Annotated in this window: 45 protein-coding genes and 1 pseudogene (1 of these 46 running past the window's edge); 20 read left to right on the top strand and 26 right to left on the bottom strand. The window is 45.3% G+C overall.

Going from position 1 to position 57671, the window contains the following annotated elements; all coding sequences use genetic code 11:
- The 3 genes from AAEY83_RS01540 to cspE form a co-directional block, all read left to right on the top strand.
- Nucleotides 1-235, top strand: the final stretch of a protein-coding gene (locus AAEY83_RS01540; RefSeq protein WP_025644845.1) for a hypothetical protein. Its footprint begins 254 nt before the window's first position; only the last 235 of its 489 coding nucleotides appear in the window; the start codon falls outside the window, past its left edge; it ends in the stop codon at nt 233-235.
- Nucleotides 236-501: 266 nt separating this feature from the next.
- The gene (locus AAEY83_RS01535; protein WP_025644843.1) at nt 502-924 is read left to right on the top strand and encodes a YbaN family protein; all 423 of its coding nucleotides are present in this window, start codon (nt 502-504) and stop codon (nt 922-924) included.
- A gap of 239 nt (nt 925-1163) precedes the next feature.
- Nucleotides 1164-1373, top strand: coding sequence for a transcription antiterminator/RNA stability regulator CspE (cspE, locus tag AAEY83_RS01530; RefSeq protein ID WP_025644841.1), 210 nt, complete (start codon nt 1164-1166; stop codon nt 1371-1373).
- Between the two features lie 149 nt (nt 1374-1522).
- Here cspE and AAEY83_RS01525 read toward each other — a convergent pair whose 3' ends face one another.
- Nucleotides 1523-2605, bottom strand: coding sequence for a YeiH family protein (locus tag AAEY83_RS01525; protein WP_025644839.1), 1083 nt, complete (start codon nt 2603-2605; stop codon nt 1523-1525).
- A gap of 262 nt (nt 2606-2867) precedes the next feature.
- Between AAEY83_RS01525 and AAEY83_RS01520 the strand changes: the two genes are divergently transcribed.
- Nucleotides 2868-3800, top strand: coding sequence for a LysR substrate-binding domain-containing protein (locus AAEY83_RS01520; RefSeq protein WP_037058811.1), 933 nt, complete (start codon nt 2868-2870; stop codon nt 3798-3800).
- Nucleotides 3801-3957: 157 nt separating this feature from the next.
- Here AAEY83_RS01520 and AAEY83_RS01515 read toward each other — a convergent pair whose 3' ends face one another.
- Both AAEY83_RS01515 and AAEY83_RS01510 read right to left on the bottom strand, forming a co-directional pair.
- Nucleotides 3958-4413 carry a universal stress protein gene (locus AAEY83_RS01515; RefSeq protein ID WP_025644836.1) on the bottom strand — a complete coding sequence of 152 codons (456 nt, stop codon included), beginning with the start codon at nt 4411-4413 and terminating at the stop codon, nt 3958-3960.
- A gap of 53 nt (nt 4414-4466) precedes the next feature.
- Nucleotides 4467-4928, bottom strand: coding sequence for a universal stress protein (locus AAEY83_RS01510; protein WP_025644834.1), 462 nt, complete (start codon nt 4926-4928; stop codon nt 4467-4469).
- A 298-nt stretch (nt 4929-5226) separates the two neighbouring features.
- Between AAEY83_RS01510 and AAEY83_RS01505 the strand changes: the two genes are divergently transcribed.
- The gene (locus AAEY83_RS01505; protein ID WP_025644832.1) at nt 5227-8277 is read left to right on the top strand and encodes an insulinase family protein; all 3051 of its coding nucleotides are present in this window, start codon (nt 5227-5229) and stop codon (nt 8275-8277) included.
- Nucleotides 8278-8361: 84 nt separating this feature from the next.
- Here the strand turns inward: AAEY83_RS01505 and AAEY83_RS01500 are convergent, their stop codons facing one another.
- Nucleotides 8362-8925 carry an NUDIX hydrolase gene (locus AAEY83_RS01500; protein ID WP_025644830.1) on the bottom strand — a complete coding sequence of 188 codons (564 nt, stop codon included), beginning with the start codon at nt 8923-8925 and terminating at the stop codon, nt 8362-8364.
- A 476-nt stretch (nt 8926-9401) separates the two neighbouring features.
- Here AAEY83_RS01500 and AAEY83_RS01495 point away from each other — a divergent pair, with 476 nt between their 5' ends.
- Nucleotides 9402-10175: an NUDIX hydrolase gene (locus AAEY83_RS01495; protein ID WP_037058808.1), complete on the top strand. Its 774-nt coding sequence runs from the start codon at nt 9402-9404 to the stop codon at nt 10173-10175.
- Nucleotides 10176-10397: 222 nt separating this feature from the next.
- Here AAEY83_RS01495 and AAEY83_RS01490 read toward each other — a convergent pair whose 3' ends face one another.
- The 3 genes from AAEY83_RS01490 to nhaA all read right to left on the bottom strand — a co-directional run bounded on the left by AAEY83_RS01490 (nt 10398) and on the right by nhaA (nt 13776).
- Nucleotides 10398-11753, bottom strand: coding sequence for an oxygenase MpaB family protein (locus AAEY83_RS01490; RefSeq protein ID WP_025644826.1), 1356 nt, complete (start codon nt 11751-11753; stop codon nt 10398-10400).
- 142 nt (nt 11754-11895) lie between these two features.
- Complete coding sequence (locus AAEY83_RS01485; protein WP_051397398.1) at nt 11896-12483, bottom strand: DUF2799 domain-containing protein; 588 nt, start codon at nt 12481-12483, stop codon at nt 11896-11898.
- Between the two features lie 93 nt (nt 12484-12576).
- Complete coding sequence (gene nhaA, locus AAEY83_RS01480; RefSeq protein ID WP_025644822.1) at nt 12577-13776, bottom strand: Na+/H+ antiporter NhaA; 1200 nt, start codon at nt 13774-13776, stop codon at nt 12577-12579.
- A 505-nt stretch (nt 13777-14281) separates the two neighbouring features.
- Here nhaA and AAEY83_RS01475 point away from each other — a divergent pair.
- Nucleotides 14282-15037, top strand: a complete 756-nt coding sequence (locus tag AAEY83_RS01475; protein ID WP_025644820.1) for a TSUP family transporter — start codon at nt 14282-14284, stop codon at nt 15035-15037.
- A 143-nt stretch (nt 15038-15180) separates the two neighbouring features.
- Here the strand turns inward: AAEY83_RS01475 and AAEY83_RS01470 are convergent, their stop codons facing one another.
- The 3 genes from AAEY83_RS01470 to radC all read right to left on the bottom strand — a co-directional run bounded on the left by AAEY83_RS01470 (nt 15181) and on the right by radC (nt 21307).
- Nucleotides 15181-16557: a dicarboxylate/amino acid:cation symporter gene (locus tag AAEY83_RS01470; protein ID WP_025644818.1), complete on the bottom strand. Its 1377-nt coding sequence runs from the start codon at nt 16555-16557 to the stop codon at nt 15181-15183.
- A gap of 728 nt (nt 16558-17285) precedes the next feature.
- A complete protein-coding gene (locus tag AAEY83_RS01465) occupies nt 17286-20201 on the bottom strand; it encodes an acyl-CoA dehydrogenase (RefSeq protein WP_025644816.1) in 2916 nt (971 codons plus the stop codon).
- Nucleotides 20202-20623: 422 nt separating this feature from the next.
- The gene (radC, locus tag AAEY83_RS01460; RefSeq protein ID WP_025644814.1) at nt 20624-21307 is read right to left on the bottom strand and encodes a RadC family protein; all 684 of its coding nucleotides are present in this window, start codon (nt 21305-21307) and stop codon (nt 20624-20626) included.
- Between the two features lie 206 nt (nt 21308-21513).
- On the opposite strand from radC, the gene coaBC reads away from it, so the two are divergent.
- Nucleotides 21514-22857 carry a bifunctional phosphopantothenoylcysteine decarboxylase/phosphopantothenate--cysteine ligase CoaBC gene (gene coaBC / locus AAEY83_RS01455; RefSeq protein WP_025644813.1) on the top strand — a complete coding sequence of 448 codons (1344 nt, stop codon included), beginning with the start codon at nt 21514-21516 and terminating at the stop codon, nt 22855-22857.
- A gap of 70 nt (nt 22858-22927) precedes the next feature.
- Nucleotides 22928-23704 carry a TSUP family transporter gene (locus AAEY83_RS01450; protein WP_037058804.1) on the top strand — a complete coding sequence of 259 codons (777 nt, stop codon included), beginning with the start codon at nt 22928-22930 and terminating at the stop codon, nt 23702-23704.
- Between the two features lie 262 nt (nt 23705-23966).
- Here the strand turns inward: AAEY83_RS01450 and AAEY83_RS01445 are convergent, their stop codons facing one another.
- From AAEY83_RS01445 to AAEY83_RS01430, 4 genes are all read right to left on the bottom strand, one after another.
- Nucleotides 23967-25388: an SLC13 family permease gene (locus AAEY83_RS01445; protein WP_025644809.1), complete on the bottom strand. Its 1422-nt coding sequence runs from the start codon at nt 25386-25388 to the stop codon at nt 23967-23969.
- A gap of 576 nt (nt 25389-25964) precedes the next feature.
- Nucleotides 25965-26876 carry a histone deacetylase family protein gene (locus tag AAEY83_RS01440; protein WP_025644807.1) on the bottom strand — a complete coding sequence of 304 codons (912 nt, stop codon included), beginning with the start codon at nt 26874-26876 and terminating at the stop codon, nt 25965-25967.
- Between the two features lie 93 nt (nt 26877-26969).
- A complete protein-coding gene (locus AAEY83_RS01435) occupies nt 26970-27800 on the bottom strand; it encodes a type III secretion system chaperone family protein (RefSeq protein WP_025644805.1) in 831 nt (276 codons plus the stop codon).
- A gap of 81 nt (nt 27801-27881) precedes the next feature.
- The gene (locus tag AAEY83_RS01430) at nt 27882-28991 is read right to left on the bottom strand and encodes a hypothetical protein (RefSeq protein ID WP_025644803.1); all 1110 of its coding nucleotides are present in this window, start codon (nt 28989-28991) and stop codon (nt 27882-27884) included.
- Between the two features lie 259 nt (nt 28992-29250).
- Between AAEY83_RS01430 and ccmA the strand changes: the two genes are divergently transcribed.
- The 5 genes from ccmA to ccmE all read left to right on the top strand — a co-directional run bounded on the left by ccmA (nt 29251) and on the right by ccmE (nt 33105).
- On the top strand, nt 29251-29958 hold the full coding sequence (ccmA, locus tag AAEY83_RS01425; RefSeq protein WP_025644802.1) for a heme ABC exporter ATP-binding protein CcmA: 708 nt from the start codon (nt 29251-29253) through the stop codon (nt 29956-29958).
- 253 nt (nt 29959-30211) lie between these two features.
- Nucleotides 30212-30868, top strand: coding sequence for a heme exporter protein CcmB (locus tag AAEY83_RS01420; protein ID WP_037058858.1), 657 nt, complete (start codon nt 30212-30214; stop codon nt 30866-30868).
- Nucleotides 30869-31131: 263 nt separating this feature from the next.
- Nucleotides 31132-31920: a heme ABC transporter permease CcmC gene (gene ccmC / locus AAEY83_RS01415; RefSeq protein WP_025644795.1), complete on the top strand. Its 789-nt coding sequence runs from the start codon at nt 31132-31134 to the stop codon at nt 31918-31920.
- 112 nt (nt 31921-32032) lie between these two features.
- The gene (ccmD, locus tag AAEY83_RS01410) at nt 32033-32248 is read left to right on the top strand and encodes a heme exporter protein CcmD (RefSeq protein WP_025644793.1); all 216 of its coding nucleotides are present in this window, start codon (nt 32033-32035) and stop codon (nt 32246-32248) included.
- 356 nt (nt 32249-32604) lie between these two features.
- Entirely contained in the window at nt 32605-33105 is a 501-nt protein-coding gene (ccmE, locus tag AAEY83_RS01405) for a cytochrome c maturation protein CcmE (protein WP_025644791.1), read from the top strand.
- Between the two features lie 139 nt (nt 33106-33244).
- Here the strand turns inward: ccmE and AAEY83_RS01400 are convergent, their stop codons facing one another.
- The 7 genes from AAEY83_RS01400 to AAEY83_RS01370 all read right to left on the bottom strand — a co-directional run bounded on the left by AAEY83_RS01400 (nt 33245) and on the right by AAEY83_RS01370 (nt 42266).
- Nucleotides 33245-34093 (bottom strand): aldo/keto reductase, encoded by an 849-nt coding sequence (locus AAEY83_RS01400; protein ID WP_025644789.1) that lies wholly within the window; start codon nt 34091-34093, stop codon nt 33245-33247.
- A gap of 464 nt (nt 34094-34557) precedes the next feature.
- On the bottom strand, nt 34558-35511 hold the full coding sequence (locus tag AAEY83_RS01395) for a MetQ/NlpA family ABC transporter substrate-binding protein (protein WP_025644787.1): 954 nt from the start codon (nt 35509-35511) through the stop codon (nt 34558-34560).
- Nucleotides 35512-35830: 319 nt separating this feature from the next.
- Nucleotides 35831-36517, bottom strand: a complete 687-nt coding sequence (locus AAEY83_RS01390; RefSeq protein ID WP_025644785.1) for a methionine ABC transporter permease — start codon at nt 36515-36517, stop codon at nt 35831-35833.
- A 30-nt stretch (nt 36518-36547) separates the two neighbouring features.
- Nucleotides 36548-37318, bottom strand: coding sequence for a methionine ABC transporter ATP-binding protein (locus AAEY83_RS01385; protein ID WP_025644783.1), 771 nt, complete (start codon nt 37316-37318; stop codon nt 36548-36550).
- Nucleotides 37319-37510: 192 nt separating this feature from the next.
- On the bottom strand, nt 37511-39640 hold the full coding sequence (locus AAEY83_RS01380) for an ATP-binding protein (RefSeq protein ID WP_025644781.1): 2130 nt from the start codon (nt 39638-39640) through the stop codon (nt 37511-37513).
- Between the two features lie 80 nt (nt 39641-39720).
- On the bottom strand, nt 39721-40440 hold the full coding sequence (locus AAEY83_RS01375) for a response regulator transcription factor (RefSeq protein WP_025644780.1): 720 nt from the start codon (nt 40438-40440) through the stop codon (nt 39721-39723).
- Between the two features lie 440 nt (nt 40441-40880).
- Nucleotides 40881-42266: an efflux RND transporter periplasmic adaptor subunit gene (locus tag AAEY83_RS01370; protein WP_025644778.1), complete on the bottom strand. Its 1386-nt coding sequence runs from the start codon at nt 42264-42266 to the stop codon at nt 40881-40883.
- Between the two features lie 420 nt (nt 42267-42686).
- Between AAEY83_RS01370 and pilG the strand changes: the two genes are divergently transcribed.
- The 6 genes and pseudogenes from pilG (at nt 42687) to AAEY83_RS01340 (ending at nt 52369) form a co-directional block, all read left to right on the top strand.
- Nucleotides 42687-43064, top strand: a complete 378-nt coding sequence (gene pilG, locus AAEY83_RS01365) for a twitching motility response regulator PilG (RefSeq protein ID WP_025644776.1) — start codon at nt 42687-42689, stop codon at nt 43062-43064.
- A 90-nt stretch (nt 43065-43154) separates the two neighbouring features.
- Nucleotides 43155-43517, top strand: a complete 363-nt coding sequence (locus AAEY83_RS01360) for a response regulator (RefSeq protein WP_025644774.1) — start codon at nt 43155-43157, stop codon at nt 43515-43517.
- A gap of 3 nt (nt 43518-43520) precedes the next feature.
- Nucleotides 43521-44051 carry a chemotaxis protein CheW gene (locus AAEY83_RS01355; RefSeq protein WP_025644772.1) on the top strand — a complete coding sequence of 177 codons (531 nt, stop codon included), beginning with the start codon at nt 43521-43523 and terminating at the stop codon, nt 44049-44051.
- A gap of 513 nt (nt 44052-44564) precedes the next feature.
- A pseudogene (locus AAEY83_RS01350) lies at nt 44565-45614 on the top strand (methyl-accepting chemotaxis protein); the annotation flags it as partial.
- A 209-nt stretch (nt 45615-45823) separates the two neighbouring features.
- Nucleotides 45824-51691: an Hpt domain-containing protein gene (locus tag AAEY83_RS01345; RefSeq protein ID WP_025644768.1), complete on the top strand. Its 5868-nt coding sequence runs from the start codon at nt 45824-45826 to the stop codon at nt 51689-51691.
- Between the two features lie 141 nt (nt 51692-51832).
- Entirely contained in the window at nt 51833-52369 is a 537-nt protein-coding gene (locus AAEY83_RS01340) for a hypothetical protein (RefSeq protein ID WP_025644766.1), read from the top strand.
- A 206-nt stretch (nt 52370-52575) separates the two neighbouring features.
- Here AAEY83_RS01340 and minE read toward each other — a convergent pair whose 3' ends face one another.
- The 5 genes from minE to yihG all read right to left on the bottom strand — a co-directional run bounded on the left by minE (nt 52576) and on the right by yihG (nt 57325).
- Nucleotides 52576-52866: a cell division topological specificity factor MinE gene (gene minE / locus AAEY83_RS01335; RefSeq protein WP_025644764.1), complete on the bottom strand. Its 291-nt coding sequence runs from the start codon at nt 52864-52866 to the stop codon at nt 52576-52578.
- 2 nt (nt 52867-52868) lie between these two features.
- Nucleotides 52869-53681 (bottom strand): septum site-determining protein MinD, encoded by an 813-nt coding sequence (gene minD, locus AAEY83_RS01330; protein WP_025644762.1) that lies wholly within the window; start codon nt 53679-53681, stop codon nt 52869-52871.
- Nucleotides 53682-54066: 385 nt separating this feature from the next.
- Nucleotides 54067-54897 carry a septum site-determining protein MinC gene (gene minC / locus AAEY83_RS01325; protein WP_025644760.1) on the bottom strand — a complete coding sequence of 277 codons (831 nt, stop codon included), beginning with the start codon at nt 54895-54897 and terminating at the stop codon, nt 54067-54069.
- 290 nt (nt 54898-55187) lie between these two features.
- Entirely contained in the window at nt 55188-56243 is a 1056-nt protein-coding gene (locus tag AAEY83_RS01320) for a hypothetical protein (RefSeq protein WP_025644758.1), read from the bottom strand.
- 110 nt (nt 56244-56353) lie between these two features.
- Complete coding sequence (yihG, locus tag AAEY83_RS01315) at nt 56354-57325, bottom strand: 1-acylglycerol-3-phosphate O-acyltransferase, YihG family (RefSeq protein ID WP_025644756.1); 972 nt, start codon at nt 57323-57325, stop codon at nt 56354-56356.
- Nucleotides 57326-57671 lie beyond the last annotated feature (346 nt).

Below are 57671 nucleotides of genomic sequence, written 5' to 3'. Positions count from 1 at the left end.
ACTGTTCCCCGGCACCGAGACCTTTTTTGGTATCGTCGCTCCCGTGGTGATATTTATTATCAGTATCACGCTACTGGCTTTGGCGTTTTACTTTTTTGCCATCTCTATGCTCAAGCTTGGCACGACGCTCAGCAAGATTAAGATTAATAATAAAGAGATTAAGACGTTTTATGCGACCGCTGGCGTCTTTGTGTACTTCGTCATCTTTACGGTGATTGTGCTGCTATTAGTATAAGCACCTTTTTTGATGCTTATCAATGCGCGGCTAGTTTGCGTAATTATACTCAGTAAAACCACTTAAGCAAAAACCACTTAAGTAAAAACCACTTTAGCCTTTGCTATCAGTGGTTTTTTTATAGGCAGATGGTAGAGGCAGACCGCTAGACATGAAATAACCACATAAAAACGCAAAAACAATATTGAGCCAAATGAGTCTTTGTTGCATGATTATTTTTTTATAAAAATAGCTCTTAAACACCTATTAGCATTGATGTAATCAATATGACCGACAAAAAAGCCTTTTATTATCGTCCCAAGACCAATCAGTCTAACAGCGCGGCGCTGCGCTGGACGTTTGTGATACTAGGCTGGTTGTTTTTTGTGTTAGGTATCATTGGCGTAGTATTACCAGTGATGCCGACTGCGCCTTTTATACTGTTGGCAGCAGGGTGCTGGGCGCGCAGCTCAAGACGCTTTCACTTTTGGCTGATTAATCATAAATACTTCGGCAAGTACGTCCGTGATTGGGAAGAAAATCATGCAGTACCGCTTTATGCTAAGTGGCTTGCGACCATCATGATGGCGATATCGACAGCTATGCTGTTTTATCGCTTGCCTGAGGGTTTGATTTGGATAGCGTGGCTTGTCGCAGTGGTCTGTACAGGGGTTGCTATTTACCTTTTTCGCTTGCCAAATGCTCAATAAACCAATAAGTTAGCGCAAAAAAACGCTGATTTGTAACCAGTTACACAAAAAGCCATATATCACTTGCGATAGTACGATAAGCCTTTTATAATACGCACAAGCTTAAGAGCAGTTCTGCACAAATCATTACCTCGTAGTATTAGTTATAATCCTTCGTTTTAATATTTATCGTCAGTAGCTATTTGCAAGCGTTACCGGTCAATGAGACCATCAATAAATTAAAAAGTAGGATTATCAACATGTCAGACGTTCAAAAAGGTACAGTTAAGTGGTTCAACGAAGCTAAAGGCTTTGGTTTTATCGCTCCAGAAAACGGCGCAGACGTTTTTGCTCATTACAGCGAAATCTCTGGTTCTGGTTTCAAAACTTTGGCTGAAGGCCAAGAAGTTGAGTTCACTGTAACTCAAGGCCAAAAAGGCCCACAAGCACATAACATCGTTGCTATCTAAGTTGTCTTTTTATTGACAAGCTATTAGATAAATAGATGTAAAAAAAGCGAACCTTAGGGTTCGTTTTTTTATGCCTGCCGTTTAAGGTTTGGCTGTCGAGAGCTATCCCTCTTATGGGTTGCATGCAAAGCATAACCCGCCGATAGCGGCTAAATAAAGCTAATACCTATATTAATTAGACCACCGCCAAGGAGTAACCAGCCAAACATAATCGCGCCTAAAATAAGCGGCTTAGAGCCTGCTTGCTTGATCGCACTGAGATGCGTGGTGAGTCCTAACGCAAACATTGCCATAGTCAGCAGTACATCATCGAGCAGGACCATAGTACTCTCAAAGCTATCTGACATATTCAGCCAAGTATGTAGCAGCACGATTAAGATAAAAATGAAAGCAAACCAAGGTACTTTGACTTGCTTGACTCGGCTCATAACGGGTAGTTTTTCTCCTTTGCCATTACCGCTTTTGGTGAGCAGAAAGGACAAAATCAATAAAAATGGTGCAAGCATCATCACGCGGATCATCTTAGTCACCACTGCCGTATCGCCAACCTCTGCGCTGATGGTGTTGCCCGCGACGACGACTTGCGCCACTTCATGAATGGTAGAGCCGGTATAGATGCCATAATCTTGCGGTGACAGCCACACTTGTAGCCAGCCGAGATGATAGAGAAAGGGATACAGCAGCATGGCAATCGTACCGAAAACGACAACGGTTGCCACCGCAATAGTAACTTTGTGCGCTTCCGCCTTGATGACAGGCTCCGCGGCAATAACCGCCGCCGCCCCGCAGATACTTGCGCCAGAGCCAATGAGCAACGTCGTCTCTTTATCGACTTTTAACAGCTTAGTACCGATCCAATAGGTTAATAAAAAGGTGGAGCTCAGCACTAACGCGTCGCTTAATACTGCTGGCATACCAACGCCAGCCACTTCTGTCAAAGTCAATTTGAAGCCATAAAACATAATCGCTAAGCGCAAGAGTTTTCCTTTGGCAAAACCAACGCCAGCTGCCAAACTTGGCGCAAACTTGGGATAGATAGTATTACCCAGTATCATTCCAAGCAAGATAGCAAGGGTCAACGAAGATAAGCCTATAATGCGCCCGTGACTCCAGACGTCCAAGCTCGTATTTAGCCATAAGCAAAACAAGCTACCGATGAGCACGGCGATCAGCCCTGCTAGATGCCGAGACCGAGGCACATAATCAGTTATGGCTTGTATAAAAGAGGGCATATTTAGATCCTAACGGGCGTTTTTTTTGCTTATTGACTGCTGTTATTGAGGTTACTTTAAGGCGTTGCCATCGTAATTATTAATAGTTTTGACAGGCATTAGCTTATGTATGGATATTATAAGTAAAGCTCATATATAATAAAAACAGATTGATGAGATAGGAATTATCGATTTTTTGGGTAAAAGAAAGCTAAAAGCTTGGATACCTATAAGTTTGCTTGTCTCTATCTATCAATGACTCACTCGTTACAGGACGCTTATTTTGACGGACAAATCTAGCCAAACACTGCCAAAGATTACCCTAAAACAGCTGGCGGTCTTTGTCAGTATTTATCAGACGGGCAGTACAAGCCGTGCTAGCGAGCAGCTGCACTTGTCGCAGTCAGCGGTCAGTAGTGCTTTGGCCGCGTTAGAAGAGCGCCTACAGATGCCGCTATTTGAGCGGGTAGGCCGTAACCTCAACCCTCATCGCAATGCCCAAGCCGTTTACGTACAAGCACAGGCTATATTAGGACAAGCGCTTACCCTTGAGCATTATCATAAGCATCAAGCCGGTCAGTTGCATATTGGCGCGAGTACTACTATCGGCAATTATGTGTTGCCCGAGCTCGTGGCTCAGGTATATGAAGCGCTGCCCAAAGCCAGCATCGAGCTGTATATCGCCAATACGCGCGAAGTCATCAGCGAGATTGAACAGCTTAATATCGACATCGCGCTTGTAGAAGGTATGCCAAGGCCGAGCGATAGCAAAGTGCTGGAGCAGCGCGCTTGGCGTACTGACACTTTGATGGTCTTCGCCAAGCGTGATAGCCGGTGGCTAAAAGGATTGAGTAATTATAACGAAGCGGGCGGCGGTTATGAGCTGACCACCGAGCAGCTCTCAAAGCTGCCCTTACTCGTGCGAGAAGCAGGCTCAGGCACTCGGCAAATCATTGATGAGCAGTTATTGCAGTATCTACCCGGTGCGGAGGTGGTTCGGGCCATCGCGCAGTCAGAAGCGATAAAAAATATGGTCAACGCCGATATAGGACTGGGCTGTCTCTCGCAGCACGTCATCGAAAAAGAGCTTGCGGAGGCAAGTCTAGTACCTGTCAAAATTAAGGGAATAGATCTAAGAAGGACGTGGTGGCTAGTTTGGCACAAAGCCCGGCATCAAAGCCCGATTTGGCAGACCTTTATTGATATTATTCAGTAAATGCAGCGTTATGGCTTTAGCGCAATCTTTATCGCGCCAGCAAAAAGCGCTGTGTAGCAGCTATACATAGTAGTCATATATAGTAGCTACACAACGCTTTTGTTTGAGAGTTAGTCTTCCGATTTAAATGCGAATAAACGGATAGAATGACGCTTGATTAATCTGGTTTATCAAGCCGAACCACTAAGCTATCGCAAGGTACATTAGGCAAGATGTTATCAGCGGTGGCACCGCTCAGCCAAGCAACGATACCGTGGCGCTCATGGCGACCTATGACTAATAAATCGACTTCGTGTTTGTGACAATAATTAACGATACCTTCGCTGCTAGAGATAGCGGTAGTCACTTGCGAGTTGACTACATTTAGCTCATTGCGATCCAAAAACTGCGCTAGCTTAGCGCGTGCCTCTTGGCAACGTTCATCATCGATCTCATCGTAGAGACTAGACGCTGGCACCAGCTCATAGCCGAAGCCAACCATGGTGTCTTTTACGATATGTAGTACCGATAACTTAGAGTTCGGGCGGTTAGAGACGATATGCTTAGCTTTTTGGGCCACGATATCAGCATCTGGTAAAAGATCAGTAACTAACAAAATATGTTGATAACTCATAAAGTCTTCCTTGTGGCTGATGATATCTACTATAGCACTACTGATAGGCGCTGTTAAGTCGCTACTGGCTGATCGAGCTTGACCACTAAGCTGTCACAAGGCGCATTAGGCAAGATGTTGTCTGCAGTCGCGCCGACTAACCAAGCCGCGATACCTCGGCGCTCATGACGTCCGATAATGAGCAGGTCAACGTTCTTGTTATTGCAGTAGTTGACGATGCCTTGGTCGTTAGAGATCGCTGCTGTCACCTCAGAGTTGACCGCATTAAGCCCATTACGATCAAGAAATTGTGCCAGTTTTGCTCTGGCTTCTTGCCAGTTCTCGCCATCTGTTTCGCCAGATAGGCTCGACGCGGGTACCAGCTCATAACCGAAGCGCACCATATCGTCTTCAACGATGTGTAGTACTGATAATTTTGCCTCAGGCGAGCCGGCAAGCACGCGTTTCGCTCTTTGCGCGACGATGTCGGCATCCGATAGCAAGTCGGTGACTAATAAGATATGTTGGTAACCCATAATAGACTCCTTTATTAACATCCTTTCATTCATAGTAGCAGTAGCGCTGAGCTTTGTTAAGTAAAATCCATAATTTAATTGGGGTTATGAATAGCACTATAAAGTTAAGACTTATCACGTCAATCTAGTTATGGGCGTTAGCGCTTGTAGCTTGACTTATCAAACCACTAGCCCCATCTAGCAGCAACGATACTTTTTAATAAACGTCTTAACACACTTTTCATCGAAAGCACTGACTAGAGCACTGACTAGTTAGACACCGAACCAAAGAGCAAAATAATAGGCCACAAGGATATTTATGACTGATACATTTACAGCGGATCTTACTCTGCATCCGGCATTTGAGCTTATCGAGCATCGTCACATCGAAGCACTCTCTATTGACGTCATCATCAGCCAACACGTCAAAACGGGCGCTATGCACTATCACTTAGCGCATCCTAGTAGTGAGAATGCTTTTTTGGTGGGCTTTCGTACGCAGCCAATGGACTCCAAGGGTGAAGCGCATGTGCTCGAGCATGTCGCGCTGTGCGGCTCCGAGAAATTCCCAGTGCGCGACCCGTTCTTTTCGATGATTAAGCGCTCGTTAAATACCTTTATGAATGCGATGACAGCGGCCGATTGGACCGCGTATCCTTATGCCACGCAAAATAAAAACGATTATTTTAATTTGCTCGAAGTCTATCTCGATGCTGCTTTTTTCCCAAATATTCATCCGCTAGATTTTGCGCAAGAAGGTATTCGCGTTGAATTAGATGAGGACGATAAACCGCAGTTTAAGGGCATTGTCTTTAATGAGATGAAAGGGGCGATGAGCGGCGAGATCGATCAGCTCTATCATACTGTTGCCCATCATCTGTTCCCAACGACGACTTATCACTATAACTCAGGCGGTGATCCTGCAGATATTCCTGACTTGACTCATAATGAGCTGGTGGCGTTTCATCAAAGCCATTATCATCCAGCAAACAGTGTCATCATGAGCTTTGGTAATATTCCGGTCTCTGAGACGCAAGCGCGGATTCATGATGATGCGTTAACTCAGTTCGCCGCGGGCAAAAAACACGTCTCGCGTCCAGAAGTGCGTCTGTCAGCACCAATTAGTGCTGTCGATACTTATACTGCCGACGAAGCCGGTCCTAATCAGACTCACCATGTCCTCGCTTGGCTACTGCCTTCGATTACTAACCCTAAGCAGCGCTTGGCACTGCGTTTACTCGAAGGCGTGCTGATCGAGCATGCCGGCTCGCCACTACGGGCTTATCTAGATAGTCATCCACTAGGCACGTCGCCCAGTCCGCTACTAGGTCTGGACGATAGCCATTATGAAATGGTGTTTTATACTGGTCTGCGTGGCTCTGAGCCTGAATATGCTGAGGCGGTGGAGCAAGGCATTATGGACTTGCTTGCTGATGTCGCAAGCAAGCCTATCGATTCTGATACTATCGAGACAATACTGCATCAGATCGAGATTGACCAGCGTCATATCGGCGGAGATAGTATGCCTTATGGTCTAAACTTGATGTTAGAAGGCTTTAGCACCGCTATTCACGACGGCAATCCTATCGACGTGTGGGAGGTCGATGAGCACTTGGCTTGGCTACGCGAACAAGTAAAAGATGAGCAGTGGCTGCCTAATTTGATTAAAACGCATCTACTCGATAATAATCACCGAGTGCGCGTGACTTTGGTTCCTGATAGCGAAAAATCAGCGCGCCTAGCTGCCGCTGAGCAAGTGCGCCTTGATACTATCGCTATGGATTTGACCGAAGATGATAAGGCAATCCTTAAAAAGCAAGCGCTAGATCTAGCGGCGCGTCAAGCTGCGCCTGATGATCTAAGCTTATTACCTAAAGTGGGCTTAGAAGATGTACCAACCGATATTAGTTTTAAGCAAGGCACGCAAAAGCAAGTAATGCTTAGCGGACAGGACAGCACTTTGTTTGAATACGAGGCAGGCACTAATGGCTTGTATTATTATCAAGTGATTGTGCCGTTGACTGATGCGATTGGCAATCAGGATACGAGCAACCTGCCAGTGAACGAGGTGATTAATCATCCGCTGCTGCCGATTTATCTAAGCTTACTCTCAGAGCTCGGTACAGATGAGCTTGACGCTTATGAGATGCAAGCGAAGCAGGCGGCGCACTCATCAGGCGTGACCGCCCGTATCAGCCAACGTACTGCTATCGATGACAGTCATGCGATTAGCAGCTACTTTGTGGTGGCAACTCGCGCATTGAACCGTAAGACGGAAGCGATAGACTTGCTAAAAGAGGTGATGCAGCATAGTGTCTTTGAAGAGCATGACCGTATCAAGGAGATTTTGCAGCAGCGTCAGGCCAGTTGGCAGTCGCGTCTGGCCAGTGCAGGCCATGCCTACGCACTACAAACGGCGAGCCGAGCGATGAGCCGTCAAGCGCAGCTAGAGTATGTCCGTAGCGGTCTGCCCGCGCTTAATGCCCTAAAAGACTTCTTAGCCCATGCAAGTTATGACGATAACAAATGGGATGAGCTGGCTACTAGCTTGATGGCGCTGCATCAGCGCTTGCTGAGCCTGCCTAAGCACGCCGTTATCATCTGTGAGGCCGAGCAAACCGAGCGCTTAAGCGATCTGATTGTAGATAGCTGGCAGGACGTTAAGTCATCCACAGCAAATGCTAAGCAGATAGAGGAGAATATCCCAAGTGAGTTTACTCAGCTTGAATTAGATCCAGCGCTAGACGGCGAGCCAGATGCTGTCAAGGCGCTGGAGAGTGACCCTATCGCTGAGGACTTAGCTTGGCTGGTTGCGACTAACGTCTATCACAACGCTAGCGCTTATAGCGTACCTGCTGCTGACCATCCAGATACAGCAGCGCTTATGGTGCTTGCGCCTTATTTACGTAATGGCTACTTGCATAGCGCCATTCGTGAGCGCGGCGGCGCTTATGGCGGCGGCGCCGGCTATGATGCTAATGCTTGTGCCTTTAAGTTTTTCAGCTACCGTGACCCGCACTGCGCTGAGACTTTTGCGCACTTTGAGGCCAGTATCGAGTGGTTACTGAGTGAGCCGCAAAGCGCTGAGCAGCTAGAAGAGGCGATACTGGGCATCATCTCGGGTATGGATAAGCCCGGCTCGCCAGCAGGGGAGGCGATTAAGGCTTGCTTTGCCAATCTGCATAATCGCGGCGAGGACTGGCAGCGTAAGATGCGCGCGGCGATATTGGCGGTGACTATTGAAGATATACAGCGTGTGGCTAAGCAGTACCTGCAAGGCCAACAGCACGTGCGTGCGGTGCTAGCGCCTTATGATAAAGAGGACAGCGTAAAAGATCTGGGCTTTAAGGTTTGTAAAATTAACAGTTAGCCGTTACTGATATTTGAAAAGAAGAAAAGCCAAGCACGATGCTTGGCTTTTTTGCGTTAAGCGATAAGCTATTACAATTAAGTGTTAATAACGCTTAATGCTTTTGTCTTTGGCAATCTGATCTTGATGGATCGGGAAGTCTTCACGCTTATCGAACTGCTTACGATCAGCGAAGTAGTTGTTGAGTGTGCGTCTCACCGCCTCAAAAGCGATCTCATCCCACGGGATATCTTCTTCTTTAAATAGCGCGCTATCTAAGCTCTCAGAGCCGATACCATAAGCGCCGTCTTTTAGATCGTTTAAGTAAATCACATAGATCTGACCGATATCAGGGATATCATAAAGACAATAAAGCTGCGGGTTAATGACCACTGCATCGGCTTCCTCAAAGCTCTCGCGCGCCGCGCCTTCTGCCATGGTTTCACCATTTTCCATAAAGCCTGCTGGCAACGTCCAAAGGCCATATTGCGGCTCGATAGCACGGCGACATAAGAGCACTTTGTCTTCATAAATCACTAGCGACCCGCAGATCATTTTAGGGTTTTCGTAGTGAATGTAGTTACAGTTAGGACAGACTAAGCGCGGCATATTATCCGTAGGGGGGATTTTGCGCTCGGCTTCATGACCACACTCGAGACAATATTGCATAACAGCTGCCTTATTTAATTGAGAACCTAGAAATTTTTAGCTAACAAGCCTTTAACGTTTCAGCTTGCAGAGCCCTAAGATAGCATAGTTTTTAGTATTAGCAGGGCGCGATATCATAATGCTCCTATTCAAGAACAAAAAAACACTATAGCTGATCCGCTTTAAAACCGATACAGTGCTATGAGAATGAATGTTGCGCAGCATCGAAAAGTGCGAAGCGTACAGCAAGCAAAGAAAATTTGTACCAGTCGCACGGCAATATGAATGTATCGATTTTATTTCGAATTGACTATATGTAGACGATAAAGCAGGAAATGTAGTCCGTCATTGATGCCATATATTATAAATGGTATGCGATATAGATGACTGGAGGTGCAGGGCAGCTAAATTGGCCTACGCAGTCATCAACTTGGCACTACTGACATGCTAAGATGATCCCATATACAGGCTACTGATGATAAAAATAGGCAGTAATAATGACAGTAATTCATGAGTTTGAGAGCTTTGATGAGCTAACCGTAGCGCGGCCTGCCTTTATTCGTCATCCTAAGCTTAGACAATTGGCTGAGCGCGTGCAACAACGAACGCTGAAGACGTTACCAGACAAGTCGTCTGATACTTTAGTGAGCGCCTCTGATTATAACCTCTACGACAAAACCTATAACGAGCGAGTGCTACAGAGCTTATATCAGACCCCTATCGCTGATGCCTCCGTACTCGTAGCGATTACTCGTGAGCGCAGGCCGAAATTGCTACTGACTCGCCGCGCAGCGCACATGAAAAGCCACGCAGGAGAGGTGTCCTGTGCAGGCGGTAAGTATGAGCTAGGGGATGGTAATAACGTGGTCACCGCGCTGCGTGAAGCTTATGAGGAGACTGCGCTGCTACCTAATAAAGTCCAGCTTCTCGGTCAGCTGCCGATTCAGACCTCAAAGAGTGGGATGAGTGTCCGTCCTATCGTAGCACTTATCGCGCCAGACCTGCCCTTGATCCCTGAGATCGGCGAGATATCGCGCATTTTTTGGGCGGACTTCGAGACGCTGATCACTCAGCCGACAACCGAGTATGCCATAGAGTATACGATGCTTGAGCAGACGGCAACGATACTCACGCCAAGCTGGGAGGTGGATGGCGAAACCGTTTGGGGCCTAACCGGCAAGGTCATCGCCAGCTTATTAGAGACCGGATTTGATCGTCAGCTTGAGTGGTATTATCGTCTAAAAGACTCAGGAGTTGAGTTAGACCGCTAACGATATGCGCTACTCTACAGCCTAGGGCGTGTCCCTAATTCAAGCGTTTATGACTAAATGGGCTAAAAATGGCTAAATCTTTGGCAAACGATGTCAAATAGCTGGTCAATATCTTGATATTACCTTCGCTATTTTCCTTGTTTGCCTGCGATTTATCTCATTTTCATCATCATTTTTGAAATAGGGACACGCCCTAGTTAAACCTTTGTTATGACTCTTTAGTTATGATTCTTTATAATAACGGTCGTTTTTTTTCAGCCACCAGTTCATATTGTCTTGGCGCTTAGCACGAAACTGCTCAAGCTTCGCCGCCATAGTACTGTTGTGCTGGCGTGCCGTATCAAGCGCAAACAAAATCGGTACTGAGGTTAATACGCCAAAACGAATTTTCGATTTGGGCAGCTGTAGTCCATCGCCGATATCATCACCGACTAAGGTGCGAGTGACGCTAGCATTGACCATCTCCACAAACCGGCCTTTGCGATTATCCTCACCCATGAGCTGACGCGGTAAGTCGTGCAGCGCTTTGGCTAAGGGTTGTCCCATCTTAAAATCAAGCTGCTGAATGGACAAATAAGTATACAGCCACTCCCAGCACGCCGCTTCCGTCTGCGGTAAACGCGCTAAATCCACGCCCATCCAGTAGCTGGCCAAATTCCATAAATGCAGAATGCCGCGAGCTTCTTCGCTACTGATACGCGCGCCTAACAGCCGCAGCCCGCGCATAATCAGTAACGAGAATTGTAGATGAGTTGCAATCATATCGGTCTGATTGATCGGCAGACCCCAATAGTCGCTATTCCAGCTGCCATCAGAATTATGATGCTGAGCGCTTGTGCTAATCACGCCATCCGCTGCGGTAAGTTTACCGGTGAGCAGTTTTTGCCGCACTAAGGTATGGATTTGCCGCACCTGAATCGACTGACGCCAGCCCTCAGAGCCAATCGCTAATACTTGCGAGAGAGGCGCTTTATTTTGAGCAGAATCGTTTAGCTGTGGATGCTCAGAGACCGCCAAAATATAGGCGTAAGTACGCATCAAACGCGGCAGTGCATCGTGCATTAATGCCCCAGTCTGAATCAGCGGTAAAGACAGCGCCGGAATACTATAACCTGCCATTAGCGCAACATTACGCAGTAGCCATATTAGCATCAGCGGATAGCGGCGATAGGCGATAGCGCCGATCTCTGCCAGCTTAGGATCAAACCAGTCAGGATGAGCGCTAAATTGCTCAGTTAGAGTGATAAAAGCGGGATGGGCGAGGATGTCGTCATCTATGCTATCGTTCGCCGCTCGCTTAGCATCTGGCTGAGTATGAGCCGTATTCGCTGGCAAGATGAGCTGCTGTAAAGGCTTAGCAAAGCGAATATTATCAGCAGCCAATTGATCGACTAGAGGATCACCGATGTCGTAACCCTCGACAATCTCAGCCAATAACTTCGGGTCAATCTGAAAGTCTTTTGGTAATAAATAGCGTCTAATGCGCTTGAGTACTTGCAGCTCAGTATGGTCATCGATAGCAGTGCTACGACCATGACGCTGATAGCTGCCTGTCTGTATACCGTTATAGTTAGCCATATCTGTAGCACCGTTTTGCGAGTGTCGCTTGCCTTTATTATAGCAGTGACGTTACTGCTCTCAAGATACAGACGGCTTCATCAGCGCTTTATAACAGCTGCTTTGTGCACGCGGATAAGACTAGATAACAAGCTAATCGTAGTTAGTCGCGATGGACATAGTTTAAGCGGCTAAGCTGTCTTTCAGTGTAGATTATCTCGCGTTCGAGTCTTCGCAGTTTTGCCGGTAGCGATAGCAGATAGCGGCGCGCTTCTTTTTCGTCTTCAAAATCGAGCATTTGCCCAGCACGCAGCTTAGTATAGTCTGCCTCGTATTCTTCTAGTAGCGCTCTGTCATCGTTAAGCTGTTTATTCAAACGGTAATATTCGCGGCCTTGCTGATTGGCTTGTTGTAGTCTCATGGTGCTACTAGCTGGACAAACACGGTTTAGCTCAAGACCACGACGACCGATATTGTAGGCATTATTCACAGTACAGTACTGCTTAAGACCTAACTGACGACCACGCTCCCAAGATTCATAATCCGCGGCGACATTGGCTTTAGCGCAAGCTTTTGAATGCGCAGCAAGCCTACTAGGAGGATAGCCTGCTACGCCGTCATTGTAGCCGATAGCTTGCCAGTTACCGACCATGCACTCTTCCACTGACAACGTCGCACAGCTTGCAAGTAACAGAGCACTACTACTAACCGTTACTAAAATCAGTCTAGATAACAGCCTAGATAACAGCATAGTAAGCTTCCTTTAATAGGCTTTATTCAATAATGCTTAAACGCCCTATCGTCCATTACTGCAAGTAGTCTATCACTGCACGGCGCAACCGTATTAATGACGCGTTAGGTCCACTGAGGTGCCGCTGACGTTGTCTTTTAGGCTGACTTTGAGCATGAGGTAACCTGCAACCCCAGAGACGATAGAGCCCATGATAATACCTAAGCGCTCATCGAATAATGGCGAGCCGCCGCCAAAGGCAAGACCACCGATAAATAAGCTCATGGTAAAACCCACACCGCATAATAGCGCAGCACCATAAATTTGCTTATAATTCATGCCTTTTGGCATGGTTGAGATACCGAGCTTGAAGATCAACCAGCACATCGCCATGACACCCAATTGCTTACCGATAAATAAACCGGCGGCAATCCCCAGCGGTACAGAGTGAAACAGCTCTGCAAACCCTGCGCCTTTGAGCGAGATGCCTGAGTTGGCAAAGGCAAATAGGGGCAAGATACCAAAAGCCACGGTGTTGTGTAGGTCGTGCTCTAGCTCTTCGACAGGGGAGTGCTCAGGGTCAGTGCGATCAAACATAGGAATAAACAACGCCAACACCACGCCCGCTAATGTCGCATGGATACCCGACTTGAGGACGGCTATCCACATGATAACGCCGATGAGCAGGTAGGGAGTGATACTGGTCACGTTGCGACGGTTTAGCAAATACAAAAATGGCAAGCATAGCCCTGCAAAGGCCAATGACTCAAGGGATAGTTCGCTGGTATAAAACAAGGCAATGATCAAAATAGCGCCAATATCATCGAAAATAGCAATCGATACTAAAAACACTTTTAGTGAGTTAGGGACTCGGCTGCCAAGTAAGCTTAAGATACCAAGGGCAAAGGCAATATCCGTCGCCGCTGGAATAGCCCAACCTGCCCAAAATTCAGGCTCGTTATAGTTAAAGGCCATATACACGATGGCTGGGAAGACCATACCACCGATAGCGGCACCGGCTGGCAAAATGATTTGTTTGACATTGGACAGCTCGCCGATGAGCACTTCGCGCTTGAGCTCAAGACCGACCAAAAAAAAGAAAATCGCCATCAAACCATCATTAATCCAATGATGGGCATCTTTGGCAATCGCAAAGCTACCTATCTGAATGGCGACTGGCGCATGAATAAAGGATTCGTACCAAGTACTAAGAGGGCTATTGGCAATAATCATCGCCACGATAGCTGCCAGCGCTAATACAATGCCGCCTGACGCCTCGAGCTCAAGAAATGCTTTAAATCTTTTTACTGCCATATCATCCTCATTTGTTCAATTGATACCGTCAACTTAGATCGTTCTACTTATATTTTATAAGATGACAAATAGTTTGCTTTAGTTTCTCACAAATCTCTCAATATAAAAAATTTAATGCACTAAATATCATTATAAAACAATACGAATAAGCAAAATTTTTATTTTCTAGACTCTACTCAAAGACAGCATTTGCTGTTGTTGTCCTAAAAACAGGAGTCAAGCTTTAGAGACTATAGTGTGCTGGCAAATGCTGTCCAGTGCGGATAAAAAGCGCCTGATATACAAATGCTTTAGATAAATTTAGCAGAATTTGTCATGCTTTTGGGTTTTCTTATTAGTTTGACTCTATAATAAGCTGTTTTAGCCCTTTTGAGTCAATGATTTTATCAATTCTATCAATGCAGCAATTCAGCATGCTAGTCTCTAGAGCTTAAGGCTTGTCTTCGATAAATGAACCCCACTCATCAGCAGTTATTCATCATAAAGTAACTATAAGGCCAGTAACATGGACGTATCACTCTCTTTAGAGATTATCTTAATGCTGACGGCAGTGGCCGCAATAGCCGGTTTTATCGATGCCATCGCAGGCGGCGGTGGACTACTCACCATACCAGCCATGCTACTTGCCAATATCCCGCCAGTGCTCACGCTTGGCACCAACAAGCTACAAGCCGCCTCGGGTGCGCTAGCGGCCTCGATTACAATGATAAAAAAAGGCGTCATCAACCCTAAAAGTATAAAGGTGGCGATTGTCGGGGCTTTTATTGGCTCAGTCATCGGTACCATCGCTGTACAGATGTCGCCGCCGGATCTACTCGAAAAACTGATTCCGTTTTTGATTGCCGCTATTGGGATTTATACTTTGTTTGCGCCCAGGCTTGGCGAGGTGGAAGCGGCGCCGCGTATCTCAGAGGCCAAGTGGCAAAAAATTGTGGCGCCATTGATTGGGTTTTATGACGGCTATATCGGGCCAGGGACAGGCATGTTTTTTGCGCTGGGTAATGTGGCGCTACGTGGTCGGCAGATCATCGAGGCAACAGGCGCGGCCAAAGTACTCAATTTATCTACCAATATCGGCTCACTTATATTTTTTATCTTAGGTGGTAATGTGCTGTGGATCGTAGGCCTTGCGATGATGGTTGGGCAAACCATCGGCGCTTATTTTGGCTCGCATATGGTGGTCAAAGGGGGGAGTAAGTTGATTCGTCCTGTCATCGTGCTGGTCTGCCTTGCCATGATTACCAAGTATGTGATTGGCTAACGCAAGCTGTGATGTATTGAGATCGATGCAGCCTGTTTATAGGTGGTGTAGCCATAAAAATACCCCATAAGTTGTGTCCAACTTACGGGGTTCAGTTCATATCGCCGGGGTTTTTATGATTGAATAAATAAACGCTTTATCGATTAGCGGCGACGATCAATATCATCGTACTCACTACCCATGATGCCATCACTAAACACTTGAGAGAACTCACGCTCATTGTCTTCATCGATGTGACCATCAAAGACGTCTTTGGTGCCCGCCGCAGGATCGTTGTAGATAGCGACGTCCATTTTCTCCTCAGATTTTGCCACGATTGCTGTCACTGCTGCATCGCCGCCGACGTTGACCGCCGTACGCAGCATATCAAGAATACGATCCACACCCAAGATCAGACCAATACCTTCGATGGGCAGGCCGACTTGAGCAAATACCATAGACAGCATGATCAAGCCCACACCAGGGACGCCTGCGGTACCGATAGAGGCCAGCACTGACATCAAGATAACTGTCAGATACTCAGTCACACCCAAGTCAATACCATAAATATTGGCAATAAAGATGGTCGCCGTACCTTGCATGATGGCCGTACCATCCATGTTGATGGTCGCCCCAAAAGGCACGGTAAACGAGGCTACTGAGTTGTTGACACCCATACGCTTGGTGACGGTACGCAGCGTGATCGGAATGGTGGCGTTCGAGCTTGAGGTACTAAAAGCAAAAATCTGTACTTCGCGCATTTTCGCCAAAAACGTCTTAATAGACAGACCAGAAAATAGCTTTAGCACGATCATCATAGTGATAAAAAAGTGGAAAGCCAGTGAGCCAATCAGTACCGCAACATAACCGAGCAACGACCAAATCAGATCTAAACCCAGCTCCGCCATGGCTGTGGTCAATAGCGCAAAAACCCCATAAGGCGCAAGATTCATAATGATGGTCACCATCTTTAAGATGACTTCATTAATCAGCTCCAAGCTTTGTACCAACCCTTTGGCAGGTTTGCCGACCATCAAAATACTGATACCGATCAAGATGGCAAAGAAGATAATCGACAGCATGTCGCCATTTGCCATCGCACTGATGGGGTTTGACGGAATGATATTTGAAAAAACATCGAGTAGAGGTGGCGCAGACTTGGCTTCAAATGCCGCTTCTGTCTCAACATCCATGCCTTTACCGATACCAAATAAAAACCCAAGCCCGATAGCAGTTGCAATGGCAAGCGCGGTCGTCATCATATAGATTAGGAAAGTCTTGGTACCTATGCGCCCAAGCAAGCGAATATCACCAATACCGCACACCCCGCAAATCAGCGAGATAAGTACCAAAGGCACGACCAGCATTTTGAGGGAGTTTACGAATAGCTTGCCGATGATAGCCAAAAACCCATTGGTGATATATGTACTAACAAAACCGCCCTCAGCGTTCAGTCCTGAATAGTTGATAAATAATCCCAGTATGATACCGAGCACCATGGCAACGATGATCTTGCCCGTTAGTCCCATATTTTTCCACATAAACTCTATCCTTTTATCCGTAACATTCAGTATCAAGGGTGCTACTAAACCAATGCGTTTATGATTGCCATCCTTACGCCTGATGGTGTTGCATCTGCAAAATTTTGTCTGTCATTTCATGTCAGGCTATTCGACAATATAAAATAATTGTTAAGGTTACTGCAAGATTTTTTTATGACTTAAATAATAATCTATAACTGATTAAAGGCGGTTTAAGCTTTTTTGTCAAAAAATTGGCTGAGATAATCACTTAGCAAAAAACAGATCTGATGCTATAAATCGCCAAAAGTACCATAATCATTAGGCTAACGTCGCTAAAATATCGACATTTAAGCCAGCACCAACGCGTTTTTGTTAAATGTCATCATCAAAAGGGTGCAATGACCAAAAACGCTCGGACAAAAAAAAGACTGCCTAACCGCGGCAGTCTTTTGTAAAAATGACAGATAATATATCAATGGTTAAGTCTCAGGCCACTGGTAAGAATTACTTTACTATAAAACATAAGTCTATCAAGATGAGAGGCTAGGCGTATTCTTAATTCTATCGATAGCTCTCTAAATGAGGTCACGCGCTAATAAGCAATAGTGCTTTAAAACAGTGCTTTCTAAAGAGGCACTTTCTAAATAGTCCATCGCTTAGTTTTTGCTTTCCTCGTGGCGATGTTTGTCTTGCCATGGCTCACTATCGCCCAGCTCGTCTAGGTGCTCGTCGATAGACTGCGTTTTTTACGCCCTGTCTTTTTGATTGACGTCGTCGTGATTGATGTCATCAGTATTGGCATGGTCAGTATCTATCTGGTCGGCATTGTCCGTTAGCTGGGTGCCATGCAATTGAGCGCTGTTTGGCTCAGCGCGCTCTGAGGCTGTGCTACGATGATTGTTGCCCATACGCTCATTGAGCGTTGTCTCTGCATCGCGATGACGATGTTTAAGCGCCTCTTCTTCAGGATGGGCTTGCGTAAAGTCGGTTTGCTCAGTAGTTTCTCTAACAGTATCTTGCTCGCTACGCATCTCCACATCACCATCTTCTTCATAGCCATGATTGGGATTGGCATCACCAGTCTGCTCATGAAAACCAGTTGCCGCTTCATCGTGAGCGGGTGATGGTGTGTTTTTAGCCGCAGCATTACTATTGAGCTGTGCGTAATCGGTAAGCTTATGCACCGCGTTCTCTAGACTATGAGGATTATCACGCTCTTGAGCGTGCTGTAAGTGCTCATCAAAAACATCTGTCAATAAGGAATCGTAGCGAATGCCGTTATAGCGGATTAATTGCTCCGCTTCACTTTCAGTGATATCGCCATTTTGACTGGCTTGTACCACATGGTCTTCAAAGGTTAGACCCGCAAACTCGCCTTTGTGCTCCGCTTTTTTGAATTTTTGCCATAATGGCTCAACTTCAAGTAATGTCTGATACGCATTTTCCATGCGTCCATTAGGATCCTCAGGGTCGGTACTGTAATAGACCATAGTTTTGAGATAATCGCGGAATGGGTTAGCTTCAAAATCATCCATAAAGGTATCACCAAGCTTCACTTTGAGCTCATCGCTTGTCGGCGTAAAGATACGGCCGCTAGGGAAGGTGACAAAGCCAACTACATTTGCTGCTATGCGGTTGGGAAAGTTGGCAAATAAAGAGACAAAAGCTTCTTGGATAGTATATAAGCTGTCTTGTAAAGCGACCTTGGCATGCAAGCGCTCAGCTTCAGATTTGGTGCCATTCTCATAGAACTGCAAAATAGCCGTAGCAATAAATAGATGACTATGAATGTCTGCTAGGCGGCCAGAGAGCATCTCTTTACGCTTCAGATCCCCTGCCAGTAGCCCTAATGCCATGTCTGCGGTCAGCGCAAAGCTCGCACTCAAGCGGTTAATGTGCTTGTAGTAAGGGCGTGTAAAGGCATCGGCAAAGCTTGGCGCTTTACTACTACCACCGACATAACCTGCCACAAAGGCACGGGCACCGCGATTAAAGGTATAGCCTAAATGTTTAAAAAACAAAGTATCAAACTCTTTTACCGCGCTTTGCTTGTCTTCGCTTTGGAGCAGTTGTAGTTCATCAAATAGATAGGGGTGACAGCGCATCGCGCCTTGACCAAATATCATCAATGAGCGCGTTAAGATATTCGCGCCTTCAACGGTAACGGAGACAGGAATAGCCTGATAAGGGGTCGATAAGAAGTTGCGTGGGCCCATCTGAATACCGCGGCCACCCAAGACATCCATACCATCATTGACCACTTCACGCATGGTCTCTGTGGCATAGTATTTTGCCATAGCCGTCATCACTGATGGCGTACCTCCTTGATTAAGACCACAAGTTACTAGATGGCGAAAAGCTTCAAGCATATAAGTTTGGCTTGCCATCCGACTTGTCGCATCTTGTACGCCTTCAAACTTACCGACTGAGATTTTAAACTGCTCACGCACCTTAGCAAAAGCACCGACCGACAGATAAGTCATCTCGCTTGCTGAGGTCGAGAGCGCCGGCAAGGAGATACCGCGGCCTACGCCTAAGCACTCCATCAACATGCGCCAACCGCGTCCTGCGTTTTCGACCCCGCCGATGATGTAATCTAGTGGAATAAAGACATCAGTGCCATCGACCGTACCATTCATAAAGGGCGAGCCACCAGGATTGTGACGAGGGCCGGTAATGACGCCTTCGTGACTGGCAGGCACTAGCGCACAAGTAATGCCATAATCTGTCTTATCGGCATCGCCAAGTAGACCTTCTGGATCGTACATCTTAAAGGCTAGACCGACCACTGTGGCAATAGGCGCTAGCGTGATCCAGCGCTTAGAGAAATTCATGCGAAGGCCAAGGACTTGCTCGCCCTCATGATTGCCATAACAGACCACACCCGTATCAGGGATAGCGCCTGCATCTGAGCCGGCTTCTGGTCCTGTCAAACCAAAGCAAGGAATCTCCTCACCACTGGCGAGCCCTGGTAACCAGCGCTGCTTTTGCTCGTCTGTACCATAATGCATGAGCAGCTCACCTGGACCGAGCGAGTTTGGCACCATACAGCTGACCGCTGCGGTAGGCGATCGTGAGGCAATCTTGCTCATCACAAGGCTTTGTGCGTAAGAGCTAAACTCTAGACCACCGAATTCTTTAGGAATAATTAAACCCAAAAAGCCATTATCTTTGATAAATTGCCAAGTCTCAGGGGATAAGTCCTTATCTTCGTGCTGAATCTGCCACTCATCAATCATCGCGCAAAGCTGTTCGACTTCATTATCGATAAAGCTTTGCTCCTCAGCAGACAGCTTAGGATAAGGGTACTCAGCAAAGGTATTCCAATCAGGCGCGCCCATAAACAGCTCTTTTTCCCACCAGCTCGTTCCGGCATCGAGTGCTTCGCGCTCAGTATCGCTCATGCTCGGCATAGCCCCGCCTAAAGTCTTATAGACAGGCTTAGTAATAAGCGCTTGGCGGATAGGAGTAATAAGAAGTACTAGGCATAGTAGGGCAATCGGCACCCCTAAGATAAGCGACCACGGACTGATAAAGGCGGTGACTACTACCGTCACAATAGCGATAATACTGCCAGTCACCCTCGACAACGACATTAAAAAGATGGCCAAAATCACGGCTAACTGAATAAGTATTGCCAAAACAAATAAACCAATCGCCATGACGGTCTCCTTAACAAGCGCTAGTAAAACTAAAGGTAGTGTTATAAATAAAGAGTCGTTATAAAATTATGGTAGTCACCAGTAGGTGCATCTCTATATAACGTTAAAAGCTGCAATCATTGCAACAGAAATCTAGTGATCAAACTTTCAGTCTGCAATAACACAGTAATATAATTTTATCTTCCAATATGAAACAATACCTGACAAGTATCAAGAATAAAAATGCTGTTCTATGTCGAGAATATGTATCCATTGCTAGAGAGTAAGGAGATATAAAATAAAGAAAGTATGAAAGTCATTTAGTGATAATGACCTCATCACACGATTAGACTGTATTTTTTGCAGATGTGTTTTTATATCCTCAGTTATAGTATAAGCATCAGCTGATAACTTCTATAATACCTACTCAAGATAATCAATATTCAAGCGAAAGGGGCTAGGCCTTGTTCGGCATAAGACAGCGTATCATTGCGGCCAACGATGATGTGATCGACTAAAGATAAATCTAACAAGTCGCACGCTTTTTTGAGCTCATAAGTGAGTATATTATCCGCGGCTGAAGGTTTAGAGTCGGTATGAGGATGGTTGTGAGCGATTATCAACTGACTAGCGGCGTGAGTGAGTGCGTGGCGAAGTACGTGTTTGATGCAGACCGAGCACGAGGAGATACCGCCGGTAAATAGTATCTCAAAGTTCAGCAGACTCAAGGCATTGTCTAAACACAAGACGGCAAAGACTTCTCGGTGCTCGCCGCGTAATTGCGTACTAATATAGTCTTTGACCACTTGTGAGCGCCCAAGTCCCTGTCCGGTTTTAAGCTTACTGTCTAAGTAGCGCGTGCCCATCTCAAGCGATGCGAGTATCTGGGCATACTTGGCAGGGCCGATGCCATGGCAGGCAAGAACGACCTCTTTTGGCGCAGCTAACAGCTCGGCAAGCGAGCCAAACTCATCGATCAAATACCTTGCCAGCTCAATAGCCGACTGCGACTGAGTACCGGTGCGCAAAAATATCGCTAGTATCTCAGCGTCAGAGAGATGACTTGCGCCAAATTTTAGTAGCTTTTCTCTTGGTCTATCATCTTCGTGCCAATCCTTGATCGCCATTATTCATCCTTTCTTGGCTAAGAGTTATGGAGGGGTTTTGCGCGCGGTTTTTGATTGATTCATTCACAAAGCTAGTCATGGTTTTTTATAAAAAATGGCTAAGCTAGCGATAGCACTATAAAACCTTACCTAACTTATCTCATACTTGTTACTATAAGCGCAAATTTTATCTTTTCTTTTCTTTATTACCTATCGATGTCATGCTTATGTCAAACGTTCTACTCGCTATCACCGGCGGTGTCGCCGCTTATAAATCTGCTTTTTTTGCCCGCTTATTGATCAAAGCAGGGTTTGAAGTGCGCGTCATTATGACCACAGGGGCGCAAGCTTTTATTACCCCGCTTACCTTGCAAGCTTTAACTGGTAATGAGGTACATACCTCACTACTCGATGAAGAGGCTGAGGCGGGTATGGGGCATATCGAGCTGGCCAAGTGGGCCGACTTACTCATTATCGCGCCCGCTTCTGCCAATACTCTAGCGCGACTGGCGATGGGCATGGCCGATGATTTGCTTACTACCGTTTGTCTAGCGACTAGCGCGCCTGTCATGGTTGCTCCGGCAATGAATCAGCAAATGTGGGCGCATCCGGCGGTGAGTCTTAATGTGCAGACTTTGCGTGATATGAATTATCATATCATTATGCCAGCGAGCGGCGAGCAGGCCTGCGGTGATGTCGGTGCTGGGCGCTTGCCTGAGCCTGAGCAGCTATTGAGCGAGGTGCAACTGTTTTATAAGCAGCAGTCTATTGAACAGAGTTTAACGGGCAGGCGAGTGGTGATTACCGCAGGGCCAACGGTTGAGGCGATAGATCCGGTGCGCTATTTGTCCAATCACTCTTCTGGCAAGATGGGTTTTGCACTAGCTAATGCCTGCCGTGATGCTGGCGCGGAGGTGGTGCTAATCGTCGGTGGTAAGGTGAGTCTGCCGACGCCGACGGGTGTCACGCGCATCGATGTGCTGTCAGCCGAGCAAATGCTGAGCGCCGCGCAGCAATGTGTCGATGGCACACATAGCGCCTTACAAGCTCTGCCAGCCTTAGCGTTTGACGAGCATCATAGCCATGACCACGAGCATGACGATTGCTGTGGTTGTAAGGATACGGATAGCTATATCGAAGAAAGTCGTCTCACTAAACCGGCAGATATCTTTATCGCGACCGCCGCCGTTGCTGACTATCGGACTCGCGATGCTGCGCCGCAAAAAATCAAAAAAACTCAGGACGCTATGTCGCTTGATTTGGTCAAAAACCCAGACATTTTAGCGACAATTTCTTTAGCGCATCCAGAGCTGTTTGTCGTTGGCTTTGCCGCAGAAACCCAGGACGTTGAGCGCTACGCGCGTGGTAAGCTTGCGGCCAAAGATTTAGACATGATTGCTTGTAATGATGTCTCCCGAGCTGATATCGGCTTTGCAAGCGATGATAATGCCATGCAAGTGTTTTTTGCTGAACACTATGATCAGGACGCAGTAGTGCTCGATAAAGCCAGCAAAAACAAAATCGCAGAGCAATTGACCACTTTGATAGGTCAGACCTTGGCAAAGCGCTAATGGTTTTGCGCACTAATAAAGGCAGTCATGCAAGCGCAGTTATGCCATACAAGTTTAACAGGTGAGCGCAATGGTGGCTGATGAGCACACACAGACGCTACTTTTATTAGCTATATTTGGCTTCGCGTCGCTGCTGCATGGTATTAGCGGACTTGGCGTGACTTTGGTGACGACTACCGCTTTAGCGAGTCTTTACCCTTTGCCGCACGCTATTGTATTGGTTATTTTTCCCTCACTACTACTCAATGCCATGACTTGGCTGAGTGGTGGGGGACGTAGTGTTTGGCAAAACCTCACTTATTATGGCAAACGTTACTGGCTATTGGCTTTGATGAGTTTGCTTGGCAGTCTACTGGGGGCAAAACTGCTCTTATGGGTGGAGAGCGCTTACATCTTATTGTTACTGGCCGCGGTGATAAGTTTTTATGTCATAACGGCACTGCTGGGCAAACAAATACGTCTGCCAAATACCAAGGCTATGCTCATTATCGTAGGTCTAAGCGCAGGTATCATAGGCGGCGCGACGAATGCCATGTCGACTATTTTGATGATGTACTTATTGTCAGCGAGCGATGATAAAGATACTATCGCCAAAGTCGGCAATATGTGTTATTTCTTAGGGAAGATTGCGCAAATTATTGTCTTGCGTGAGCCTATTATGGCGCTGACAGGGAGTGAGTGGCAACTGATAGCTATCCTTAGTGCGGTATCTGTTGTTGCCTTATTAGTAGGGATTCGCTTACGTCGTTATTTACCGCAAGCGCGCTTTCGTCAGCTTATTCTACTGATTTTAACGGGACTGGGTTTGCGCGTTGGCTGGCAGGGAATAACCGCATTAATGATGTAATGACCCTATAAAAAGATATAGTCGAACCACTATTAAAGTGTTAAAGCGTTAGACTCGTTTAGCCTACTACTGTAGTACTTGCACTCGTCTGCCTTGTACCACTTTTCATATTGATTGACTATAGCCACAACATACTTTTAAAAATGAAACAACTATCGGTATGTCTATAACGGTATACCTATAAAAAAACCTCACTGCTAAGTCATGACATTAACAGTGAGGTTTTGGCTTTGTTGTTATTGCTGTTTTGTATAGGACTCACTTAAAGTAAAAAGAAGTACGCCCATAGTCCAATAACGCCTGTAGCTATGATATTAAGAACCACGCCTGTACGTATCATCTCAGATTGTTTGATTAACCCCGTACCAAATACGATCGCATTCGGCGGCGTGGCTACAGGTAGCATAAAGGCGCACGAAGCACCAATGCCGATTACCAGTACTAATACTTCACTTGGAATACCCATCTGCTCAGCAATCGCTGCAAACACAGGGACTAATAGTGCAGCAGATGCCGTATTGGAGGCAAATTCGGTCAAAAAGATGATAAAAGCTGAAATAGCAATCATCACTAGGATGAGCGGCGCCGCTGATAAAGCGCTAGCAACGGTTTCCCCTAGCACTAAAGAGGCGCCAGAGACTTTTAACACTGTCGATAGCGCGATACCGCCACCGAATAACATGAGCACGCCCCAGTCGGTATTATCAGAGACTTGCTTCCAAGATACTAACCCTAAGCTAACGACAGCTGCCGCGGCTGATAATGCAATCACAGCATCTGTATCAGAGATATCTAATGCTGCACCTATTTTTTTGGAGAATATCCAGCTAAGCGCTGTCAAAACAAAAACAATGATAGTGACTATTCTTGGTTTATTCCACTCAATAACCTCATCTTGCGCAATAGTGACTTGTCGATTGAGATTAGGTTTGAGTACCAAGTACATCGCACCCAGCAAGATAGGTAACAACACTAGCATCATCGGGATACCAAACTTCATCCAATCGATAAAAGCGATATCTAAAGCTTTGGCAGCGATAGCATTAGGCGGTGAACCTACGATAGTCCCTAATCCGCCAAGACTGGCTGAATAAGCAATACCTAATAACACGAATACAAAGGTGCCACGATCTTTTTCGCGATCTACTTGGGTTAAAATACCTAGCGCTAACGGTAACATCATCGCGGCAGTTGCGGTATTCGATATCCACATCGACAAAAACGCCGTCACCCCAAATATCAAAAACACGGCGGTACCCAATTTACCACCTGACAAAGATAGTATTTTTAGGGCAATCTTTTTGTCTAATTGCTGTACGTGCAATGCTGCTGCTAAAGCAAAACCACCAAAAAACAAATAAATGATGGGGTTGGCAAAGCTTTGCAAACCAATTCTTGCATCAAAATCTGGAATGCCAATCAGCGTTCCTATTACCACGACCAGTATGGCGGTAATAGTGACGTGGACCGCTTCGGTAAGCCAAAGCGCGCCGATGAAGAACAACATTGCCAAGCCTTTATTGGCACTGATATCAAATGGCAGAATGTTATAAATCACTAGACTGACTACTGCTGCTATAGCGACGACGATCAATCCTTTGCCTGTACCTTTTGGAAAAGTATCGGTAAATAAATACTCATTACCGTCTTTAGGCAGGTGATCATCTAATTTTTGTTCTGACATGAATAGTCCTTGTTATGCGCAGAGATATGGTGGGAGTATTAACTAGAGGCTACTGATAGAGAATGATGAATAGACTAATCGCTTTTAAGGACAGCTGCTATAAGTCGCCAAGTCTTATCTTTAGCCACATAAAAAATTTAGCCATAAATATGGAAGCTATAGTAGCAGAATGATGTCGGTTAAAATAATGACTATTTTTGATGCTTCACAGCCAATCCATAATAGGGCGTGTTGAACATTCGACCATGGCACTGACAGAGACTATTTTTTAGGCGATTTGCAGATAAAAATGGTAAGTTTAGTTGTTCTAAGCGTCTATTTTTATCAATAAAGCGGCAAAAAAAAGTACTGTCCCTGTTGTTGTAGTTAGGGCTGATGCTAAAATCGCCCTAGTCGTTGTTACTGTTTAAATAAAATCAGCTATCCAATGCAATAAGCATTACCTGCAATTTTCACTTAGACTAGAACTATTTTAGCATCAGCAGTGCGCATTTGTGAATGTTCAACACGCCCTAATAAAGTGAAGGGTAAAAGATTTAATATCTGGTTCATTATTGACTACTATCGATGAACCGTTTACTCATTACCGAAATAAAGCCGCTGCGCTATCCGAAAAGTATTACAGTGCGCCTCAACGACATCCTCAATATCCTCTGAATAGCCGCCGCCCATCACAATAGCGACTGGAATATCAGCGTCTTTGGCTTGCTGCAATACGTACTCATCACGCGCTTTACAGCCGGCTTGAGTGAGCGCTAGCTTGCCTAATTTATCAGTCGCTAGTACATCGACCGCCGATTGATAAAAAATCATATCGGGGGCGACCTCGTCTAGTAAGCGCGGCAAAGTGTCTTTTAATACGCGCAAGTACTCTTCATCGCCAGTATCGTTATCAAGCTCAATATCTAAGTCAGAGATCTGCTTACGAAAAGGATAATTCTTGGCGCCGTGCATGCTAAAGATAAACACTCTAGGCTCATCAGCCATAATACTGGCATTGCCATTGCCTTGATGCACATCCAAATCGACAACCAGTATTTTGCTCGCCTGTCCGCGGTTTAGCAGTAAGTTGCTGGCGATACAGACATCATTAAATACACAAAAACCCTCACCATGACCGGCAAAAGCGTGATGGGTGCCGCCGGCGACATTCATCGCTACCCCATACTGCTGAGCGTATAGCGCGCACTCATAAGTGGCATGTGCGATATGCCGACCGCGGTCGACTAAAGCCTCAGTCATCTCAAAACCGATAGGTCGCGCCTCTTTGCGGGTTAAGGTTTGAGTCTTGAGCTTATGCCAATAGTCAGCCGTATGCGTCGTTAAGATCTCCGCTTCTGTCAGCCGTTTTGGCGCAAAAAAGTTATCGGGAGTAATGGTGCCTTCACGCAATAAGCGCTCAGGAATCATAGTGTATTTTTGCATAGGGAAGCGGTGTCTTTCAGGTACGACATAACGAAACACTTCAGAATAAGCTATTTTCAACATAGTACTATCTTTTAGAACGGTGGTTTTAAAGCGGAGAATTTAAAATGGTGATCTTACAACAATAATCTTAAAGCGATGATTTTAAAAAAGCGGTTATTGCATTTTTTTGCTGGCTAAAAAATAAGTACGCGCATCCACTTGCGCGCGTAATTCGCCTAATAAAGTGGGCATATCCTCGCTAGGCTCTTGCGTATTTAGCAAGTCACTAAATACCTCGTAAGCAACAGTGGTCATAGCGACTACGCTTTGTAGTAAATGCTCAATGATATCGTCATCGAGTCCTAACACTTCGACATCAAGCGCGTTTTTGTAGCGCATCTCACCATCGCTGACATCCATCTCTAGATTACCCACGACCATATCGTAGTTGAGTTGGGTCATCAGTAACATCGCCGCACTTTGATGACTCTCTGGTATCAAAAACGGTAAAATCCCATAAACCGCGAGTAAACGCTCTTTTTCTTGGACTCGAAATAAGTAGCCGCAGTCTATTTTTCGGTTTCTCATCCGCAGTGATAGATAGTGCGACTGCTCAGCGTCCGAGATCCTAGGTTTGTAGTGCGTATAATGCCAGTGTTTACTACGAAAATAGAGCTTTAAATAATCGATAATCGGCGTCTGATTTGGGCTATTAATAGAATCTTTGCTTAAAGACGCTCGCTTTGAGAAGTCCTGTCTTGACGAGGCCTTAGTCGTTTTGCTGGTATTAATATTATCGGCTACACGATTATTTTTATTGTCATCCTTTGCACTCTCAGTGCGCAAGCTTTCAGGTTGTTTCCTGTCCGCGCCAATAGCACTGTTATCATTGCTAACATTGTCTTTATGGTCAATATTGTCAGCAGGACTGCTGTCTTGCGGCGCGCTACTGGTGAGTAGTCGCTTGAGTTTTTGCCATAAGCTGAGTTTAGACTTACTATCCATAGTTTTGTCTTATAAGTGTGAGCGGATACAAAGATAATCCATTATCTTCTAGTCTGTAAAATAATAGCAAATAAGGAGCTATTAGTCTTTTGTCGCAAATATTTGTTGAATATTAGGCTGCTCATAAAAGGCCTGCAACATATCGCGTAGATGCGCGCTCAGCCATTCGCTATTGATAGCATCCTCGATGATAGGCAATAGCGTAGGAGTGAGTTTAGATACGGCTAGCTCATCAATATTGACGCTAGCGGCTAAGGCTGCGATAGTGTCGCCTTGATGATTGTCATACCAAGTCTCGACACTCGCCGCGACTAAACTGCGCAGATAAGGCGAGAGGCGCAGACGATTATAGCTTTGCTGTACGCTGGCTTCGATGTGCTGAATACTCCCATTATCAGGATCGTTGTCTAAGTAGGTTTGTAGTTGGCTCACGGGCTGATCTTTGATACGGGCCCAGCCCATTACGAGTAGCCTTGAGACTTCCTCGTTAGATAAGTGCGCTTGGGCATTCGCTTCTGCTTTATTGGTTAAATCCTTGATATTACGGTGTAAATAAGTTTGCAGTTTTTCGTCTAAGTTACGATTGGTGGCTTTTTCAAAAGAGCTACGACCCATTTTCATCAGCTTACCGACGCCGCCCGCTTTATCTAACGTGCTTTCCATAAAGTCGTTGATAGCGTGATACAAGGTTTGAGTCAGCAGATCGGCGAAGGTGTCATTACCGATGAGCGCGTGTATCAGTCCGTTACGCTGCTGCTGATGACTGCCGATATAATTCGCTAGCGTCTGTACTTGCGTCTCATCGACAAGCTCAGATAGCGGCACGTTGTCATTGACAGGATGATAAATCACAGTCTGCAGGATAGCTCTAATATCGGTGCGCATGACTTCAGTCATCGGCTGAGTGAGGAGCCAGTCATTAATGAGATGCTGTAAGTCCTCACAGCTTAGGTATTGACGCATTGGCTGGGTACCAAGCCATTGCCAAGCGTCATTGACCAGCGGCTTAGCTTGCTGACAGAGCCACTGCTGCGTAAACTCAATCTGGGCCTCGATTAGCTTATGAATTGAGGAGTCCGCCAGCTGCTCTTTATTGGCATTATGACTGGGTGAGTTGCCCTGTAAAGTATCAGGCGTAGAGTTGTTTGTAGGCTTTGATGATGTTGTATCTATTGTTGTATTTGCGGTCATATTTACAGCCATATTTAAAATTATGAGATTCGACTATTTGCTATACTATAGGTTTGCAGTGGTGGTATTAGCATAGCGTATTATGACATGAAGGTAACGGATGTTTTTAATGAATGTTTGTGCGAGATGCTTGTGAGGATTGTTTATAATCAGTTTGTAGATTACAGACCGTTTCTCAAGCGAATGCTAAAATCGCTACGAGCCTGAGTATTGAACTGTGCTAAGACAATACTCAAGCAATAATAGATAAGAGGTTTCGATGGACGTGTCATCTTTTTGTGCTACTCAAACAATGCCGGTGTTAGCGCTTAACAATGTGACCGTACAACGCGGTGAGACGCCTTTGTGCGCGGGCGTTGATCTGCAGTTAGCAGCTGGCGATATTTGTCATCTCATTGGTGCTAATGGTACGGGTAAAACCACCTTGCTGATGCAGCTAGCAGGTCTATTGCCAGTATTAACAGGGCACATAGACTATCTAGGTCAGCAAGGTTTGCCAGTGCAACCATTATACGTCTCGCATCAGCTCGGTATTCATCCCAATCTCACTGTGGCCCAAAACCTAACTTTTTTGCTTAATCTATATGGTATAACGCCAAGCGTCTATGATATTGATGAAGCTTTAGCTTGGGTGGGTTTGCAGGGTTTTGAGACCATCAGCTCAAGCCACTTATCCGCTGGGCAGACGCGGCGTATTACTTTATCCCGCCTTTACCTATTGAGCCCTGATGTCACCCCTTTGTGGCTACTCGATGAGCCGTTTACGGCACTCGATGTCGATATGGTGGCGCGAATGCAAGAGCACTTACAAGCGTTTGCCGCGGCAGGAGGAGCGATAATAATGACCAGTCATCAGGCCGTCGATGTGGCCAATCAAGTGCTGGACTTGTCAGCGTATCTTGACTTGTCAGAACATGAGTCACTAGAGCCTGATTTATCAGATGACGAAGATTTAGATATACCGTAATGGGTTTAGGTAACGACTGTTTTGCAGTAATGACAATGCTAAACAATGCTAAGTGATGCCAACCAATGCTAGACATTGCTTATATATAGCACGGGTTATGTTCAATATATGATGCTAGGTGTATAGGATAAAGGGCTATAAAGGGTAACGAATGACGGAAAGCCGCATACAAAATATAAATAGTGGTCATATCAATAATGATGGCGATGCTAATATTGGCGATATAAATAATGCTGCTCGCACTATCAGCTTCATGCAATTGTGGCGTCGTGAATGGCAAGTCAAGCAGCAAGGCGCGGTACAGTGGTTATATCCATTAGTACTGTTTTTGGTGATTGTGACTTTATTTCCGCTTGCCGTCGGTAGCGAGCCGCAGCTATTGCAGCGCTTAGGAGTGCCAGCGGTGTGGATTGCCGCTTTACTCTCCTTAGTTATGGGCGTTGATGGACTGTTCAAGCCTGCACTCGATAACGGCACGCTTGCGCAATTGGTCGTCGCCAAAGCCTCACTACCGTTATGGGTGCTGATGCGCCTCACCATTCATTGGCTGTTTAGTAGTGGCATTGTGGCGTTACTGAGCTTATTAGCGGTGCCTTTATTTGGCCTGAGTTGGTTTGAGGCGGGTATCTTGATGGCGTCGATTATCGTTGGTAGTCCGATGTTGCTGATGCTCTCAGCGATTGCCAGTAGCTTAACGTTATCCCTAAAAAACGGCGCGGTGCTTGTACCTCTGATTGCGCTACCGATGCAGCTACCGGTATTGATTTTTGCGACGGGTGCAGTGGACTTATTTGCGACGGGCCTCAATGGTTTGCCTATTTTGGCGTTACTCTTAGCGGGTAGCATAATCTCCCTACTGGTAATGCCTTGGGTGGTTGCGATGACGCTGAAAATGTCTTGGCTGAATTAAAACAATTAGGCGCTTTAGCGATGAGCTGTGCGAAAGTTTAGGCTTTGAGTTTACAGCGTGGTTAAAAGCGCTAACTTTGCTATAATAGAGGATACTCGTTTTTGCTGGTGACCTAGCAACGATAAGGTGAGCAAAAAACGACTATAAACAAGGCGTTAGTGATAATGACTAGCTTATCGTTGCTAGTTTATCTTACTAGCTTTGTTAATGATTACTCTCTCATAAGCCTGCTTCATTTACTTGCTATGTAATAGGTCTAATCCATGCCCAACCTCAACAATGTCTCATCGCCAAATGTGTGGCAGCGCCTTTGGCAAGGTTTTTTGATTACTGTAGGGACTAAGCAGTTCTTTCGTATCTTTTCGCCTTGGGTGAAGTGGCTTAGTATTTTGGCGGCTATTTGTCTGGCTATAGGCAGTATTTGGGGTTTGGCCTTTGCGCCGCCTGATTATCTGCAAGGTAATAGCTACCGAATTATTTTTATTCATGTTCCTGCTGCCAGCCTTGCGATCTCCATCTATTTTGCCCTAGCGGTATTAGGGGTGATCTTTATGGTGTGGAAGATAAAGACGGCAAGCTTAGTGGCGCAAGCACTCGCGCCTTTTGGGTTTTTGTTGTGCGTGATTAGTTTACTTACTGGCTCAATTTGGGCCAAGCCCACTTGGGGCACTTACTGGGTGTGGGACGCGCGTCTGACCTCGATGCTGATTTTGGCGTTTTTGTACGCAGGGGTAATGGCGTTATTTGCTGCGTTTGAGCATACCTCTAATCGCGGTAAAGCCGCCGCCATTTTATCCATCGTCGGCGCGGTGAATCTGCCGATAATCAAGTACTCAGTGGAGTGGTGGAATACGCTACATCAAGGCGCGACCTTTACGCTGACCGAAGCGCCAAAAATGTCAGCAGACATGTGGCTGCCATTGCTGCTCATGGTGATAGGGAGCTATTTATTAGTAGCAGCGCTTGCGATCTATCGGACCAATACCCTAATCTTAAACCGCGATCAAAGCAAAGCTTGGGTCAAAGAATACATCCGCAATCAACGTAAATAGTAGCAACTTAAATAGTAACAACGTTAATAATATCAAAATGTTCTGAGTGTTTTAGCATCGCGCTATTGTAGTTTACGTTTTAAAGTACCTTGAAAGTACATTAGGAGAACAAATGCAGCCTTACTTTTATAGCCTCTCGGAGTTTTTTGCTATGGGTGAGCATGGCGTTTTTGTTTGGTCTTGCTGGGCGATTACTGTTGGCCTAGTTTTGGCTTTTATTTTCTATAGCCGCGCGCAAAGAAAGACGCTACTAAAACAGTTAACTATTCAACAAGCGCGTCAGGCGCAGCGCCATTCTAGTAAGCCGCCTAGCGCTGCGACCAAATAAAATGTCTGCCAGCGCTTCTTAATACTTCTCAGAATTCCTTAGGACTGTATAGTCCCTTTAGTGACAGTAGTTTCCCAATGATTAGGTTTGACCGCAGCAGTTTACTCAGGTTTTATCGGTTTTATTGATTTGTACCAGCTACGCTACCATATAAACGTTATAAAGCTACTATAGTTAGCTCAAAATAAAGTTGTTATAAATTTGAACGCGCTACTACTGGTATAAATTTTACTTGCGTGCTGTTATCTTTCGATGCTGCTTAAAATTCATCCCAGCAGCGCTATGACATTTTTATAGTGAATAGACTACAGTAAGATTTACTGCGCAAAATAGCTATTTTATAAAAGAGGTAAGATATGAACGCCGTTCGACGTAAAAAGCTTATGTGGGTTATGTTTACGCTAGCAGGTGCGGCTATCGCTGTGGTGCTCGTCATCTATGCTATCGGACAGCAAACAGATTATTATTTTGATCCGACTGCGATTGCTCAAGGTGAAGCGCCGCAAAATAAGCGTATTCGCGCAGGTGGTATGGTCGTCGCCGGTAGCGTACAACGTGCTCCTGATGACCCTTTAAGTGTGCAGTTCGCTATCACGGATTTTGCAGAGACGGTTCCGGTCACTTATCAAGGTATCTTGCCAGACTTATTCGCTGAAAATTCAGGCGTTGTCGCTACGGGCAAAATGCAAGGCGAAACCTTTGTCGCCGGTGAGGTCTTGGCTAAGCACGATGAAAATTATATGCCTGTTGAGGTGGCGGAGTCTTTAAAAGAAAATAATCGTAAGGGTCTGGCTCCTGCCTCTGAGCAGTACAATCCTGCTGAGCCTATCCATAAAACGGAAACGTTACAGCAGTAAAAACGGCTATTAAAAACTTAGATATTAAAAGCTCAGTTCGCTGCAATAAGAAAGCCACCAATACTTATATCGGTGGCTTTTTTGCGTTCAAGGGTTTTATTTTCAAGAGTAATTAGTCTATTGAAAAAAGCCTCTAAAATCAGTCGTCCCATTGTGGTGAGTAGTCAGGATGCTCGATTTTACGGCCATCGCTACGGGCCAACTTGCCGATCTGCTCTAACTCATCAGCACTGAGCTCGATCTTAGTGGCGTCTAAGTTACCTTGCAGATGCTCAGGGTTAGAGGTCTTAGGAATAGCGACGCGATCTTTATCTGAGAGTATCCAAGCCAATGAGACTTGCGCTGGCGTGGCATTATGGTTATCAGCGATTTTTTGAATCACTTCATTATCGAACACATCACCGCGCGCTAGGGGCGAGTAAGCTTCTAACAAAATATGATGATTATTCAAAAAGGTCTGCAAGCTGTCTTGCTTAATAAACGGATGAAACTCAACTTGATTGACGACGATTGGCACATCAGCGTGTTTTTTTGCCTCTACTATGTTGGCAATATTAAAGTTAGAGACGCCAATATGACGAGTCAGACCTTGTTTTTGTAGCTCGCACAGTGCAGGAATGGTCTCAGATAAAGGCACACGGTCATCTGGCCAGTGCAATAGCAGCAAATCTACATAATCCGTATCTAAATCTTTTAGCGATTGCTCGGCGGCGGCTTTTAGCTTCTCAGGTTCAAACTTCATATCATCTGGGAAGATCTTAGTGGTCAAAAAGAACTTATCACGAGCCACGCCTGATTGCTTGATACCTTCACCGACCTGCTTTTCATTACCGTAAGCTTGCGCCGTGTCTATGTGCTCATAGCCCATCTGCAGCGCTTTGCTGACGACTTCAACACAGTCGTTACCTGTAGATTGCCAAGTCCCTAGTCCTAATACTGGAATGTTAGCTTGTCCTGCCGTGCGAATAGTATAGTTTTTTGTGCTCATATTATTATCCTTGTTGCCAAAAATGTTTATCCACTATAAAAAAAAGCGACTCTAAGCGAAAGGGCAGCTGACGCTTTTCTACAAAGTACGAACAGCTTGTAACGTCTCTTAAAGTCTAGAACCGAATTGGCATAGCGACATAGATAATAATGAGTCTTTGTATTTACAAATCCTTACTCGTAAAAGGGTTTTATATTTGTACATATAAATTTTGAGATCATATAAACCGCGATTTACCGGAAAATGAATCAAGAGCTAGGCATCAAAAAAACGCCCACTACTAGAGTAGTGAGCGCTGCTCATGTTATCTGCTTGAAACAAAATTGTTTACATATGAATGTGCTACTGATGCAAATTTTACCTGCGTGCTGCTATTTTTTGATGCTGCGTCAAATTCATTCAAGTAGCGCTACGATACTCTTAAAGCAATTGAACGGTAGTCATTCCAAAATAAAATGCTTAACTTACTCAGCAGCAACTTTACCAGTAGCAGACGCCGTACCAGCAGTCGCGGTCACTTCGTTGCCATTAGCATCCCAGATCTTTGGATATTTATAGCCTGGGAAAGAGTCATGCGCGTACGCTTTGAAAGCTTCAGAGTTATAAGCATTCGTGACATCTTTCACCCACTTTTTATCAGCGTCAGCTGACTTAATCGCTGACCAGTTGACATAGTTAAAGCTTGGCTCTTGGAATAACGCTTCAGTCAGCTCGATACCAGCATCGGTTGCATAGTTGCCATTGATAACGGCAAAGTCCACTTCATCGCGCGCGCGTGGCAGCTGCGCCGCTTCTAATTCAACGATATTGATATCGTATTTGCTATTATCAGCGATATCTGTTTTGGCTGCGGTTAGCGGATCGATATTGTCTTTTAGGGTAATCCAGCCCAGATCATCCATCATCACTAGCGCACGAGCGAAGTTACTTGGATCGTTTGGCGCTGAGACGCTCATACCCTTATAAGCGTCTTGTAGGTCACTCTTTTTACCCGAATAAATTCCTAGCGGCGCGGTTGGCACCTGAAAGACTTCGATCAAATCTAGGTCGTTTTCAGTCTTAAAGGTATCGAGATAAGGCTTATGCTGAAAGATATTGATATCTAAGTCGCCATCAGCCAAGGCTAAGTTCGGACGGACATAGTCGGTAAAGGTAATGAGCTCAACCTCATAGCCTTGCGCTTCAAGTGAGCCTTTAACTTGGTTACGTACCATGTCAGCGAAGTCGCCTTCGGTGGTACCAATGGTGATTTTGCTGTGCTCAGGATCGATATCGGTCGCCGCTGCAGTCTCGTTAGTTGGCGCTTCTTTGGTCGCTTCTGGCGCTGAGGAGTTATTACAGCCGACTAATACAAGGCCTGAGACGCCGACAGTGGCAAGTCCAAGCGCTAATTGGCGGCTGATATCTGTTAATTTCATAAATTATCCTTAATAAAAATGCATTAGGGGTCACGGCTTGTCCATCAGTCATTAAAAAAATGATTAGAATAGAGTCTGTTGGGTATTCACAATCAAGCAATGCTGCTAAATAACCTGTGCATAAAAAGAGCACAAAAGTAACTTTAGTACCTTATAAAGTCAAGCGTTTTGCTTATGAGTAATCTGCATCAAAGGTGGCGTATTATTCATAAGCTTGTGCTCAGCAGTGAGAGTCGATAACTCCTTTTTATCAACGTCTTATTAGCACTAGCGTTGGCCATAAACGTTGATCATAGTGCTTTGACAAAAAAGGCTAAGACTAGCGCTTATCTAAACGCGTCGCCAGCCAATTACCAAAGGCTTGAATTGAGATGACCATGACAGAGAGCATGATGACGATAAACACCATGACTTCGGTCTGATAGCGATAGTAACCGTAACGAATGGCTAAGTCGCCCAAGCCGCCGCCGCCAATCATACCAGCCGCTGCAGAAAAGGAGAGGAGGCTGATACACAAAATAGTCACTGATAATACGATACCTGAGCGTGCCTCATTAAGGAGCACTTTGATGATGGTAAAGGGCCGAGCGCCCATAGATTCGGTGGCTTCAATGATTCCGCGCGGGACTTCGCGCAGGTTTTGTTCTACCAAGCGCGCAAAATAAAAGGAGCCGGCGATAGCTAGTACCAAGGAAGCGGCAATCGGACCGATACCGGTACCGACAATAGCTTTGGTAACAGGGCTCATCGCAATCATCAAAATTACGAACGGAAAAGCGCGCATAAAGTTCGTGACGCCGCCGAGCACTCCGTATAATGCTTTGTTTTGTAAAAACTGCCGGTCACTCGATAAAAATAAAAATACGCCGAAGAGTCCACCGATAGTCACCGCCGCGGTGGTAGAGATACCAAGCATAATAAAAGTATCAAGGGTTGCCTGCCAGATCTCTTTTTTTAGAGCCAGTAACTTATCAATCGAGGCGGATAATTCAGCACCAGTCAACATATCTATTTCTCTTGCTTTATTAGGTTATCGCTAATCTTCGTGGACTAAGCCTTGGCCTATCGGAGTGGTGGCTTGAATCAGACCGTCTCGGACTTGAGCAACTTCAAGTAGCTGTCCTTCGTGCAGGAGAGCGGCACGATCGCACAATCTACGAATGACGCTCATCTCGTGAGTGACAATGACAATAGTCACCCCAAGCTGCTGATTAATATCACGCAGGCAGGTGAGTAAGCTGCGGGTAGTAGCAGGGTCGAGTGCACTGGTAGGCTCATCAGCAAGCAATACTTTAGGGCTCGGAGCAATCGCGCGGGCGATACCGACACGCTGCTTTTGGCCGCCTGAGAGCTGCGCAGGGTAATGACTGGCGCGGTCGGTGAGATCGACAATGGCTAAGCACTCCATGACGCGTTTGTGAATATCACGACTAGGATACCCTGATACTGTTAGATTAAATGCCACATTGTCAAAGACCGTACGATTCGACATTAGATTAAACTGCTGAAAGATCATCCCAATGTTATGACGAGCGATACGTAAATCGCTCGCCGTTAAAGTGGTCAAATCCGTACCATCAATGATGACCTGTCCATTATCGGGACGCTCTAGCATATTGATTAGGCGTAGTAGGGTTGATTTGCCCGCGCCAGAATAGCCCATGAGACCGAAGATCTCACCTTGTTTGACCGTCAAAGAGGTCGGCTTCACAGCAGTAAACCAATGTGCCTTACCATCGGCCCCTTTTATGGAGCGGTCGCTCATAAAGCTTTTGGTCACATCATTTAGGACGATCATGTCACTCATGGAATGCTCAAAATTTGATAGAGAATAAAGTAAATAAGGACTAGCGTTAACGATAGAATAAGGGGCGGTAATATAGCATAATATTGAGTGATATGGCACAGGCAATTGTCAATCGTGCAGTACAAATACGAGGAATCATGCAAGGGGACGACAAGCCGCGGCAAGTGCTGCCAGGCTCATAACCTCTTATGATCAGCGCTTGATGTTAAGCTGTACGCTTTGACTGTCTTTATAGCTATAATGCGGATCATGCTTGACCGGTATCACCACCAAAAAACGAGTGTGCCCGTTGATAGTATCTGTCAAAATACGGCCTTGATGCGCGTTAACGATTTGTGAGACTAGCGATAGCCCTAAGCCTGAGCCTTTCTTCTTTTGCTGCAAACGTACAAAAGGGCTGAAAATCTCTTCGCGCTTATCTTCAGGGATACCCGAGCCCTCATCAATCACCGCGAGAACGGCATATTTAGGTGCAGGGCGCACAGGCTCTGCTTTGGCTTTTTTGAGGTGTTTTTTGAATAAGCCTTCTTTTTTTGGAGTGGTCGTTGTCTCGCTCTTACGCTCATCAGTATCTGTTTTTACGTCTGCCTTATCGTTATCATCCGCTATTCTTAGTGCGCTATCGTTAGCAACTAATTCAGTAGAATCATGGCTAAGCGGCATAGGTTGACTGACACCTTTCTTGACACTGGTCTCACCATTAGCTAAAAGTGTCTTAGAGGCGGCTTGCCAAGTTGCATTTTGCATATGATCTATCTGCTCAGCTGTGATCTGCGCGGAGCAAGAGAGATAAACGCTATCGATAATAGACGAGTGCGCTGATACTGATGTTTGTTTGAGACTTTGTGTCAAAGCGTCTGTTGCCTCGTTAGTGGCTATGTCAGCGCCGCCGTTATGGTCTATAGACAGCTCATCATTGATAGGATTAATGCCGATACTCTCACCATTACGATAAATAGGTGGCAGAGGTGCAGGCGTATCTTTCTCTGCCGAGTTACTAAAAGTATGGTCGTCAACAGGCGAGCTCATAAAACGATCAAGCTCATTACCTAGGGGCTGATTGGAGTTATCTAACGTCTCATAATCCTTGTCGTCCAAGCTATCATAATCAGCAAAGCTACTATTGAGTACCGATTGCAGCAGATAGTCAGGTACGTTGCCTGCCTCTTCGATCTGCTGCACGCCATATAAAAACACGGTAACAGGAGGCACGCCGTGGAGCATCGCATTATTAAGTAAGTTACGGATCAGGTGAGTCAGCATCGCCGATTGACCATCGATAATTAAGTGTTCACCAATTAGCGTAGCTTCAGAATAGTGCTGGCGCTCCTGATTGATTAAATCATACAGATCTAGACGCTCAACTTGCTGCAGCACATGACCGGCGTCCAAGCGGCTGACTAATAAGATACTCTCCACCAAATCATTAAGACCTGATAGGTCGCGATTGATAGCTTGCGCGCGTTTATCAAATTTGGTTTTGATGTCATTTGGCATCGCGCTTGCTAGCATATCCATCATCTCGATCTGCAAACGGATACGGGTAATAGGGGTGCGCAGCTCATGCGAAGCGTGAGCTAAGAGTAAGTTATTAGCATTGATAAGATGCTCAATCTTTTGCGCCGCTTGATTGAAGCCATGCGCGAGTGAAGCAATCTCATCATTGCCGCGAGCATTGACCCGAACGCTAAAGTCGCCGTCACCCAATTGAATCATTTGCTGGCTTAACTGATTGATTCGCCAAGTCATGGTCCGGGCAATCCACCAAAGAACGCCCGCCATAATCATTAGCAGCAGCAGTGTACCAGTAAAGAGGTTAAGGACGGCAGAAAGTACGGGTTTTTTGGGTGGTAAGCGCGACTCATATAATAGGGTATAGCCTGTGCTACTGTAGACTTGCGCTTGCTGGTTGGGCGGAGTATCGGCAAAGGAGGGAAAAACACGAGTCATCAAAGAGGGTTCTTCAGGTAGCAGCAAGGGCAGATCGCTATTGTCCGTCTGCATCAGTAGATGACCGTCGTTGTCATATAAGCCCATCTTCGCTTGCAGGGACTCATCAAAGATATCGAAGCTTTTTTTGACCACCGCTAGCATAAAGCGAGCTTGCAGGCGATTATCTTTGCTGACAGCGACATTCAAATCGTTCAAAAAAGGATCTATCTGCCCAAGAATTTGTGTCGCTAAGACTTCTGAGCGGATGCCTGCATCTTTATCGTACACCAGCTGCGTCAACAGCACCATAGCGACTGCAAATAAGGTAAGTGCCAGCATGACACTGGCAAATAACTTGGCAAAAACAGAACGAAAACCGAGCTGCTGCATTAAAGAGTCTCTACTATCAGGCAAGTATGTATCCTAAGTGTATAGCTATTGGCATACTAGGCATACGTATACTAAGCATATCATACCTGATCAGTGGCAAATTGATAACCAACGCCGCGTACCGTAATGATGCGTTTTGGCTGACGCGGGTTGTCTTCGATTAACGCTCGCAGACGCGAGATATGTACATCAATGGCGCGGTCAATATTGTCTGAGCTATCATCGTTAGGCATCGCTTGCCAGAGCTGCTCGCGGTTCAATACTTTGCCTGAATGAGTGGCAAAATAATGCAATAGTTGAAACTGATGCGTCGTCAAGCGTACCGGCTGATCGTCGATAGTGACTTCATGGCTATCAGGAAAGACGCTCAAACGGCCAAAGGTTAAGCTGTCTGATTGACTATCTGCTTGGTTTGGTTGCTCATGGCGACGAATCACTGCACGAATACGAGCCAACAGCTCACGTGGCTCAAATGGCTTAGCGATATAATCATCAGCACCCATCTCAAGTCCTAAGACGCGGTCAGTCGTATCTCCTTTGGCAGTAAGCATGATAATAGGCACCTTATTGGTGATATTACTATTACTGCGGATTCTTTGACAGACTTGCATACCATCCATGTCCGGCAGCATAAGATCAAGCACAACCAAATCAATATCGCGCTCTTTGGTGTCTAAAATATCTAACCCTTCTTGACCAAGACCGGCATGATGGACATCGTAATAGTTCATTGTTAGATAGTCGCTAATAAGCTCAGCCAAATCTGGATCATCTTCAATCAATAAAATTTGCTTACTCATGGTTCATCTCCTAAAAATACTCTCAGTGATAGATGCTTAATATAGATATTGCCATCATTTTAATAAGTACTCTTTTATAAGGGCTACGTCATTATTATTTATAGTCAGCTCTTTCGTACCTTTTGATTCAGCGCTATTATTAAAGACAACGCTTTACGCTTAACCTTTAATGGCTAATATTTTGAAACTGATATTTTATACCTAAGGTTTTGCACTTAGTGTTTTTACCTAAGCTTCATATCCAATCATCAGTTTGCCAAAAAAGCACCTGAGCAAACAAGACGCGCTTTGTTAATATTTCTACACAATGTAACTGTCTATTTAAAACTGCAGCTTTACTAAAGCATTAAGGAGTCAAAACGGCGTCAACGAAGCGGCTTCAATCAGTGACAGATCTGTCACTGAAAGCTGCAAGATCAAAAAAATCTGCATTGGTAACGTTAAGAGATAACCACTTTTTTACCTGCAGATTCCACTGGTAAATCGGCTAAACAAATCAAGCTATCATTGTTAACCCCAGCAATCAGGTACTGTTCTGTGTCTGGATTGTATTCGATGATCTCGACAGGCTGGCGAGTCAAGCGCTGATCCTGCTTGACGATCCAAACGTTTGCAGTAAGCGGTGTTATGGGCTGATAAGGAGGCCGTTTTAAAGCGCTCAGATCAGCATCGTGTATAGCGAGCTCAGGGACGATAGTACCTACCGCTATTTGACCATAATTAACGCGGCCTGTAGCAATCATACCTGCCTTAAGACTACCTTCGCGGCTGGCATCGTTCTTTAATACTTGTACATGAACTTTTAGTTTATTTGGGTTATCGCCAACGCTCAGCTTACTGATTTGGCCGGTATATTTTCTAGGATGGCTTTGAGTACTGAAATTGACGTTCTGACCGACAGAAAGCTGTGGTTCAGCTTGAATAGGCAGGGTTGCAATAAACTGCAAATGAGTGTCATCTGCTAAAGATAACAGCAGCGTACCAGCTGCAAGCTTATCGCCACTAGCTACCGGCAGCGTCGTCACTCGTCCAGCAAAACTGGCCCGAACGATAATAGCAGCGTTTTGTGCTGTTGTTTGTGTGCTCGGCTGCGACTCTGGTTGTTTTTCTCTTTCTGTAGCAGGGGTAGGGGCAGATTGCGGGTTGGCTTGCTTCGCGCCTTGTTCGCTAGCAGTCTCGTTACTTAATCCAAGGTTTGACTCAACGTTTGGCGATTGAGCAGTGTCAGCAAGCTTAGTTTTAGGTTCTTTTACAGCAGGTTTCTGCGCTGGTTGGCCATCAGTGTTACCGCGACTTGTTGCTTTGTCGCCCGACGAGTCAGTAATGTTTTCAGTGGTATTTGCAATGATACTGTCATTTATATTGTCGCTTAGCTTCTTATCTGCATTTACACTATCGTCAGCTTGCTTCTTAGCTTCGTTATTACGAGGCAGTGATCCAGCGCTGCCAGCAATGTTATTGTCATCGATATCCTGTAGCGCCAAGATAAATAGGGGCGTACCTTCTTCTACCCATTGACCTTGTTGAACCAGCACCTGTTGTACAGTGACTGCTTTGGCAGTGACAAACTTTGATTGTTTAATAGGTTCTATCTCGCCTTGTAGGCCAAGGCTTGGCTGATAACGAGAGGACTTAAGGTTTAAAATACTATCAGCAGATAAGGTAACGGTATCGTCATTGACTATAAAAGATAAGTTTGCGTCCTCGCTCATCGGCTCACTTTGCGCGATCGCCGATTGACTCGTATCTTCGGGCGGCTGACAGGCTGTCATTAGCAATATACTGATAAATAAAGCAGTATTTTTGTGATAAGAAAAACGTATCATATCAGTCACCGTTGACAGCAAATAGCTAAGTTAAAAGGAATATAGAGCCATATTTTAGGCTAAAGTGTCTAAAAAGTGACTTGGGCGGTTTTATTAATTGCAATTCAATCTTGTATTGTTAATACTTTGTTTAGTATATTATTAAAATAATGATAACTTTCGTCTTATATAGGTAACTTATCTTACACACTTATAGTAATACAGTTAGGTTGCCGTCATATTACAACAGTTGGTTTTGGATAAATGTATGAATGTTATACAGTTGATATGACTCTAATTATAAAAAAAATAACAAAGTAGATAATAATAGCAGCATAATAAGGCAAAATATCAGCTATTTATAGTACCCTTTATAGCATCTTAGCTATAACTAGAGTCTAAGCTATAGATAGTAATTTTAAAGTTTATAGGATAGTAATGATGGACAGTAATTTTGAAGGGCTAACCGTCATGGTGATTGATGACTCAAAAACCATGCGTCGTACCGCAGAGACCTTGCTAAAAAAAGCAGGCTGCGAGGTGATTACCGCTATTGATGGCTTTGATGCGTTAGCAAAAATTGTAGATAACAATCCAGATATTATCTTTGTTGATATTATGATGCCGCGTTTAGATGGTTATCAGACTTGTGCTTTGATAAAGAACAACCCTAATTATGCTGATAAGCCCGTCATTATGCTGTCGTCTAAAGATGGCTTATTTGACAAAGCTCGCGGGCGTATCGTTGGCTCTGATGAGTATTTGACGAAGCCATTTAGTAAAGATGAGCTATTTGAAGCTATCAGTCATTATCGCTAATTGCTTTTGGGTTTTATAGATTATACTCCCACTCATTTTGGCAAATTTTTATAACAGATCCTACGGATACTCATTACAAAGGAAGCAATCATGACCACTGTTTTAGTCATTGATGACTCGCCGTCTGAGATGGCAAAATTTCGCGATATATTGGCTAAAAATAACTTTCAAGTTATAGAGGCTACTAATGGTATCGAAGGCTATCAGATGGCTACCGAGCATGTACCAGATGTGATTTTGATGGATGTCGTCATGCCTGAGATGAATGGTTTTCAGGCCACTCGTAAAATCACTCGCGATCGTACGACCAAGCATATACCAGTAGTCATTATCAGCACCAAAAGTCAAGAAACAGACAGAGTATGGGGTAAGCGTCAAGGCGCAACCGAGTATCTGACCAAGCCTATCAACGAGCTTGAGCTTATGCGCATTATTCGTAAAGTTATGGAGTAAGTTGTGGCTTCTAGAGGGTTTATTGAGCTATTGCGTCTGGCTGATTTGGCTAATTCGCGCAGCAGCGGTCGTCAGGGTAGAAAAGACTATGACTGGCGCGGGGTGGTGTTTGAGAGTAGTGGTCAGCGTTTGGTGGCGCCTCTAGGTGAGGTGGCGGAGATACTGACGATGCCTGAATACACTAGCATGCCGTTAGTTCAGCCTTGGCTACTCGGTATTGCCAATGTACGTGGACGATTGTTACCACTGACAGATTTGGCAAAGTTCTTACAGACACCAAGCAGCTCAGCTCAAGACAGCTCAAGAAAGGTATTGGTCATCGATCATCATACGGTATTCTCCGGTCTCATTGTCGATAAAGTCTTAGGCATTGAGCAGTTCACCCAAGATCAATACCGGCCAGAAGCTCTGCCTAGTGATTCAGCTTTTGCACCTTATAATCATGGTAAGTTTCACAAAGATGAAAAAGATTGGTTTGTTTTTATGCCAAGCTTACTGGCGCAAGATAAGCGCTATATAGATGCCGCCATATAAGTGTGGTTGCAAGTTTTAACCGTTAAAGCTTGCGGCTATCGTTTTTGGAGTACGCTCGTTATATTAAATATTAACAGCGAGATAAATAGAGCAAAGAGTGGATTCAGCACGCACAATGAGTCAATTCAGTCATGATATAACTTAGACCACGGTTTGAAAGGAATAAGCACGATGAGTGATGTTATAAAAAGTCCTAATACTGGTGCCAGTAACCAAACACCAGCTGTAAAAGAAGCTGCAAGCAAGTGGAGAGTTGTATTAGCCGTTTTTGCTTTAGTGAGTGTGGCCTGTTTGATATGGCTTGTCAGCTCACTGGCCTCAATCAGCCAATATGTGACTGATTTTAATCAGCTGATATCTTTGCCTGCTATTATCTTTATAGTCGCGCTAATCGGGGCAGCTTACGCTTTGTCACGGCTGCTTAAAGAACGAAGTGCCAATGAGCGCTTATTGATTGAGCAAGAAACGCTGCGTCGTCGCCAAGAGGCCAACGTCGAATCAGAACGCTCAAGTCAGATTCAAGAAGAAAACGAGCGTAACCAGCTGGCTATTTTGCGCTTACTTGATGAGCTCGCCGACTTGGCAGATGGTGACCTTACAGTGAATGCTACGGTATCAGAGGATTTTACAGGGGCGATTGCTGACTCTGTTAACTTTGCCATCGAGCAGTTACGTGAGCTGGTATTGGTTATTAATGAGACGGCGGACCGAGTCACAAACTCTACCGAACAAACTCAGGTTAACGCCGTCGAGTTGGTGGAGGCTTCTGAAAACCAAACGCAAGAGATTGCCAGTGTCTCTAAAGCGATTAACGAGATGACCATCTCAATTGACCAAGTTTCTAACAACGCTACTGAGTCGGCGAATGTTGCCCAGCGCTCGGTTGCGATTGCTCATAATGGTGCAGAGGTCGTTCAGCGTTCGATAGAAGGTATGAACGTCATTCGTGATCAGATTCAAGAAACCTCTAAGCGTATTAAGCGTCTAGGTGAGTCCTCGCAAGAGATTGGGGATATCGTTAGCTTGATTAACGATATTGCTGATCAAACTAACGTTCTGGCATTGAACGCCGCTATTCAGGCATCGATGGCAGGGGAGGCTGGTCGAGGCTTCGCGGTCGTTGCTGATGAAGTACAGCGTCTAGCAGAGCGCTCAGCCAACGCCACCAAACAGATCAAAACTTTGGTAAATACCATCCAGGCCGATACCAGTGAAGCGGTGACTTCAATGGAGTCAACGACCTCTGAGGTCGTCCGCGGTGCTCGCTTAGCCAAAGATGCAGGTGAGGCCCTAGAAGAGGTGCAACAGGTATCGAATACTTTGGCCGATCTAATTGAGAGTATCTCAAACACTGCACAGCAGCAGGCCGCATCTGCCGGTCAGATCTCTAATACCATGACGATTATTCAAGGCATTACCTCACAAACCTCTTCAGGTACGATGGCAACCGCGCGCTCAGTCGGTGAGCTAAATGAGATGGCAGCCGCCTTGCAAGAGTCAGTGACTGGTTTCAAAGTCTCTAATGATGAAGAGCATTTTGAGGATGTCGAAGAGATTGTCTAGTGCCTTGACCTTAAAGGGCAATACAGGCATTTGGTATCTAGACCACTACTGAAGGTAGAAGATGAGCCACAGCTTATCGTCATCGCGCTATTTTTATAACGGCTTTGGCCATTATAGTTATAGTCTGACAACGAGTCTTTGTGGCCGCTTCGCTGTCAGTCAGTCAATACTGGATAAGACTCGCAATATAAACGATTTGGGGCCACCTTATGAAAAACCAGCCTAATGATATCGCGGCGCTAGGATCATTGCTGCCTTTGTCAAAAGAGCAATTATCACAGCTGTCTGATGGCTGGCAGAGCAGCACGGATGCTACTGCTGAGCAGATAACCCAATTTTATAAGTCGATTGGCTCTTTGCTGACTAAGGCGAATGAGCCTGACTATCCTCCTAAATACTCGCCAACAAAACCTCTAAAGCCAAAGCAGTATCAGCAGTTATTGACTGGATGGCGGCAGCGAGTGCAGCAGCTATTAAATACCAACAGCAACGATCCTGCATCCTTGACAGCCCTTGCAAAAGCTTGTCATTACTTATGGCAAGGCGTTGATCTATCTCAAGAGAGCGCTAGTAAACAGCAGCGCTTATGGTACTTAGCGGAGCTTTGGCTTCGGAATTTAGCGCATAACCAAGAACCTCTACCACAAGATTACGTGCTCTTATTATCAGGGTTAGATCAGCTGCTTGAGACGAGCTATCAGCAGACTGCTACTCAGCAAGAAATAGACGCTAAAACAGTAAGAGAGTTAGACCAACGCTCTTTTATTCATCTACTCGATAAGCTGCTGGTGACGGTTTATATTAATATGAGCACGCTTGCTACATTAGATGGCACATCGCGCGCGCTGATTGAAAAGTTGTCCGTGCAAATGACAATGATGCATAACGATAAAAATGCTAGCTTTGTTGATGCTGACAAAACCCGCTTTGATGACAATAATGCGGCCGCCTTGACAGCTTGGCAAGCGGCGAAAGCGCAAGTGCAGCCTGATGTCTTTGATATGAACGAAGAGATCCGTCAGATCTTTATCGAGGAAGCCACAGAGAGTTTGGCAGAGTTAACGAGCTTATTGCCTGTTTGGCAACAAGATATCCATAACTTGACGCCATTAAAGGCGATACATCATAACTTTTATACCCTCAAAGGCTCAGGGCGGATGATTGGCGCTTTTAGCATCAGTGAGATAGCGTATGCTATCGAAAATATACTGATTCATCTACTAGACCAGTCTTTGCCAGTGAACGATGAGGTCGTAAGCTTAGTGGCACAAGCGGTAGAGGAGCTACCGACTTTGATTGCCAACTTTAGCGCCGCTCAGCCGCCACAATTCGACCCTGCTTTGATTATTTTGCAAAGCCATAACTTACTTGCCGGCTTGCCGTTATCTCACGGTATGGAAGTACAAGATGAGAGGGATGAAGCTAATGTGACAGAGGCGTCCGTTTCTGAAACACAGCTGCCATTGCAAGCTCAGCCACCAGTAACCACTGAGTCTGATAATATCGCCGCGCCGCAGATACCGGCTGTACTTGCTCCTTTTGTCGAACAAACAAAGCAGATGCCTGCAGACGCTGATGACGCTGACCCCGACATCAAAGAGATATTCATAGAAGAGGCTTATGAGGTCTTAGAAGAGATCGTGCCGCTTTATGACAATTGGCAGCTAGATGATACAAATGTCGCGAGCTTAACTGATGTTAGACGCGGCTTTCATACTCTAAAAGGCTCAGGCCGTATGGTAGGTGCTAACTACAGTGCTGAGCTTGCTTGGGCATTAGAGTCTATGCTTAATCGATGGCTTGATAAGAGTCTGACGCCATCGGACGATATGAAGCAGTTGGTGGCTGATGTTTTAGCCGCTTATCCTGAGATTGTTAACACCTTTGCGGAAGGCAAGCAGGACTATCCAGCTATGGTGCCCCTATGGGTCGCTGCTGCAAACGCTTATAGTCAGCAGTTGGGCGATGAGTTTAGTTATAGTGCGCTAGCTGCTAAAGACGTGTCGGCAACGAGTGCTACAGCTACAGACAATACGGCTACTGATGAGCTTGCGCCGGTAGATAGTACTATAGTTGTGAGTGATATATACGATGAGAGTATACAGGATAAGCCAGCTGTTGATGCAGTCAGTAGCGCTGAGACGATGTTAAAAAACATCCACTCTATCAGCGATATGATGACCGAAAAACCTATCGTTATAGCACCGCAAAGCGGCGAGGAGCGTGAAATCCTTGATATATTTGTAGAAGAAGCCAAAGAATTATTACAGCAAATTGATGACTTTATTAGTACCCATCAGCATCAGCCGCCCGTACAAGTGAGTGAAGAGATTGTCAGGGCTTTTCATACCCTGCGCGCTGCATCGGGTTCTAATGCGCTGGCCGCTATCAGTGATGTGAGTGCAACGATTGAAAAAAACTTAGAACACTTGCAAAAGCACGATACCCCGCTTAGCGCTCAACATATAGAAGCGTTAGCACAGTCGGTCGCGCTTATCAAAGGCTATCTCGATGCTTATGAAGGAAATATCCAGCAGCATTCTTCGACAGCGACTAGCCAAAGCAAGCAAGATGTTGAGTCGCTACAAGCAATGCTAGATAGCTCGGAGGAACCAAACACGCAAACTGATAATGAGCTCAGTATAGAGCAGCTATTAGCATTAGATATCGATACTTTGTTAGATGCAGAATGGCAGTTATCAGAGGCGTTCAATGAGCTCAGTATAGAGCCGCTTAAGGCTTATATCGAGCAAATAGCACAGCAGATCTCGCGCTTAGCAAATAGTACTGCCAAGTCGCCGAAGTTCACAGCGATACTAACCGCGCTAGCTGACAGTTATCACTATCTAACTGATGCGCCGCAAGCGAGTGATGATAGCCATATTCAAGCTGCATTATTGGCCGCGCATACTCATTTGGTGGCTTTATTTGACTCGCTTGCGGGCCGTATGTCGTTCAAAGTGAATCAGTCTATACTCGATGATTTGCAAGCCGCTATAAGCAGTCACCGTCAGCATCATGCCGGCGAGCTTGCCGTTACTAGCAAGAGTGACGCTGAGAGTAAAGCGCTATTATCAGTAGCAAGCGGGGCTATGGATGGGCAGCCTGTTGTCGAAAGTATCTCAGTAGAGGAGTTACAGTTAGAGGCCGTCAATACCGATGTCGAGCTGTTAGAGATCTTCTTAGAAGAGGCGCAAGAGCTCGATAGCGCGATTGCCCAAACTTTCAATCAGTGGCGTCAAGATGTCGCTGATATCAGCACGCTAAAAATATTGCAGCGTCATTTGCATACCATTAAAGGTGGGGCACGGATGGCGGGTATTCGTAGTATTGGTGATCTGACTCACGCTGCAGAAAGCATCTATGAAGCCTTTACTAATGAAAAAGTAACAGCGACGCTGCAATGGGTCAGTGTCATGCAAATGATACAAGATACCTTGTCAATGCAGCTTGAATACGTCGCGCGTTATCAGCAGTCGTTTTGGACGCGTGATCTCATCGAGCAGCTAGATGAATTTGAGCAGCAAGGCGAACTACCGCAAACCGTTACGCTAAAATTACCAATTCTCAAGAATCCTGCGCAGACGGCAACAGCTGATAGCGAGGATCATATAGAGCCAACCGATGCTGCTGAGACTATTAGCTTAGAGGCGTTGATAGCCAACTCTTGGTCAAACGGCTTGCCCGATACAGATATTTTGGAGGTTTTCTTAGAAGAAGCAGAAGAGCTGGTCGAAAATGGCCAAAAGTATCTACAATTATTTTTAAACAATACCAGTGATGTGGCAGCCGTACAGACGCTGCAGCGCGACTTGCACACCGTCAAAGGTGGCGCGCGTATGGTAGCGGCCAATGGTATCGCTGATCTTGCCCATCAGATGGAAAGCGTCTATGAATCGTTAGCGATTGGGCGTCGTCCAGCGACCAAAATTATCTCTGAGCTATTAATCAGCTGTCATGATTGGCTAAAAGATGCGGTATTTGTCCTCAAACATCATATTAATCCTGCTATGCCGACGGCGCTGATTAGCGCGTTGCAAGACTTTAGCAAAGACACGCTGTCCTCTAGGCATATACCTGCTGAGTCATTACAGACTGAGATTAGCGCGATATTGGCTGTGCAAGACAAACAGAGCGCGATACGCGGCGACATAGATATCCGTCAGATGCCGGCTATGTCTGGTAGTTTCGCTGAGCCTGAGCGCAGTATGGATAGCAGTGATGAGATGATCCGAATCTCTGGTAGCTTAGTTGAGCACATGATTAACCTATCAGGGGAGTCGGCCATCAACCGCGCTCGTATCGATATGGGTATGAGCAGCCTGACAGGCAGTATCGGCGAGATGAGCTCTACGGTTCAGCGTCTTGCTGATCAGCTACGCCGTATGGAGATTGAGCTTGAGGCACAGATTCTATCGCAAATTGATGAAGAGTTAATTCAGACTGAGGATTTTGACCCGCTAGAGATGGATCAGTACTCCTCACTCAATCAGTTATCAAAATCATTGTCGGAGTCCGCCTCAGATTTAATCGATATTAATAATACACTGCTCGAAAAAACCCGAGATAACGAAAACTTGCTGCTGCAACTATCTCGTACCCAAACTGAGCTGCAAGACGGTCTAATGAACTCGCGGATGGTACCGTTCTTACGTCTCAAACCGCGCTTAGAGCTTATCGTCAGGCAAACCGCAAACGAGCTAAATAAGTCGGTAGATCTAACGATTATTACCGCAGATGACGAGCTAGATAGAACCATTCTAGAGCGCATTACTTCGCCTTTGGAGCACATGCTGCGTAACGCTGTGGATCATGGGATTGAGAGTTCACAAGAGCGCCTAGCAACAGGTAAAGATCGTAGTGGCCATATTACCTTAGAGGTTTTACGCGAAGGTAGCGAAGTGGTCATTCATCTCACCGATGACGGCCGCGGTATCGACGTCAATGAAGTTCGCGAAAAAGCAGTCTTAGAGGGCCTGATTAACCCAAGCGAGTATCAATATACTGATGTTGAGATCATGCAGTACGTCTTTAACGCTGGGGTAACGACCTCAAAGCAAGTCACCCAAATCTCTGGCCGCGGGGTCGGCATGGATGTGGTCGCAAGCGAAATTCGCCAGTTAGGCGGAGCCGTCTCTGTCAGCTCCAAGACCGGCGTGGGTACACGCTTCACTATGCGCATACCATTGACAGTAGCCGTCTCTGACGCCTTGGTCGTCCGAGCAGCGGATCATTATTACGCTATTCCACTGATTCAAATCGAGAGGGTAGTCCGGGTTAACCCAGAAGCGCTATACGACTATTATCATTCCAACAAAGAAACCATGCAGATTGAAGATAAAGACTACCGCGTCCGTTATCTCAATGAGCTAATATTGGGTAGTCAGTTCAATGAGCTGATGATGAACACCAATACAAGCCTACCGGTTATCATCGTAAAAAATAGCTCAGGTCAGAATTTAGCGTTACAAGTCGATCAGATTGCAGGCTCCCGTATCGAGGTGGTAGTTAAGCCTATGGGCCAACAGCTGTCGCATTTAGATGGTATCTCAGCCGCTACTATTATGGGCGATGGCTCAGTGATGCTGATATTAGATATCATTGCACTATTACGTCAGTCGACCATTAAGACGGTGACTGCGCCTCAAGCTGCTAAGCCAAAAGCTGATCTTGAAGCGGCAGAGCGCAAACCAACCATCTTAGTAGTCGATGACTCCGTGACGGTACGTAAGGTAACCTCTCGCTTCTTAGAGCGTCAAGGTCTAAACGCCGTAGTCGCCAAAGACGGAGTCGATGCTATGGAGATCTTACAACAATCAACGCCTGATCTAATATTGCTCGATATCGAGATGCCGCGTATGGATGGTTTTGAGGTTGCGACCCAAGTCCGTAATAACCAGCGTTTGCAGCAGATTCCGATTATCATGATTACCTCGCGTACTGGGGATAAGCATCGTACGCGTGCGTTCAAGACTGGCGTCAATGATTATATGGGTAAGCCTTTCCAAGAAAGCGAGCTACTAGAAAAAATTCAAACATTGCTAAATATAAAAATCGATGACAAGCAACAGGCATAAGCATAAAGCTTATATCTGCAGCATTAACGACTGAAAATTAGTAATGACAATCAAAGAAAACTAAAGCCTTTGTTAAGCTTTTGAGCTATCAAAGGCTTGAGTTGCTTATTAAGTAACCTTTATATCTACTGTGAGTGATGTATGAGTCAGATAAAGAAACATTCCTTTGAAGCCGTTAGTCTATTGACTGCCGCAAACGGCATGCTTGAAGCGACTATTATCCCAGCGGTGAATCAACCAGACTGGATCGTACCAAGCTCACTGATACTAGATAGCCTAGACTATAATCAGGATTATAGCGATGTAGCTGAAAACGAGGAGTCTGTTACAACTTATACTTGGCAACAGCAGTCAGTCGCGGTATTTCGTTTGTTAGCGACAGAGCAAGCGCCAGATAGAGTGGTGATATTGGAAGGTAATACGGCCGAGGAGCGCTTAGCTTTATTCACTAAAGGTGAGCTGCGCCGCATTGAAGTCAGTATCTCTGAGGTTCAAGATAGCGAGTTACCTAAAGAGTATATAAAACAGAGCACCACAGCTAAAAGCGCAAATGATGATAAGGTAAGCGAAGAGTCAATCCCCTCTTACTTGTATCAAGCAATTGTCATTGAAGAGACGCCTTATATCGTACCAGATTTAGACAAGATTGCGCATCAGCTCGTCACGCTTAGCCAATAAGCTTTTAAATCTATTACTTATTTTATTTAGTCAATTTAGCGTAAGGGTAACAAGCCTAAAAGTCGATGAGAAGAAAACGCTAAAAACCCCTAAATACTTAGAGCTTAGTATTTAGGGGTTTTTTTTAGGGCTACTAATATCTATAGAGCGCTTAACTTACAGAACGCTTATAGTTAGGAAGCTTATAATAGTACAAGCTAACCAGATTAGCGCTTATGCTCAGGCAGATTAATATTCATCTCTAATACATCGAGACTATCTTCGGAGCGATGATTGATATTGACATCATCGATCTGAACGCCGTTAACGTATTTATTGACCACTTCTAGTATCTCACGTTTCATTTTTTCGATACGGTCTGTAGTCAGCCGACTATTTAAGCGGTTTTCACTAGCAACGATGACTTTTAATCGTTCGGTTGCCATGTTGGCACTGCCGCCACTGCGGTTGTCATCTGTGCCAAATAAACTGCTCCAAAATCCTTTCTTTTTACTCATCCTTAACCCCCAAACCAGCGCTGTAATAGACTCTTTTTCTTCACATCGATATGACGTAATGGTCGCTCTTCTCCTAAGAAGCGCGCAACAATATCATCATAACATTGACCGGCTACCGAATCGGTGTAGTGAATCACCGGCTCACCATGGTTAGAGGCTTCAAGTACAGAATGACTCTCAGGGATGACGCCAAGCAAAGGCACTTTTAGAATGTCATTTGAGATAGTGTCAATGTCCATCATCTCATTAGCCGCCGCGCGCTCAGCGTTATAGCGACTGATGACCAGATGCTCGCGCACGCTTCCTTGATTCTCTTCAATTTTCTTAGTGCGACTTTGCAATATACCAATGATGCGATCAGAGTCACGTACAGATGAGATTTCAGGGTTAGTGACGATGATAGCTTCATCAGCGTGGTACATAGCTAGCTGGGCGCCGCGCTCGATACCGGCAGGAGAGTCACAGATAATATAGTCAAACTGCTTGGACAGCTCAGCCATAACCTCAGCGACGCCTTCATCAGTAAGCGCATCTTTATCACGGGTCTGACTAGCAGGCAATATATATAAGTTCTCAAGCTGCTTGTCTTTGACTAAAGCCTGCGACAAGCGGGCGTTACCGTTAATGACATCAACGAAGTCATAGACAATACGGTTCTCACAGCCCATGATTAAGTCTAAGTTACGCAGGCCAACATCGAAATCAATGACCACTGTCTTATAGCCACGTAATGCTAAACCGGCGGAAAAAGAGGCACTAGTCGTGGTTTTACCGACGCCGCCTTTGCCTGAAGTGATTACAACAATCTTTGCCACAGTGGCACACTCCTATGAATGAATGAAAACTAGAGTCCCTTTTAGACCCTAATGATATCGCTATTGAATAAGTTTTAATTCGTCAAATGCTGGTTTAATTCGCTAAATACTTATATTTATTTATCAGAACCATCAGCAAGCTTTCAAGCTTAAGGTTTATTTACAGTTTGCGCTCATAACCCTAACATAAATCGGTAGAGAGTTACAGTTGCTACCGCTATTGTCCTTTAAGCTATATTAATTCAATGTTTACCAATATCGTATAAAAATATCTATCTATAATGGCGAATTATCAAAGCTATGATAGCGTAGTTTTGTTACGGTAAACTACCGTTATATTTCTTATGAGTCAACATTCTCTTCTAAACATTGACTACAGTAAGAATTAGGCACCATCCATAACCGTAAATACTAAGCCTTCACCTTCTACAAAACGCACTTGCACTGATTTGTCGATGATATCTTGCGGTATGTTGTCGCGTAGACAATAAGTACCGGCGACTGAAACTAACGAAGGATTGAATACTTGGCAGAATATACGAGCATCTTTGTCGCCTGTTGCACCTGCCACCAGTCGCCCTTGGGCACGGCCGTACACGTGCAAGCTATTATCCGTAATCGCTTCGGCGCCGCTGTTGATACTATTGGTCAAGATTAAGTCGCCGCCAACGTGATTTAGGCTTTGACCTGAGCGTAGCATTTGATCATAAATCATACTGGTGATATGTTCAGCAGGTAGCCAAGACTCGGAGTCTGTCGCTGCCGAAGCGCTACTAGCTTGAGAGTCAGTCGTTAACGCATCTGCGGCATTGCTAGCGCTATTATTGGGGGTGTCAGTAGCTTGAGCGCTGCTATCGGCTGCCGGCTGCGTGATGGGTTTTTTGACAGGTAAAATCCGTTCAATACGCTTGCCATCAGCAGGAAAAATAGCCAGACGCTGCGTGCGCGCTTGCTCTTCGAGTATACCAGTGACTGCGCCAATAGGCTGTAGCCCCCATGACCACAGAAATTCAACCAAAGCTGGCAAGTCTTGCTCGACGCTACTATCAATAATGACAGGTATATTGCTGGTCTTATTACTAAGGGTGGTCGCCAGTTGTGCATCAATCAAGCTCAAGTCGTTAGTATGCAGTTGTAAGCGCGAAAACGTTAGCATCTTGCCATACAAAGTCATAGCAGGAGTAGCAGTTTGGCGGTCAGTATCCGTCATGGTCATTATATAAATCCTTAAAAGACTAAGCTTGAAACACTACAGAGTAAGAGTAACAGAATAAAACGATGTTTATGATGATTATCAGACATTTACTATCAATGATAATAAGCTGACAGTGTACTAAGGGTGACTAGAGATTAACAAGCCTTTAGGCATAAAAATTAGCAGCTTTAACAGACCCTATTCTTCTTTTGATAAAAGCGTTCATGTCTACAAAAAAACTATTATTTAAAGCATTGTTCAAAAAAGTAATAATAAAGTTATTAAGAAAGGTATGAATAAAAAAGCACCAATCAAAATCTTAGCATATCTTGATGTTTCCATTGCTGTATTTTTACTTTCGCCTCAAAAGCAATTAAGCTGTCACTGATAATCTTTGCGATCAGGGTATTTAGAGCAGGGTGGTCGATATCAAGCTGTGCCACTCCTTTAGCAATGGCTATCATAAGAGGGTCTAAGTTTTTGTCATCAAGCAGCCGTGCATTGAGTGAAGTCGCTGTGTTGACGCCGATATTGTGCGCGATGCTTTGCAGTTGCGACTCAATAAGACCGCCTGCGATAGGAATCAAGCGTAGCAAGCGATGCAGCTCAGGCGTATTAGCAATGCCGTCTTGGATAGCATGACCCAACTCTTGAGCGATAATATCCTCACCCGTGGATGAGTTGTTAATTTTGCGCAGCTGCGGTACTAGCTCAGAGCGTAGCAAATCGAGTAATACGGCCTCAATGTCATCACGATTGTCGCCTAAGCTTGATTTGATAAGTGATTTTTGAGTCACCGGATTAGTAAGCTGTTGCCGATAGTTATCGATAGCGGTAAGTATTACTCGATCTGATAACTCTTCTAGTACTAGGTCGATATAAAATTTAATTCTATTCAACCAAGGCTGAGGCAATACTTGATAGCCAAGCTGATAGAGACGACGACCGATAATCACGACTCGAAACAGCCGTAGCGCCCGCAATTGCGGGAAGCAACCAAGCACTTCATACCAGTGCACAAAGGGGAAGAAAAACCAACGATAATAGACGTTTTCTTTGATAGCAATCGCCCAGCGCACCAGCAGCTCAAAGATCAAAAAAAGCGTAAAAAAACCACCTAGAGTACGCAGGGGCTCGTGCAGTACTTCTCTGTACCAGCTCAGCGCTTCAGTGAGTGACAGCCACCCTGCGACATTACCACTAAAGCTACTCATCAAGATAGCATCAAGACTAATCAAAAACAGATCGATACTGATGACGATAATCATGATGATATCGTAAGTCAGCTTGAAGCGATTGGGCTTTGGATGCTCTGGGGATAGCTTTGGGTCTATAGTTGGCTTGGCAGCGCTATAAGGTGCGGACACAGTTATCCCTTTTGTTAAGTTGTAGATGTATAAAATTTGCGTGGTTTGAGCTGAGTACTATCATATGAAGTCGAATCAAGACAAAGCATAAGTTAAGAGTTTAGCTGAGTTTAAGCGGCAGACACAGTATCATTTTCAGAGTTTTTTTCAAAATCAGCCAGCATCTCAGTGATACGCTGATCTTTTGCTTGCCAAGCCTTGTCAACCCAAGCAAAAAACTGCTCTTTTATTGCAGTATTGGTTTGATAATCATTGCTTTGCATATCGATCAGTAGTTGTTTGGGTATGTCAATGTAGCGTACCTCCACGCCTAAGCGCTTGATATTTCCTTTCCATAAATCACTATAAGTCGGTATGCCATCGGGATAGACAATAGTCATATCCAAAATCCCATCAATCTCATCTCCTAAAGCATTGATAGCCAGCGCTAGCCCTCCTGCACGCGGTTTGAGCAGATGCGTATAAGGGGCGTTTTGTGCATCGCGCTTCGCCGGAGTAAAGCGGGTACCTTCGATATAATTGAGTAGGGTGAAGGGTTTGTTTTTTAACAATGCGCAGGCACGCTTGGCCTCTTCGATGTCTTTACCCTTGAGTGCTGGGTTTTTTGCAATGGCTTCTTTGGAATGGCGGCGCATCATCGGGAAGTCCAAAAAATAAAAAGCCTGGCCAATAACTGGGATGTAGATAAGCTCAAACTTGGTAAAAAAGCGCGTCAGTGGCAAACGGTTTTCACTAATGTACTGCACAATACTGGTATCGACCCACGATTGATGATTGCTAATCAGTAGATACTTACCCTCAGAGCTGATATCTTCAGGCAGGCTGATACGCCAATCCTTATTAGGTAAAATATTATCTATCAGCGCATTATTACTATGAATCCAGCGATTGGTCACATTAATGACCGTTTTATCAGCTATTTTTGAGCCGGTAATGACTTTGGCCGCACCCATCAACCATACTGGCAAGCCTGCTGCCATACTAGTACCAGTAATCACGCCCGTAGCAGTGGTCAAAGAAACCGCTTTGCCAAGCTTTGGTGTACGCTGATGGAGTTTTTGCATAAATGTGGCGAGTTTCATAAAGTATCCTTACTGATATCACGGAGCGCCTACCGAGTGGTCATCACCAAAATCTAGCGAATAATGATAACTAAAACCAAATGATAACGACTGAAAATAGCATCGATTTTAGCAGTTTTTTAGTTAAGTGTACGAGTGTAAACGTAAATAATAATACTGAAACGATCGTCTCATTAACTCAGCTAGCACTAATATTAGCTACATTAATCATTCAAGAGTAACTAAACGAAGATAATTCTACTAGACCACTCAATGAAACTCGGTTTATATAGGGCGTGTTGAACATTCACAAATGCGCACTGCTGATAGCTACTAGTTTATCAAAGCTGTGTTCTAGTCGTCGTTA

The sequence above is a fragment of the Psychrobacter sp. TB20-MNA-CIBAN-0197 genome, from assembly GCF_040309765.1.
Lineage (GTDB): Bacteria > Pseudomonadota > Gammaproteobacteria > Pseudomonadales > Moraxellaceae > Psychrobacter > Psychrobacter submarinus.
The sequence above is the reverse complement of the archived record's forward strand: the minus strand, read 5'-3'. Positions and strand labels throughout refer to the sequence as shown.

What these genes read in the sequence shown, in the direction of transcription:
- cspE (WP_025644841.1), top strand. Translation starts at nt 1,164, where the DNA reads ATGTCAGACGTTCAAAAAGGTACAGTTAAGTGGTTCAACGAAGCTAAA.
- ccmA (WP_025644802.1), top strand. Translation starts at nt 29,251, where the DNA reads ATGGACGTGTCATCTTTTTGTGCTACTCAAACAATGCCGGTGTTAGCG.
- AAEY83_RS01370 (WP_025644778.1), bottom strand. Translation starts at nt 42,266, where the DNA reads ATGATACGTTTTTCTTATCACAAAAATACTGCTTTATTTATCAGTATA.
- AAEY83_RS01340 (WP_025644766.1), top strand. Translation starts at nt 51,833, where the DNA reads ATGAGTCAGATAAAGAAACATTCCTTTGAAGCCGTTAGTCTATTGACT.
- ccmD (WP_025644793.1), top strand. Translation starts at nt 32,033, where the DNA reads ATGCAGCCTTACTTTTATAGCCTCTCGGAGTTTTTTGCTATGGGTGAG.
- ccmC (WP_025644795.1), top strand. Translation starts at nt 31,132, where the DNA reads ATGCCCAACCTCAACAATGTCTCATCGCCAAATGTGTGGCAGCGCCTT.
- AAEY83_RS01465 (WP_025644816.1), bottom strand. Translation starts at nt 20,201, where the DNA reads ATGGCGATTGGTTTATTTGTTTTGGCAATACTTATTCAGTTAGCCGTG.
- AAEY83_RS01535 (WP_025644843.1), top strand. Translation starts at nt 502, where the DNA reads ATGACCGACAAAAAAGCCTTTTATTATCGTCCCAAGACCAATCAGTCT.
- minC (WP_025644760.1), bottom strand. Translation starts at nt 54,897, where the DNA reads ATGACCATGACGGATACTGACCGCCAAACTGCTACTCCTGCTATGACT.
- AAEY83_RS01495 (WP_037058808.1), top strand. Translation starts at nt 9,402, where the DNA reads ATGACAGTAATTCATGAGTTTGAGAGCTTTGATGAGCTAACCGTAGCG.
- AAEY83_RS01385 (WP_025644783.1), bottom strand. Translation starts at nt 37,318, where the DNA reads ATGAGTGACATGATCGTCCTAAATGATGTGACCAAAAGCTTTATGAGC.
- AAEY83_RS01485 (WP_051397398.1), bottom strand. Translation starts at nt 12,483, where the DNA reads ATGCTGTTATCTAGGCTGTTATCTAGACTGATTTTAGTAACGGTTAGT.
- AAEY83_RS01440 (WP_025644807.1), bottom strand. Translation starts at nt 26,876, where the DNA reads ATGTTGAAAATAGCTTATTCTGAAGTGTTTCGTTATGTCGTACCTGAA.
- AAEY83_RS01400 (WP_025644789.1), bottom strand. Translation starts at nt 34,093, where the DNA reads ATGAGCACAAAAAACTATACTATTCGCACGGCAGGACAAGCTAACATT.
- AAEY83_RS01445 (WP_025644809.1), bottom strand. Translation starts at nt 25,388, where the DNA reads ATGTCAGAACAAAAATTAGATGATCACCTGCCTAAAGACGGTAATGAG.
- AAEY83_RS01345 (WP_025644768.1), top strand. Translation starts at nt 45,824, where the DNA reads ATGAAAAACCAGCCTAATGATATCGCGGCGCTAGGATCATTGCTGCCT.
- AAEY83_RS01505 (WP_025644832.1), top strand. Translation starts at nt 5,227, where the DNA reads ATGACTGATACATTTACAGCGGATCTTACTCTGCATCCGGCATTTGAG.
- ccmE (WP_025644791.1), top strand. Translation starts at nt 32,605, where the DNA reads ATGAACGCCGTTCGACGTAAAAAGCTTATGTGGGTTATGTTTACGCTA.
- AAEY83_RS01390 (WP_025644785.1), bottom strand. Translation starts at nt 36,517, where the DNA reads ATGTTGACTGGTGCTGAATTATCCGCCTCGATTGATAAGTTACTGGCT.
- AAEY83_RS01395 (WP_025644787.1), bottom strand. Translation starts at nt 35,511, where the DNA reads ATGAAATTAACAGATATCAGCCGCCAATTAGCGCTTGGACTTGCCACT.
- AAEY83_RS01360 (WP_025644774.1), top strand. Translation starts at nt 43,155, where the DNA reads ATGACCACTGTTTTAGTCATTGATGACTCGCCGTCTGAGATGGCAAAA.
- AAEY83_RS01490 (WP_025644826.1), bottom strand. Translation starts at nt 11,753, where the DNA reads ATGGCTAACTATAACGGTATACAGACAGGCAGCTATCAGCGTCATGGT.
- AAEY83_RS01475 (WP_025644820.1), top strand. Translation starts at nt 14,282, where the DNA reads ATGGACGTATCACTCTCTTTAGAGATTATCTTAATGCTGACGGCAGTG.
- coaBC (WP_025644813.1), top strand. Translation starts at nt 21,514, where the DNA reads ATGTCAAACGTTCTACTCGCTATCACCGGCGGTGTCGCCGCTTATAAA.
- AAEY83_RS01515 (WP_025644836.1), bottom strand. Translation starts at nt 4,413, where the DNA reads ATGAGTTATCAACATATTTTGTTAGTTACTGATCTTTTACCAGATGCT.
- radC (WP_025644814.1), bottom strand. Translation starts at nt 21,307, where the DNA reads ATGGCGATCAAGGATTGGCACGAAGATGATAGACCAAGAGAAAAGCTA.
- AAEY83_RS01420 (WP_037058858.1), top strand. Translation starts at nt 30,212, where the DNA reads ATGCAATTGTGGCGTCGTGAATGGCAAGTCAAGCAGCAAGGCGCGGTA.
- AAEY83_RS01375 (WP_025644780.1), bottom strand. Translation starts at nt 40,440, where the DNA reads ATGAGTAAGCAAATTTTATTGATTGAAGATGATCCAGATTTGGCTGAG.
- AAEY83_RS01430 (WP_025644803.1), bottom strand. Translation starts at nt 28,991, where the DNA reads ATGACCGCAAATACAACAATAGATACAACATCATCAAAGCCTACAAAC.
- AAEY83_RS01380 (WP_025644781.1), bottom strand. Translation starts at nt 39,640, where the DNA reads ATGCAGCAGCTCGGTTTTCGTTCTGTTTTTGCCAAGTTATTTGCCAGT.
- AAEY83_RS01510 (WP_025644834.1), bottom strand. Translation starts at nt 4,928, where the DNA reads ATGGGTTACCAACATATCTTATTAGTCACCGACTTGCTATCGGATGCC.
- minE (WP_025644764.1), bottom strand. Translation starts at nt 52,866, where the DNA reads ATGAGTAAAAAGAAAGGATTTTGGAGCAGTTTATTTGGCACAGATGAC.
- nhaA (WP_025644822.1), bottom strand. Translation starts at nt 13,776, where the DNA reads ATGGCAGTAAAAAGATTTAAAGCATTTCTTGAGCTCGAGGCGTCAGGC.
- AAEY83_RS01470 (WP_025644818.1), bottom strand. Translation starts at nt 16,557, where the DNA reads ATGTGGAAAAATATGGGACTAACGGGCAAGATCATCGTTGCCATGGTG.
- AAEY83_RS01525 (WP_025644839.1), bottom strand. Translation starts at nt 2,605, where the DNA reads ATGCCCTCTTTTATACAAGCCATAACTGATTATGTGCCTCGGTCTCGG.
- pilG (WP_025644776.1), top strand. Translation starts at nt 42,687, where the DNA reads ATGGACAGTAATTTTGAAGGGCTAACCGTCATGGTGATTGATGACTCA.
- AAEY83_RS01435 (WP_025644805.1), bottom strand. Translation starts at nt 27,800, where the DNA reads ATGGATAGTAAGTCTAAACTCAGCTTATGGCAAAAACTCAAGCGACTA.
- yihG (WP_025644756.1), bottom strand. Translation starts at nt 57,325, where the DNA reads ATGAAACTCGCCACATTTATGCAAAAACTCCATCAGCGTACACCAAAG.
- AAEY83_RS01450 (WP_037058804.1), top strand. Translation starts at nt 22,928, where the DNA reads ATGGTGGCTGATGAGCACACACAGACGCTACTTTTATTAGCTATATTT.
- AAEY83_RS01500 (WP_025644830.1), bottom strand. Translation starts at nt 8,925, where the DNA reads ATGCAATATTGTCTCGAGTGTGGTCATGAAGCCGAGCGCAAAATCCCC.